Here is a 56,870-nt window from a genome sequence, read left to right as displayed (position 1 = left end):
TGGCGGGCCAGGGCGCGCGATCATGAGCTTCGCCCCCACGTACTCGATGTACCCGGAGTATGCGCGTGACTCGCTCACCGAGTACATCGCGGTGCCTCGCAACGAAGACTTCAGCATTGACATCGAGGCCGCCACCGCGCAGATTCGCGCACAGCAGCCCAGCCTCGTCATCGTCGCTAGCCCCAACAACCCCACTGGGACAGCGCTCACTCTCGATGAGGTACGTGCGTTGTACGCCGCGACAGAAGACGTCGACGGCGGATGCGTGCTGGTCATTGACGAGGCCTACGCGGAGTTCCGGCGCCGAGGCGTGCCTAGTGCCGCAAGCATCATTCCCAACCACCCCAACCTCGCGGTGAGCCGCACCATGTCGAAGGCATTCGCGCTCGCGGGCGGCCGCTTGGGCTACCTGGTGGCGCATGAAGCGGTGATCGACGCACTGCGCGTCGTCCGCCTGCCGTACCACCTCAGTGATGTCACGCAAGCGGTTGCGCGGGCCGCACTCGCGCATCACCGCGAGCTGCAGGCCCAAGTTGATGAGATTCGCGCCGAGCGTGACGACACCGTCGAGTGGCTCCGTGAGCAGGGCTATACGGTCGCTGACACTGATGCGAACTTCGCACTGTTCGGGCCGTTTGAAGACCGTGAGAAGGTATTTGAGGGCTTGTTGGCGCGCGGTGTTCTGATCCGCGTCACGGGTCCCGAAGGATGGTTGCGGGTGTCGATCGGCACCGCAACGGAGATGGCGCTGTTCCGCAGCGCATTGATGGAGGTCACTGCATGAGCGACGCTGCACCCGGAACCCGGACGGGCCGTATCGAACGCAAGACAAGCGAGTCTGAGGTCCTGGTGGAACTGGACCTGGACGGCGAGGGTCGGACGGATATCGATACCGGTGTGCCGTTCTATGACCACATGCTCACGGCGCTCGGTAAGCACTCGCTGATGAACCTCACCGTGCATGCGAAGGGTGACGTTCACATCGACTCGCACCACACGGTCGAGGACGTGGCGATCTGCATCGGCGAGGCGCTGAAGCAGGCCTTGGGTGACAAGGTGGGAATCTCGCGCTTTGGTGATGCTTTGGTGCCGCTCGATGAAGCGCTCGCGCAGTGTGTTGTTGATGTCTCGGGCCGTCCGTACTGTGTGCACGTTGGCGAACCTGTGGGCCAGGCCACGCACCTGATCGGTGGCAACTATGCGGGCTCGCTGACCGGACACGCTCTGGAGTCGATTGCTCACCACGCGGGCATCTGCGTTCACATGCGAGTGCTCGCGGGCCGCGACCCGCATCACATTGTCGAAGCACAGTTCAAGGCCCTCGCACGCGCGTTGCGTTTTGCGGTGACGGCCGATGCTCGGGTCAAGGGCATTCCGTCGACTAAGGGTGCGCTGTGAGTCAGTCCGGTGACGATCTCCCCGAGGGTGTTGAGATTCCCGACGACCTGTCTTCCCTCGAGGACGCGAAACCTGTGGGGGAGTCGGGGCGCCACGTTGAGGAATCGGTGGCTGCGGTTTTCACTCCCATCGCGAACGGCCGCCTGCTTGCCGCGGTCTGCTCACTGAACGATGTCCAAGGGCGTTGTATTGAGACGTCTGCTGGCGCTTTTGTCATGCTGGACGAGGCGACTGTCGAGAAGTCCGCACACGCCGCACGTGTGTTGTCCGCGTTTGTGAAGTCGCAGCCGGTGCTGCAAATGGATCGCCGTGCCGGACAGATCACGATTCGGCGCTGGATGGCGGGGGAGGACGCCGGGAAGGTTGCTCCGGGTCTCGCGCTCAACAACGCACCCGGGGTCCTGGAAACGCTGATGACCGGGGTGCAAACGGTCGATGAGATCGCTATGACCCACCCGGGCAAGGTTTTTGAAGCGCGCATGGGCAAGATGGAGGCCTTCAAGGAGTTGCGCCGTGCCGCCAAGGACGCTAAGAAGCGTTACAAGGCGATGGAGAAGAACAAGCGCGAATCGGACCCGAATCCTGACGGTTCCGGCGACGACTGAACCCGTGTCTTCGACCCCACTAGACTGACTCGCGTGAGTTCCCCGCTTGTTACTGTCCTGGATTACGGCTTCGGCAATGTGCGTTCCGCTGTACGCGCGCTCGAACATGTGGGCGCCCGTGTGGTGCTGACTGACGACCGAGTCATTGCAGAGAACTCCGACGGGTTGGTGGTGCCTGGCGTGGGCGCCTTTGAAGCCGTCATGCAGGGTTTGAAGCAGGTGCGTGGTGACCAGATTGTGGGTCGCCGCCTCGCGGGAGGACGCCCCGTTCTGGGTATTTGCGTGGGGCACCAGGTGATGTTCGAGCGTGGTGTTGAACACGGCGTCGAAGCTGAAGGTTTGGATCAGTGGCCCGGTGTCGTGGAGCGGCTCCGCAGCCCTGTGGTCCCGAACATGGGCTGGGCACCGGTGGAGGTTCCGCAAGGTTCCGCACTGTTCGCTGGTATCGAGGACGAGCGTTTCTACTTCGTTCACTCCTATGCCGCGCGTGAGTTTCCGCTCGGCACCACCGAGGACACGGGACGTTTCGCTGCGCCGCTCGTCACATGGTCAGAGGCGGGGAGACAGGGGGAGTCCGACCGCTTTGTCGCGGCGGTCGAGAATGGCGCCCTGATGGCGACCCAGTTCCACCCGGAGAAGTCGGGTGAGGCTGGCCTGCAGCTGTTGAGGAACTGGATCGCCACCCTGGGCTAGAGCCCTATTGCTGTGGCGACGGGGCAGCGCATCCGTCGCTACACCCGTCCGCGTTGAGCTCTCCGTGGAGCAGTGCGCCGGAGGTGGCGCAGCATCCGTCGCCGTGCCACGCCTCGCGGCCCTCCTTGATGGCGAAGCCGGCGATGAAGAGGGCGGCGAGCGGGTCAGCCCACCACCAGCCAAGGGTGGAGTTCAGTACCAGTCCGACGAGAAGTGCGGCCGATAGGTATGAGCACAGGATAAGTTGGCGTGAGTCCGCGATGGCGGTTGACGATCCCAGTTCCTTGCCAGTGCGGCGCTCCCACCAGGCGACGGCTGGCATGAGGGTCAGTGACACGGCTGCGAGCACGATGCCGACGGTGGACGTCTCGGGAGGCGCGCCAAAGACCAGGCTGCGGAGAGCATCGGCCGTCACGACTGCAGCGAGCGAGAAGAACGCCACCGCGATCATCCTCATGGTCAGGTGTTCTCGCTTCGTGGGGTCGGGCGCGGAAAACTGCCAGGCGACCGCGGCGGCCGACATCACTTCGACGACCGAATCGAGTCCAAAGCCGATCAGTGCGCTGGACGACGCGACAGCGCCTGCGCTGAGTGCGATGGCAGCTTCGGCGGTGTTGTAGACGATCGTGGCGCCGACGAGCCAGCGGATGCGTCGGCGCAGCACAGCAGAGCGGGCGGGGGAGAGCGTGGCGGTAGCCATCAGCAGGTGCATTCCTTGTTGTCGCAGCAGTCGGGGTCAAGAGAGAGTGCGAGCGTCAGCATGGCGTCCAAGGCGCGCCCCACATCCTCGTGTGCGAGGTGGTAGTGGGCGTGTCTGCCCGTCCTGTCGACGGTCACCAGCCCGCAGCCGCGCAAGGTCGACAGGTGGTTGGACATCTTCTGGCGGCTTACCTCGAGCACCTCAGCGAGGTCGGCCGGGCACTGAGCGCCGTCGCGTAGCGCGAGCAGAATTGCGCTACGGGTGGGGTCCGACATGGCGTGGCCCAAGTGCGCGAGCGCCGCTGTATGGGTGGGCGTAGCGCTCAGGGCGATGTGCTCGGTGTCCGTGTCGCCCGTAGTCGTGGGAGTGGTCATGGCCGCCACATTAGTACAGGATTCTATGAACTGTCCAGAAAATGCTGAATCAAATACCAGGTCAGTGCGATGCCCCCCTGCTCAGCGCTGATGCCAGAGGCGAGCGGGGAGCGAGGGTAGCGGTAGCCTTGGAGCCGCATCGGCCCTGTGCCCCACAGGTGACCTACGGAAGATACTCCTGAGAAAGCGAGATCATGACCGCGACCAACCGCCTTGAACTGCTCCCTGCTGTTGACGTTGCTGACGGCCAGGCCGTCCGCCTTACGCAGGGAGAAGCCGGTTCTGAGACCAGCTATGGCGACCCGCTCGCGGCTGCCCAGGACTGGGTCAACGGCGGCGCTGAGTGGATCCACCTCGTTGACCTTGACGCGGCTTTTGGACGCGGCGAGAACGCAGCCCTGCTTGAACGCGTCGTCAAGAGCGTGGACATCAAGGTCGAGATGAGCGGTGGCATCCGTGACGACGAGTCCCTCGAACGTGCACTCGCCACCGGCTGCGCTCGGGTGAACATCGGCACCGCTGCGCTCGAAAACCCCGAGTGGACTGCGGCAGCGATCGCGAAGCACGGTGACCGGGTTGCCGTCGGCCTTGACGTGCGCGGCACCACGTTGTCCGGCCGTGGTTGGACTCGCGACGGCGGAGACCTGTGGGATGTTCTCGCACGGCTCGACTCTGAAGGCTGCGCGCGCTACGTGGTCACGGATGTCAAGAAGGACGGCATGCTCACCGGACCGAACGTCGAGTTGCTTCGCCAAGTATGCGAAGCCACTGATCGCCCGGTCGTCGCCTCAGGTGGAATCTCCAGCCTGGACGACATCGCCGCACTACGGGAACTCATCGATGTGGGCGTTGAAGGTGCCATCGTGGGTAAAGCGCTGTACAACGGCAACTTCACCCTGCCGCAGGCCCTCGACATCGCCGGTCGCCCGTAGCCTCGACGGCGTCAGTTCAGGGCTCTTTCCCGGCTTCGCGGCCGTGCGTCGGCGACCTCGCGTAGCATCATGTCTATGAGCGAGGGCGAGCACTCGAAAGAGATTCCGGAGTCGATCTTTGCGGACGATGACGGCACCGCGGACGCGCATTTGGCGCAGTCGCTGATCCGGCACTCGCACGGGCATGCCCACCTCACAGAAGTGGTCGATGCCCTTGCGTACGCACGGGTTCTCATTCCCGTTGTTGCCAAGGGCGAGCAGCGATTTGTGGGCAGTCACGGACTCGAACAAGATGCTGTGGCATCGACGGGTGTCGTGGCGGTACAAATGCCTGATGGCAGAGCGGCCCTCCCGGTGTTCACCGACGTCGAGGCGATGAAGCAATGGAACGCTCATGCCCGTCCTATCCCTGCCGAGGGGCCACGGGCTGCGCTTGCCGCCGTGGCGGAAGGGTGGTCCTCACTGGTCCTCAACCCAGGGATGGAGACGATCCTCGTTCCGCGTCCCGCCGTCTGGGCTCTGGGACAGGGCGAGCCATGGCGACCTGCGGTGGATGATGGCACCGTGCATGAGGACATTGCGACCGCAGTGACTGAGGCTGTCAGCGTCGATGAGGCGCTCGTCCGCGTGAGCGTTCGTCCTGGTGATGGTGCGGAGATCGCGGTGGTGTTGGCCCTGGTCCCGGGACTCACACGGCCCGAGGTCGACGCGGTACTGGAGAGAGTCCAACGAGAACTCGCGCAGTCAGATGTGATTGCGCAACGAGTAGACAGCCTCGAAGTGAAGTTGACGCAGGCTTAGAAGACAGCGCGGTTGTCCGCTAGCAGCCGGTTGATTCAGGAACCAGAAGGCTCGGCTGTGCCAGCAAACTGTTCAGCGTGGAGACCGGCACAATAAAGCTCTGGTCCGCGTCGTTCTTGGCATAGACGACCCCCACGACTTCACCGTCGGCATTCAATACTGGTGACCCACTGGAACCGGGCTCCACCACTGCAGTAGTAGCGAGGACCGTGCCCACGGCGCCCCCAATGGGATCATCCGCTGGGCCCAGGATCACCCCGGCCGTGGTGGTGAGGCGACCCCCATTGGGGTATCCCACCACCGTGATGGCGTCACCTTCGACGGGGTCTTCCTCCGCGCGGACGGCAAATGCGCCGCCCAGGGACGCTGCCGTCGTGATGATGGCGATGTCTGCCACCGTCGTGACGGAGGCTGCTTCGACGTCGATGAGTCGCCCGTCGTGGGTCGACACCTGCAGGTTCTTTGCGTGATCCACGACATGCCTGTTCGTGACCAGCGTGAATGCGTCAAGTGCAAACCCCGTGCCGGTAGACACCCCCCGACATTCGATGTTGCGCACCCGCACCGTCATCCGCTGTGCGGCGTTGAATCCGTCCGGGGACAACGCCGCAGTATTGGTGTCGGGGTCCACCGTTGCTTCGGGAACCCAATCCGTGGGCAACGCCTCTGGCGCGGCCGGGAGCACAGCACAGCCGGATAGCGCGAGAACGGCGGCGAGACTGGCGGCAATCAGACGACGATTCATGGGGTGAACGCGTTCTGGAAGTTCTGAGTGGCGGTGTCCGCAGCGGCGCAGAGCTCCACCACACCGTCGGCATAGTCTTGCACTTGGTCCGCGTCGTACTCGTCCTCGGGGGCAGAGACGTACTCCACGAGGTTCTCAAGCCCGTCGATGCAACTGTTCAGCGACGCGGTGGCAGCCTGGCCCAGACTGAGTTGGTTCCCTTGTTGCTCGACGATCTGTTGGTTCCAAGCGTCGTTGTCGAGCGCATCGGCCTTCTCCGCGGACACATCGAGAAGCCTGGAGTTTGAAGCCGACAGTTGCTCTGACAGCAGCGCAACCTCGTTCTCCTTCTGCGTGACGATGAGCTGCTCCGCAGCGATCTGCTCGCCCAGGTCGTAGTTGGCTTGAGTGAGTTGATCTGAGTAGTCCTGCCACTCGCCGTTGACGGTCCACAGCCGCCAGCCCAAATACACGGAACCCGCGAGGAGAAGGAACAACACGATCGTGGTGACAATCCACGGGGTGCGACTCTTGGGAGGATAGATAGGTCTGATGACGGGAACCGCACCCGTGACAGGCATCGCGTCGCCCACGATGGGGATGGCGCCCGTTGCACGTACGCCTTGGATAGTGGGCGCAGTGATGGGGGCGATCTCCGCAGTGTCATCCGCGTCGGCATCATCCGCACGGGTGTCATCCGCGTCGAGCCCGTCTGCTTCGTCGGCGTCATCGGTATCCACGCCAGTAAAGACGGATGGCTGTGATGTTTCGTTGGGATCCGAGGATCCGCTCACGTGGTCTGTGGGAGTGGGGGGATCAGCCGAATCATCTGCGCCAGCGCTGTCCTCGCTTGAGCCCGCGCCCTCAACTCGCGCATCGCGCTCTTCGGCTGCTGTCTCCTCAGCGGGGTCGGTGACGTCGACGCCCGTGGCGTCTTCCGCATCGTCCTGGTGAGGAGTCTGACTCATCTAGCTCACTGCCCCCGTGTACTTCTCGCCCGGGCCCTCACCCGGTGCGTCCGGGAATACGGAAGCTTCCCGGAACGCCAACTGTACGCTCCGCAGACCGTCTCGCAGGGAGCGTGCATGGGTGTTGCCTAGATCGGGAGCGGCCGCGGTCACGAGGCCAGCGAGCGCGTTGATCAGCGCGCGTGCTTCATCCAAGTCCTTGTGCTCCTCACCCTCTTCAGCCAATCCACACCGCAAGGCGGCTGCGCTCAGTAGGTGAACGCTTACGGTGGTAATAAGTTCCGCGGCGCCTACTTCCGCAATATCGCGTGCGGCTGCGGCCGATGCGTCGGCGAGAGAGTCGGGGGAGGAGGTGGGCTGCGTCATCTGTTATCCTTGTGAGTCGACCGGTCGGGAACAAGTATCCCGGCGCGCAAGTGGAGTCCACCTCCCACCCTAGGTCCAGTTGTTGGGCCGGGGTCCCAGGTCACGGTGTGAACGTGCTTAATCGTACGGGTTCGCTGAGACTTGACGGTGGCCTTCGCTCGTGTTCGGGTGAGGGTCTTTTTTCTTGCCCGACGGCTACCGTGCAAACGTTCATCTTTGAAGGAGCCACCATCAACGAGCCCCGCATCAACGATCGCATCCGCGTTCCTGAGGTCCGCCTTGTCGGCCCCCAGGGCGAACAGGTCGGCATTGTCCGTATCGAGGATGCGCTCCGTCTGGCGCAGGAAGCCGAACTCGACCTGGTCGAGGTCGCTCCGAACTCGCGCCCGCCGGTCGTCAAGCTCATGGACTACGGAAAGTTCAAGTACGAGGCGGCCGTGAAGGCACGTGAGGCCCGGCGCAACCAGGCCAACACGGAAATCAAGGAGATGCGCTTCCGTCTCAAGATCGACGAGCATGACTATGAGACCAAGAAGGGCCACGTCATCCGCTTCCTCAAGGGCGGCGACAAGGTCAAGGTCACGATCATGTTCCGCGGTCGTGAGCAGTCGCGTCCTGAGATGGGCCGCCGCTTGCTGATGAAGCTGGCGGATGAACTTCAGGACTACGGAGTCGTCGAAAATGCACCCTCGCAGGAGGGGCGCAACATGTCGCTCGTCTTGGGCCCGCTGAAGAAGAAGGCGGAAGCCAAGGAAGAGCAGCGCCAGGCGCGTGAAGCGGCGAAGGCCGCGGCCGTCGCCGAGCGTGAAGAGCGTGCGGCCACTAAGGCCGCCAAGAAGTCGTCCGGCGAGTAGTCGGTTTAAGACGCGTCCGACGCCCACACCAGCGGCGGAGGACCTGATGTCAAGGAAGGGCAGTCATGCCGAAGAACAAGACCCACTCGGGCGCCAAGAAGCGCTTCAAGCTCACTGGCACCGGCAAGGTGAAGCACGCTCACGCCATGAACGTGCACAAGTTCGAGGAGAAGACCTCCTCGCGTAAGCGCCGCGTCGCCGGTGCGGCGATCCTGTCGGACGCCGACTCGAAGAAGATCAAGAAGCTGCTGGGCGAGTAACGCCCGTTTAACGCAAGGAGTAAGACATGGCACGCGTCAAGCGGGCAGTAAACGCCCAGAAGAAGCGCCGCAGCACCCTCGAGCGGGCCGCTGGTTACCGCGGTCAGCGCTCGCGCCTTTACCGCAAGGCTAAGGAGCAGGTCACCCACTCTATGGTGTACGCCTACGGCGACCGCCGTAAGCGCAAGGGTGACTTCCGCAAGCTGTGGATCCAGCGCATCAACGCCGCAGCTCGCGCGAACGGCATGACCTACAACCGCTTTATCCAGGGCCTGAAGGCTGCTGAGATTGAGGTTGACCGTCGCATGCTGGCTGAACTCGCTGTGAACGACGAGGCTGCATTCGCCGCCCTCGTGGAGACCGCCAAGAAGGCGCTCCCCGCGGACGTGAACGCGCCCGCCGCGTAAGCGATACAGGTATGACAGGACGCCCCGCAGGAACGTACGACCTCCAGCTCTCCTTGACTAACGTCAAGGCGGAGCGCGTGAAGAAGGTCGCCGCTCTTGCGGGGCGTTCTGCGCGTTCCCGGGCAGGCGCATTGTTGGTGGAAGGGCCGCAGTCAGTGCGTGAAGCGGTGCACTACGCCGTGGAACGTGTGCGGGACCTCTACGTCACTGAGGCTGCCCTGGACCGCTATCGTGACGTAGCCGAAGCCGCACTTGCCGCAGATCGCTACGTTCACGTGGGCACCCCTGAGGTGCTGGACGCCATGAGTTCTGATGCTCAGGGCATCGTGGCGGTGATGGACGACTCGGGCGTTTCGCTCGACGATGTGATCGCTGCCAAGCCGCGCCTTGTTGCGGTGTTGAGCAACGTGAGAGACCCCGGCAATGCGGGCACGGTCATCCGTGCCGCTGATGCTGCGGGTGCCGATGCCGTGGTGCTCGCTGGCCAATGCGTTGACATCTCAAACCCCAAGGTGGTGCGAGCTACCGCAGGAAGCCTGTTCCACCTGCCAGTGGTCCGTTCCTTGCCTTTCGAGGATGCTCTGGGTGCACTGTCTCAGGCTGGCCTGCAGGTGTGGGCGGCTGACGGTTCCGGTGAGGCGACGTTGGGAGACGGCGCTGCTGACGCTTCGGCGATGTCTGCTCCGACAGCGTGGGTCTTCGGCAATGAGGCCTGGGGCTTTAGCGAAGATGAGTTGTCGCTCGTGGACTCGGTGGTGCGGATCCCCATCTATGGACGTGCTGAGAGCTTGAATCTCGCGACTGCCGCCAGTGTCTGCCTGTACGCCTCGGCCCAGGCGCAGCACCACTCCGAGAGGGACTAAAGTCCCACTGCGGTGGCGCTGGGCGTGTGACGAACCGCGCATTGTGATAACGCTCACACCCCAACTGTGACCGCCTGGTAGGTTTCTCTGCCTAACGTGGAATGTGGCACACCGATGGGTCGAAATGTTCCCCGCTTCTGGGCGGGGCTTTCGTGTTGCCCTCGTAGTGGTCTTGGTGATCCTGGGGATCCTGGTCACGTCCGTTGCCGCAGGCGCTGTAGTCCTCAGCAAGTACACCGAGCGTGCGCAGTTGCAGACCCTGGAGTACGTAGGTGAGTTGACCGCGGAAAAGGTGCGTCACTTTGCTCACTCTGGGCAGCACACTCTTGAATCCACCGTCGATCAGATCGAGGCGGCCGACCACGGCACCCCGGACGTGTTCACCCAAGTGGGCCGCACTCTGTACAGCCAGTTGTCCCAGACGCCGGAACTACAGTCGATCACAATTGCGTGGCGCGATGGGTCGTACTACAAGGTCTCGCGGATTCCTGGCTCGACAAAGTACTCGGTGACACACCATTGGGGGGACGAGGGAACGGTCGCGTACCACGCCACGTACAGCCAGTTCTGGAGTCTGATTTCCTCGAAGCGTTTTGTCTCGAGTTACGACGTCCTGGACGAAGAGTGGTACCGCATCGCCTCGTATCACACGCCGGTGGTGTGGCAGGAGCCGGAGATCAGCACAGATCTCGAGTCAACGGTGGTGATGGCGTCGCAGGCTGCACGGGATGACCTGCGCAACATCCTCGCGGTGGTCTCAGTCGAGGTCGACACTTCCCAGTTGTCCGAGGCGCTCGATGAGGTTCCGTATGGCGAAGGTGCGGAGGCCTACGTTGTTGCGAACGGGGGCGCGATCGTCGCCACCCAATCGGACTCGTCGTATGACCTCGACCAATGGATTGCTGATAACTCTGCCGTGGCATGCACGTCTGACCTAGGCATCACGATCGCGGACACCGCGCTTGAGTCGGGGGAGACACGCGCCACCATCAGCCCCGCGGGCGTCGTACTCGACGTTGGAGTCGATGAATCCACAGGCTTGCCATGGCAGATCCACATTGAGGCGTCACACAAAGCGGTATCGGACGGCCTTGACAGTGTCCAAAAGACGCTGGTGTGGCTTGCGATCGGCACGGTGGTCGCGGGTTCTGTTGCAGGCCTCTTGCTCTGGTTCATGCGTGGGCCGCTCGTGCGCCTTCAGAAGGCTGCGTCGACGGATCCACTGACAGGTCTGCCGAACCGTCGCAAGCTCGACGAACTCGCCAAGCCGATGCTGGCATTGGCTCACACGCGCGGCGCAGTGGTCGCGGGGGGAGTCCTCGACCTCGACAACTTCAAGTTGCTGAATGATGAATGCGGGCACGACTCTGGTGACGCTGCACTTGTCGCGGTGGGGAAGGCGCTCCAGGAAGGGACGCGTGCCACGGACGTGGTAGCCCGACTCGGCGGAGACGAGTTTGCGTTCCTGCTCGCTGTGGATTCGCCCGAGCAGGCCGTGGCAAGCGCCCAGCGTCTTCGCGAACGTTTGGTGGAGCGCATGCACAGGGACGTGCCGGGTTCGAGCATGGTGGGCGTGACCATCGGCTTGTCAGTCGATACTGCAGGTACTGACTCGGTTGAGGACTTGCTGCTCGCGGCGGATGAGATCCTGGTTGCAGGGAAGGCCCAGTGCAAAGGGTGTGTTCACGGTCCTGTGGCGCCTGCTGTGTCGTGAGTGATTCCACACGCCATCTGGCCTGGTGTCAGGCGTGATGTGCGTAGGGTGAAGTATGAGCATCAAGCGCAGGTGGCGGCTGACAAAGTCACGTGGGTACCTGCTTGCGCTTGTGCTGATCGCATCGATTGCGGTCGTCCAAGGCGCTGCCACGGTGTTCTTTGCGGTTGCTGCTGACCGCCAACTGGAACGCGCGGCGCAAGACACCTACTCGTATGTAGGGGACCTCACCCTTGAACGGGTCGCGCGCTATGCAGACCTGGCTGAGAGCGCAGTTGTCACGACAGCGCTGCAAATGACACGAGGCAGTGAAACCCCTGATGATGTCGAGCTGGTGGGAGCGATGTACCAGCGAATGCTTGCGCTCCCGGACGTGCGCGCCATGTATGTGGGCTGGCCCGATGGTCGCGTCGCTCTGATCCAACGGGACGGGGGCGGGTATCTGTCTCGCTACAGCTCTGAGCCAGGGGAAGTCACGTCTCAGCGGTTCGACGCGTTGCTGTCGCCGTTGACTGACCCGGAAGTGATCGAAACGGATTACGACCCTCGTACGCGGCCCTGGTATGAGGCTGGGATTGCAAGTCGCACGGTCGAGTGGACTGACCCCTACGTGGATTTCATTGGGCGTGATCCCTTAGTTTCTGTTGCGATCGCGGCACGCGAAACACCGAGTTCTGATCCCATCGCGGTGATCGGCGCAGACCTCAGTCTGGACACCTTGGGCGATGTGCTTGACGACCTGCCCGTAGGCGCGGGAGCGGAGGCCTTCGTACTGTCAGAGGACTCCCAACTGATCGCGGTTCCTTCCGAGTACACCGCCGCGATGATGGAGTGGGTGGTCGAGTCTGGTCAGACTCCCCATGCGGCTGACCTGGGGATTGATGTGGACCCACCGCCGCCAGGGCGGGACCAGACCCGCTTCACGGTGGACGGCGACCAACTGATCTTGGACCAGACTTTTCCCGCAGACGACAACGTGGATTGGTACATCCATATGGCATCCGACGACGCCGCGTTGTCCTCAGGACTGGGGGACACCCGCAATCAGTTGGCGTGGATTGCCGCGTACTCTCTGCTGGCAACGATCCTCGCGGCGGTCCTGGTGTGGCGAGTACGCCGGCCGCTCAAGCGGCTGCGCGAAAACGCGGTGCGCGATGATCTGACAGGTCTGGTGAAACGTTCGGAGTTCCGGGCGCGCGCGTCGCGCCTGATGGACCGGGCCTCCGAGCATGGCGACGCTGTCGTGATCACAGCGCTCGACCTGGACAACTTCAAAGCACTGAACGACACCGCAGGACACGAGGAAGGCGACAAAGCGCTCGTCGCCGCCGCAACTGCGATGCGTGCGTCGACGCGTGGCCGTGACGTTGCTTCACGGTTCGGAGGCGACGAGTTCGTGATGGCGCACAGTATCCGCCACCGCGACGACGCATGGGGACTGGTTGAACGTCTCCGGGATGCCGTGGAGTCCGCCGCGCGATCGGTATCACCGGCAGCGTCCTCGGTGGGGGTGACCGCGGGATTTGCGGTGATCGAGCCGGGCGAACGGGGCGAGTTAGAAGATTTGTTGACGCTGGCCGATGCTCGCTTGGTCGAGGGGAAACGCACCACCAAGGGTCGTGTGTACGGCGACGGTAGCGCAGCATCGGACCTGCACCAGGACCGTCACTCAGACGAAACATGACGTTGGTACCTTCTCAGCAGAAAGTAGGTAGCAATGACAAACGAACTCGCGGACCTCAGTCTTCCAGGCGCTCGCGGCACCACCCAGGTTCAAGGAGCACAAGGGATCTTCTACAAGGTGCTGCTCAACGGTGAGCCTGTGTCTCGCCGCAAGGGAGCATGGCCCATTCCTGCGAAGGGCGGCGAGACCGAACTCCGTGCGCGGGGCCTGCTTCCGGGCTTCCAGACCCTGTGGTGGAACGGCACGGAGGTCTACCGCTTTGGTGCCCACGCATCGGTCCTTGAGAAAGTGGTGATGTTCGCGCCGCTTCTTCTGACGCTGAGTCTGACCTTGGTCGGATTGTTCTTGGGCCTCGTGTTGTTCTTTGTCTCGGTACTGGTCGTGAAGAACGTCGCCATGCCCAAGCCGCTGCGGATCGCGCTGCCGCTGGTCAATACGGTCGCCGGAGGAGTCATCGTTGCGGTACTGGGTGGCCTCCTGGGGTGATGTGCCCGAGCGGTATGCTGGGCGTATGAGCATCAGCGACCGCCCCGCAGCCAATGCGCAGCGTGTTCGCATGGTGGGGGAGTCGGGAGCGCCGTTGCGCCCTGCACCTTCGCCCTTTATGTAGCCCGGAGAGACCCTCCGGGCTTCGCTTGTGGCCGGGCCCGCGTACGCGCCTGCCTGCGCCGGTAGACTTCCGCACGGAACCAGAACTCATCCTGGAAAGAAGCTATGACTGAGCTCTCACCCCTCGACGCAGCAGGCGTCGACGCGGCCGTGGAGGCCGCCCTCGTGGACATTGCCGCCGCGAGCACACTAGACGAACTGAAGGAAGCGCGTCTGGCTCACACCGGAGACAAGGCGCCCCTGACGTTGGCGAACCGCCTCATCGGGTCGGTCGAACCACAAGACAAAGCCACCGCGGGTAAGACCATGGGTGCGGCGCGTGGACGTCTCAACAAGGCGCTCCAGGCACGTCAAGAGGTCCTTGAAGCCGAACGTGACGCACGCGTGCTCGTCGAAGAGACCGTCGACGTCACCCTCCCCGTCAACCGTGCCCTCGTGGGTGCCCGGCATCCACTCGAGTCGATGCAGGAACGCATGTGCGACACGTTCGTCGCCATGGGGTGGGAAGTGGCCGAAGGTCCGGAGATGGAAGCGGAGTGGTTCAACTTCGACGCCCTCAACTTTGACCCCGATCACCCAGCGCGCGAGATGCAGGACACGTTCTTCATTGACCCGCCCGAGGCCGGCCTGCTGCTGCGCACGCACACCTCGCCCGTGCAGGTACGTGCCGCGCTGGAGCGCCGCGACGCACTCGTGAATGAGGGCCGCGGCATCTACGTGGTGTGTCCCGGAAAGACCTTCCGTACGGATGAGTTGGACGCCACGCACACACCGGTGTTCCACCAGATCGAGGGCCTCGCCGTCGACAAGGGCCTCACCATGGCGCACCTGAAGGGCACCTTGGACGCGTTCGCCCGGTCACTGTTCGGCCCCGAAGCCGTGACGCGACTGCGGCCATCGTTCTTCCCCTTCACCGAACCCAGCGCGGAAATGGACCTGCGCTGCTTCGTTTGCGGTGGTACGGACTCCGGTTGCCGGACCTGCTCAGGAACCGGCTGGATTGAGTGGGGCGGCTGCGGGATGACGCACCCCAATGTCTTGCGTGCCGCAGGCATTGATCCCGATGAGTACACGGCGTTCGCCTTCGGTATGGGCATTGAGCGCACGCTCATGTTCCGCCACGGTGTCAAGGACATGCGCGACATGGTTGAGGGCGACATTCGCTTCTCCCAGCAGTTCGGAATGGAGATCTAGACGTGCCCAAGATTCCACTCAAGTGGTTGCAAGAGTCCGTCGACCTGGTCGAGGGTCACACCGCTGACGATGTCGCTGCCGCGCTCGCCAAGGTTGGCCTGGAAGAAGAAGGCATCGAGGGCGGCGGCGTTTCGGGCCCGCTCGTTATTGGCCGCGTGATGACGCTCGTCAAGGAAGTTGCTTCCAACGGCAAGACGGTGAACTACTGCCGTGTTGACGTAGGGGAGCACAACGATCCTGCTGGCCCAGGGCACAAGCCTGACAACAAGGAGGAATACCCGGCCTCCAAGGGCATCGTGTGCGGTGCCCACAACTTCCACGAAGGCGACTTTGTGGTGTGCATCCTTCCCGGTGGAGTACTGCCAGGTGACTTCCACATCGGTGGACGCAAAACATACGGGCACTGGTCTGACGGCATGATCTGCTCGTCGAAGGAACTCGGACTAGGTGAGGACCACGACGGCATCATCGTGCTGGCGTCGCCGTCAGGCGAGTCCCAGGTCACGTTCCCCGATCTGGTGAGCGAAGCTGACCTGGTGCCCGGAGCATCGGCCATTTCCCTGTTGGGTCTGGACGAGTCCACCCTGGAAATCAACGTGACCCCAGACCGCGGCTACAGCTTCTCCGTGCGCGGTGTCGCACGTGAGTACAGCCACTCCACGGGCCAGGAGTTCCGGGACCCGGCTGACGTTGCGGTCACCGGAACTGCGGGCGATGGCTTCGCTGTGGCGATCGAGGACCAGGCACCTGTGCGTGACCGTGTGGGCTGCGACCGGTTTGTGGCGCGCCGACTGCGGGGCTTCGACGCCACTGCTGAGGCCCCTGCGTGGATGAAGCGACGCCTGGACCAGGCCGGCATGCGCCCCATCTCGCTGGCGGTGGATGTCACCAACTATGTGATGCTCGAACTGGGTCAGCCGCTGCACGCCTACGATCTGGGCACGCTGACGGAGCCGATCGTAGTCCGTCGCGCCAATGCCGGTGAGAAGCTCACCACCTTGGACGATGCGACGCGTGAGTTGTCGACAGAAGACCTGCTGATCACAGATTCCGTCGGTGGCCACGGTGCTCGTCCCATTGGCCTGGCCGGTGTGATGGGTGGCGCGGAGACTGAGGTCTCTGACTCGACCACCGACATCCTGTTGGAGGCCGCTCACTTTGACCCCATCACGATTGCGCGCACCGCACGCCGTCACAAGCTGGGCTCGGAAGCATCGCGTCGTTTCGAGCGTGGAGTCGACACGCGGTTGCAGGTCGCTGCAGTCGAGCGTGCTCTGGGGTTGATGCAGGAGTTCGGCGGCGGCGAGATCGAGGACGTGTACACGGATCTCGACACGGTTGTGGCGCCTCAGCCGATCGCGATGGATATCGCGTTCCCGTCCACGATTGTGGGCGTCGAGTACAGCCCAGATGAGGTTGTGGCAGCGCTCGAAGAGGTGGGCTGCGTGGTGGACCGCGACTACGAGTCGCTGCTGGTCACGCCGCCGACGTGGCGTCCCGACATCGAAACTCCCGTCAACTTGGTGGAAGAAGTGGCGCGTCTGCGCGGCTACGACAACCTGCCATCCGTGCTTCCGGTAGCGCCCCCGGGACGTGGCCTGACCCACGGGCAGCGAGTGCGCCGTGCGGTGGCGCGCACCCTTGCCGAATCAGGCATGACTGAGGTGCTCACATATCCGTTCATCGCGGAGTCCCGCCTCGATGAGTTGGGGATTCCGGACGTTGACCCCCGCCGCGACGTGGTGCGGTTGGCGAACCCGCTGTCTGCGGAGCAGCCGCTCATGCGCACCACGATGCTCGCGTCGCTGGTCGATGCCGTCAAGGTCAACTTGGGCCGCGGCGAACAGGACATCGCCGTATACGAGTTGGGACGTGCCTACCAGGCAAGTTCCATCGGCGACGTGCATGTGGCCGACCTCTCGGATGGTCGTATCACTCCGGAAGAGATCACTCGCTTGAACGAGGCCCTCCCCGGTCAGAAGCGACGGGTGGGCGGCATCATGGCCGGCAACCGGGTGCGTGCGGGCTGGAACGGCCACGCCAGTGCCTGGGGTTGGGCCGATGCTTTGGCCGCTGTGGAACGCGTGGTGCGTGCCACTGGGGTTGAGGTCACGGTTACTCAGGGTGCGCGGATGCCGTGGCACCCGGGTCGCGGAGCCACGTACTGGTTGCATGGAGGCGAGTTCGTGGGCCACGCGGGTGAGCTTCACCCCAAGGTCTGCGAGACGCTGGGCCTGCCGGCCCGTTCCGTGGCCTTCGAGGTGGTGCTCGACCCGCTGATCGACGAGGGTGAGGGTGCCATTTCGCGTGCTGTCCCCGTGTCGCAGCAGGTGGTCGCGAAGGAAGACTTCGCGTTCGTGGTGGCGGCCGATGTCGCTGCTGGCGATCTCGTTGCGGCTGTACGCGCCGCCGGGGGAGACGTCGTGGAAGACGCCACAGTCTTTGACGTCTACGAAGGCGAACAGATTGGCGAAGGACTCAAGTCCGTTGCCGTCAACGTGCGTCTGCGTGCCGCCGACCACACCCTGTCTGGCGACGAGGTGCTCGCGGTGCGCGAGGCGATCATTGCGGCGGCTGCTGAAGGCTTCGGGGCGCAGCTGCGGTAGACCGAGTTCACGCTGTGCTCACCAGGGGCGGGCGACGGGGCGACCTGTCGCCCGCCCCTGTCTGTGTGCGCCGCGCCGTATAGTGGCTGTCATGAGTCATCTGGAGGTGGTCGGCGCGCGTTGCGCCGCTATCACGTCGTAACGCCCCGGGCCGCGCACACGTCGCGGCCTTCAGCATCGACCCCAAAACCTCCACCCGCGCGGCGACAATGAATGCTGCGCTGGATCATTTCCGAAAGTGACTCACATGCAACCCCTCACGGAGAACGAACTCCGCGCGTCCTTCATCAACGCGTCCCGCAAAGAGGTCTCGGACCTCTCCCTCCCACCCAACTTCGACAGCCTGGACTGGGGGCGGCTCGACTATTTAGGTTGGCGAGATACCAAGTTCGACAACCGGGCCTACGCAGTAGTTCCGGGGCTCGATGGTGACACCGTCACCGGCATCATGTTCCGCCATCCTGGCTCGCGGCCGGGCAAGCGAGCCCAATGTGCCTGGTGCCAGGACATCACTTTGAACAGCGATGTGGTGCTGTACGCCGCCAAACGGTCCGGCAAGGCAGGGCGCAACGGCGACACGGTCGGCACGCTCCTGTGCGAAGACTTCGAGTGCTCGCGGAACGTCAGGAAGCCCTTGACTGCTTGGTACGAGGGTTTTGATGTTGACGCTGCCCGCCAAGAACAGATCGACGGCCTCCACCTGCGGATGAGCGCCTTCGCCGCCGAGCTATAGCCGCCTGGCACACCGCGCTGGCGAGAGGGCCTGCTAAACTTGTGGTCGTGCAAGACCCCAGTGGGTTTGCATGCGTCGCAGATTGCTTCTCCTTCTCGCCAGCGCAGCGGCCCTCGTGGCCAGCCCTCTAGGGCAGTAGCGCAAGGCTCGTAGAAATCCTCTCTTCGGCGAACGAACGCGTCAACCTTCGCGCTTCGCCACCACAGCCGGTGCCGTGACATTCACGGACTACAACTGTGCGCTGCCATCCGGCGGCGTGTCCGGCGCAAACCACGGAAAGACCCCACTCACGTGACTCAGACTTTCGCCGATCTCGGCGTGCCCGCAACACTCGTACGCAACCTCGAGCGTGACGGCAAAACCACTCCGTTCCCCATCCAGGCCAGCACTCTGCCCCAGACCCTCGCAGGACGCGACGTTCTGGGCCGCGGCAAGACCGGTTCCGGCAAGACGCTCGCGTTCTCACTGCCCGTCGTCGCACGCATCGGCGCCAAAAACCCTGGTGGTAAGCCCGGCCGCACCGCTCCAGGCCGACCCAAGGCGCTCATCCTTGCGCCCACGCGAGAACTCGCGACGCAGATCGACGCCGTCATCTCGCCGCTCGCCTCAGACCTCAACCTCACCACCACCACCATTTTTGGTGGCGTCAGCCAGCACCGTCAGGAAGTGGCGCTGCGCCGCGGCGTCGACATCGTCGTGGCGTGCCCCGGCCGACTCGAGGATCTCATGGGCCAGGGCATCGTCTCCCTCGACGACGTCCAGATCACCGTCCTGGACGAGGCCGACCACATGGCGGACCTGGGCTTCTTGCCCGGCGTGACCCGCATCATGAACGCCACCCCCAAGGACGGACAGCGTCTGCTCTTCTCCGCCACCCTCGACAACGGGGTGGACACGATCGTCAAGCGCTTCATGACGGACCCGTCCACCCACTCGGTTGACAGCGCCGAAAGCCCCGTTGAAGCGATGACGCACCACGTGTTCCACCTAGCCGGTGCAGACGCCAAGAAGGACGTTCTTCGTGCTCTCGCGTCCGGTACTGGGCGGCGCGTGCTGTTCACCCGGACCAAGCATCACGCCAAGCGCATGGCCAAGCAGCTCACCAGCGACGGTATCCCGGCAGTCGACCTGCACGGCAACCTGTCGCAGAATGCGCGTGACCGCAACCTTGCGGCATTCGCCTCGGGTGACGTCAAGGTGCTGGTCGCGACCGACGTCGCCGCACGTGGTGTGCACGTCGACGGTGTGGAACTGGTGGTGCACGTGGACCCGCCCGCCGAACACAAGGCGTACCTGCACCGCTCGGGCCGCACCGCGCGTGCCGGCTCCGAAGGCGACGTGGTGACGTTGGTTCTGCCCGAACAGCGCCGCGACACCGCACAGTTGCTGCGTCGCGCAAAGATTGACGTGACGCCCCAACAGGTCACGGCTACGTCCGATGCCGTTGTCACGCTGGTCGGAGAGGTCGCGCCTCACGTGGCACCTGTCGCTACCAGTGAGCGTCCGCAGCAGCGTCGCGGCAACGGTCGTGGACGCAGCGGTGCACGCCGCACCAACGAACAGAGCCACGACGGCGAGCGCCGGAACGCAGGCCGTGACCGCAACCGTGACAGCGGGCGTGGGACTGCTCAGCCTGGTGCTCGCAAGTCTTCCAACGGCCACAAGAACGACGCCGGAACCCGGGGAGAGGCACCCCGTCGGGGTGCCGGCGTGTCAGCCGCACGCCAGGGGAGCGGACGCAGCGGGAACGGCCGGGGCCGCGGACACTCCAACGCGGGTCGCTCCGGAGGCGGCCAGCGTTCAGCCGCAGACTTCAGCGCGAAGTCCGGTGGAGCACGCCGCCGCAGCCGCTAGCGTTCCACTCGCTTGTAGGGCCATGGGTGTCACTTCTGTGCCAGCCATGGCCCTGCGGCACCGAGTGCGGGAGGGGCAGACGCGCCGCGCCCGCCATCGGTGCGAGGCACACCTGTCCGACTACCATTCATGCAGACCGCCGGCGGAGGCGCACTAGTCGAGGGGGAGTCATGGGTCACATCCACGAGCACAACGACGACTCGTCGCGCGCGCCAGACCCGCACTCCGCAAGGGACGCAGACGCTCCGCTCCCTCCCACGCACGAGGACATCGTCCGGTGGCGGTGGGCAAGCGCCTCGCGTTGGCTCATGGGAATCGCTGTCGTGTGCGTGGCGGTGGGCTTGATCTACTTCTTCAATGGCCTCACAGTGCCGCACGCCGAAGCAACGGTGGCGTTGGATAGCAAGGCGCTGAACCCGGACTCAATGGCGGAGGGGGACCTCAAAGAAATCTCGGGTAGCGCCACGTTCCGGTTCTGGGGCGTGGACTCCATGGCGGACCGGTGGGGGCTGCGCCTGGGCGTGCTGGCGACATGGTTTGCCGCTGCGTTCGGGACGTTCGCCCTCAGCAGGCTCTTCCGCGCGCGCTCCCTTGGACGTCACTTCACTCATGGACACATGGCGGGCCCGTGGCGTCTCGCGTCAGCAGCAGCGCTGTGGGCGGGCCTCGTCCTTCCGGCAGCGATCTGGGCTCAGGGCTACCTGCTATTGAGCTATGCCGGACACCCCAAAGGAATGGCGCCGATGCTGGAACTGGGGTGGCCGTGGATCGTGCTGGCAGCGGTGTGTTGGGCTATCTCAGGAGGGCACCGGACAGCCAAACGTGGACATGCGGACGAATCGTTGCCCGACCCCGGCCCTGTGGCCTAGGCGATGTCACTATTTGCAGATAGAGTTTCCTCAGGAGTTAGGCAGGTTTCCTAACAAACAACGTTGCCGAGTTGAGGAGCACACCGATGGCCACCGCAACTGAATCTCAGTTTGCCAAGCCCGTAACCGCAGCAGTCGTACTAGCAGCAGGCGCAGATGACGCCTCGCGTCAGCTTCTCAGCGAGAGCCTGAGCGACTCGACCGTCGCGGAGCTGGCGCTCGCGAACGTGCGTTCCGTCGTTCCCGCCAGCCACATCGTGGTGGTGACTGCTGCAGGAGACGAGGCGCTCCGTGAGCGCCTCGGCGCCGACCTCACCTACGTCACCCAGGCACAGCCCGTCGGTACGGTCGACGCGGTGCTCGCTGCACGCGAAGCAATCCCCGCCGATGCAGAAGCGCTACTCGTCACTTACGCTGATACGCCGCTGCTGCGCACCGACTCCTTGCGAGGCCTGCTGAACCGTCACCACTTGGCGGGCGCAGACTTCTCTCTGCTGACCGCGGTCATCGACCAGCCACTGCCGTACGGTCGCATCGAACGTGACGATAGCGACAAGGTCTCCGGCATCGTCGAGCCTGAGGACCTCGGTGCAGAGGACGCACTGCTGCACGAAATCAACGTGGGTTCCTACGTCGCTGCCCCCGCGCGCTTGTTCAGCCAGATCGACGCGCTTGCGGCGGAAGGCGAGCACCGCCTCACCGAGGTTGCCCGCAAGTTCATCAAGGACGGCGCAGAAGTCACGACCTATCGCGGGCTTGACCCCGACGAGGTCCAGGGCATCAACACGCCGGAAGAACTCCAGCAGGCAGCCGACATCGTTTTGAAGCGCCTGTTCATGCCTAAGAAGGACACCGACACCACCATCAAGTTCGGTACCGGCGGCTGGCGTGCAGTGATTGGTGAGGGCTACACGCTGGGCAATCTTCGTCGCCTCTGCCAAGCCATCGCCAACGAGGCAACCCGCCAGGGGATCGAGCACAAGGGTGTCGTCATCGGCGGCGACCGCCGCTTCCTTTCCCGCGAGTCCGCAGAAGCGGCAGCGGAGGTCTTCGCCGGCAACAACATCCCGGTGATCTTGCTGCCGGATGACGTTCCCACACCGCTAGTGACGTTTGCCGCTCCCTACACGGGGTCCGCCTACGGCGTGATCATCACCTCCAGCCACAACCCGCCGGAGTGGAACGGTGTGAAGGTATTCCGTGCAGACGGCTCGCTGCCCCTCGACGAAGAAACCGACCGTTACCAGGACGAAGCGAACGCACTTTCCGTGGACGAGGTCATCTCACTCGACCTCGCGCTGGCCCGCAAGGCCGGCATGGTCGTCGACAAGCCCCTGACCGACCCCTACGTCGATGCCATCGAGAAGATCATCGACGTGGACGCAGTTCGCGGCTCCGACCTTCGCGTCATCGTGGACCCCATGTACGGCACGAGCCAGCTCACGCTTGGCACCATCCTGTCGGACATGCGTGTCCGTGCCGAGTTCATCCACGCCTCGCACAACCCGCTGTTCGGCGGTATCGCTCCGGCTCCCGACTTGCAGCGCTTGTCGAGCCTGATCAACATCATTAAGAAGTCCGATGGTGATTTTGACCTCGGTATGGCCACCGACGGCGACTCCGACCGCATCGGCATCGTCGACGAAACCGGCGAGTACATCTCGACCAACGACCTGTTGCTGCTCCTGTACTGGTACCTCCACGAGGTCCGCGGTGAGAAGGGCGGCGTGGTCCGCAACCTCGCAACGACGCACCTGCTCGACCGTCTCGCTGCTCACTTCGGCGAGGAATCCCGCGAATGCAAGGTGGGCTTCAAGCACGTCACCGCCGGCATGGAAGACATCGACGCGGTCCTGGGTGGAGAGTCCTCCGGAGGCCTCACCGTGCGCGGTTGGATCCTCGGTAAGGACGGTATCTTCGCCTGTGCGCTCGTGGCAGAGATGCTCGCCCGCACCGGTAAGAAGATCTCGGAACTGCGCGAAATGATCTACGAGATCACCGGCCGCCTCTACACGGAGGAAGCGGGCGTGCCCGCCACGCCAGAAATGCGCGTCGCCGTACCCCGCCGTCTTGAAGCAGACCCCCTCACGCACATCGGTCCGTACCCGGTGGAATCCATCTCCCACCTGGACGGCACCAAGATCGTGCTCGAAAACGACAACTGGGCGCTCCTGCGCTTCTCCGGCACCGAGCCGGTCCTGCGCATGTTCGTCGAAGCCGACAGCCCAGAAAAGGCCACGGAACTGATGGACTGGCTCAAGGGATTCGTGACCGCGTAAGCGGGTCCACGCCCCCCCACGCCATCGCATCGGCCCGTCCCCGACCACGACACCACCTCCCACCGCAACAGAAACGGAAACCGCCACCCCATGCAGTACGGTCACTTCGACACCGAGAATGACGAATACGTCATCACCCGTCCAGATGTACCGGTCTCCTGGACCAACTACCTGGGCACCAAGAACATGTGCACGGTGCTGTCCCACAACGGCGGCGGCTACTCGTACTACAAGTCTTCGCAGTACGGCCGCATCTCCCGCTTCCGCCAGAACGGCGTTCCGCTGGACCGTCCCGGCCACTACGTCTACGTACGCGACAACGAAGACGGCGACTACTGGTCGTCGGCATGGCAGCCCGTGGGCAAGCCCTTCGAGGGCGAAGGTGCAGCCAAGTACACGACCGCGCACGGCCTGGGTTACACCCGTTTCGAGTCCAGCTACCGCGACATCGACACCTCGCACACCATCTTCATCCCGCTCGATGACGATGTTGAACTGTGGGATGTCCGCGTCACCAACAACTCGGACAAGGTCCGCGAACTGACTGTCGGCTCGTACGTGGAGTTCTCCTTCCACACCATCACGATCGACAACCAGAACCTGCAGATGTCGCTCTACGCGTCGGGATCCTCCTACGAAGACGGCATCATCGAATACGACTTCTACTACGAGCCCTGGACCTTCCACTACTTCTGCTCGTCGGAGACCCCGTCGTCGTACGACTCGCTGCGCGACAACTTCATTGGCCCCTACCGCGACGAGCGCAACCCCATCGCGATCGAGCGCGGTCACGGCTCCAACGAGTCCGCAACCACCCAGAACCACTGCGGTTCACTCCAGCACGTCATCACCCTGCAGCCCGGCGAAACCAAGCGCCTGGTGTACATGCTGGGTTACGGCTCGCGCGATGAGGCCGCCCGCCCCATCCAGGCCAAGTACTCGGACGTTGAAACCGTCGACGCTGAGTTCTCACGCCTGGGTCAGTACTGGAAGAACAAGCAGGACAAGCAGCGCATCAAGACGCCTCACGAGGGCATGAACACCATGATCAACTCGTGGACCCTGCTCCAGGCAGAAACCTGTGTGGTGTGGTCGCGCTTCGCCTCCTTCGTTGAGGTCGGTGGACGTACTGGACTCGGTTACCGTGACACCGCTCAGGACGTCATGAGCGTGATCCACACCAACCCCACCAAGACCCGTCAGCGCATCGTCGAACTGCTACGCGCTCAGGTCTCCAGCGGCTACGGCATTCACCTGTTCGAGCCCAAGGCCTTCGACCCGGACGCAGAGAAGCTGCCTGACGTTCCCTCGCCCACCATCGTGCCCACGCCGTCCATGGATGACCTCATCCACGGACTTGAGGACACCTGCTCGGACGACCACCTGTGGCTGGTGCCCTCGATCGTCGAGTTCGTGAAGGAAACCGGCGACTACGGTTTCCTGGACCAGGTCATCCCCTTCGCCGATGGTAAGGACGCGACTGTCTACGAGCACCTCAAGGCTGCGCTGGACTTCTCTGCAGAGCAGATCGGTCAGAACGGTGTGGCTCTGGGTCTGCGCGCGGACTGGAACGACTGCCTTAACCTCGGTGGCGGTGAGACCTCGCTGGTCACGTTCCTGCACGCGTGGGCAATCGGCGCGTTCCTCGAAGTCGCTGAGTACCGCGGCGACGACGACGCGATCGCGAAGTACTCCGCCGAGCGTGAGCGCATCGCCAAGGTTGCCGACGAGCAGCTATGGGATGGCGACTGGTGGATCCGCGGTTACACCCGCGACGGTGTGAAGATCGGTTCGAACGAGAACAAGGAAGGCAAGATCTTCCTCGAGCACCAGGCATGGCCGGTCATCGCTGGCATCACCTCGCAGGAGCGCGGTGAAGCCTCCATGGACTCGGTGCGCAAGCACCTCGGCTCCGAGTACGGCAACCACCTGAACTGGCCTGCCTTCACGGAGATTGACGACACCGTCGGCTTCGTGACTCGTGTGTACCCGGGCATCAAGGAAAACGCCGCGATCTTCTCCCACCCGAACGCCTGGCCCATCATCGCGGAAGCGATGCTGGGACGCGGCGACGAGGCAGTCGAGTTCTACGACGCGATCCTGCCCTACAACCACAACGACAACATCGAAGTGCGTGGCGCTGAGCCCTACGCCTACGTCCAGTTCTTGTACGGACGCGACCACGAGTGGTTCGGTAAGGCGCAGAATCCGTGGCTGACCGGAACCGCCGGCTGGATGTACACCGCCGCAACCAAGTACATCTTGGGTATCCGCACCTCCTTCGACGGTCTGGTCGTTGACCCGTCCATCCCGAAGGACTGGGACGGCTTCGAGGTCCGTCGTGAATGGCGTGGCGCCGTGTACAACATCGAGGTCAAGAACCCCTCGCACGTGTCGAAGGGTGTCGTCTCGGTGACGGTTGATGGCGTTGAGGTTGACGCCGCTGCACCCATCCCGGTTCAGCCCGAGGGTGCTGACGTTGCCGTCGTGGTGACGCTCGGCTAACGCTTTCTCCTACGCATCGGCCCTCTCCACCCGCCTGGGTGGGGAGGGCCGATGTGCGTTGAGGGGAGAGCGACGTGGTTCCGCTAGTCGTGGGCTCACCGTCTGCATCGCGTCACCCGGCGTAGGCGGGCGCGAGCGCGATACCGTAGTGCCAGTTGAGCGAATCTGGCCTGGTGCCGCCCGTATCGACAGCAGTGTGGCTTCACAGCGACGTGGAGTAGCAAGGTCCGGGTGAGGTCAGCGCGCTTGCGGGTCGGCTACCTATGTAGCCCGGAGGAAGGCGAGGCCGCACGTGAGTGACCATAACCAACCGCGCGAGTCATGGTCGGGGCAGACTGCGTTCATTCTTGCGGCGGTGGGATCAGCCGTTGGCTTGGGCAACATCTGGCGTTTCCCCGGGGAGGCGTACGACAACGGTGGCGGCGCCTTCATGATTCCGTACCTCGTCGCGCTGATCACTGCTGGAATCCCCATCTTGTTCCTCGATCACGCCTTGGGGCATCGTTTCCGCGGCTCATCACCGCTGGCGCTGAAGCGTGCTGCTCGTGGGGGAGAGATGGTGGGCTGGTGGCATGTGGCGGTGTGTTTCATCATCGGCTTGTACTACACCGTCATCATCGCGTGGGCGTTGTCGTACTTCGTCTTCAGCTTCAACCTCGACTATGCCGACGACCCCTCGGGCTTCTTCACTGGCGAGTATCTGCGCACCGCCGAGGCCGGCTTCAGCTTGGACTTTGTGCCCGCGGTCCTCATCCCGCTCGCCGTGATCTGGATTGTCACCATCGCCGTGCTGGCGATGGGGGTGACGCGAGGAATCGAACGGCTCAACGTCATTGCGATCCCGCTGCTGATCGTGACGTTCAGCATCTTGGTCGTGAGAGCGTTGTTCCTGGACGGGGCCGCTGACGGCCTCAACGCTCTGTTCACCCCCGATTTCACGGCGCTGACGGATCCTGGGGTGTGGGTGGCCGCCTACGGCCAGATCTTCTTCTCGCTCTCCATCGCCTACGGCATCATGATCACCTATGCCTCGTACCGCAAACGTCGCGCCAACGTGACGTCCCCTGCGCTGGTAGTGGCGTTTGGTAACTCGTCGTTCGAACTTCTTGCCGGCATCGGCGTGTTCTCGACGATTGGTTTCCTGGCGTTCCAGCAAGGAGTCGACATCTCGGAGATGGAAGGCCTCGCGGGAATCACGCTGTCCTTCATCACGTTCCCAGCGGTCATCGCGGAGATGCCCGGGGGAGCGTTCTTCGGGGCGTTGTTCTTCGGTTCGCTACTCCTCGCCGGCTTGACGTCTCTGGTGTCCGTACTCCAGACCGTGCTGGCGGCGTTTGAGGACAAGTTCGGGTGGCGTCCGCAGCGGGCCGCCGTGTGGATCTGTGTGCCCATGGCGGTGATATCGCTCGTGGGTTTCGGGACTACGACGGGGCTGTACCTGTTGGACACCATGGATCAGTGGTCCAACCAGTTGGGAATCGTGGGTGGAGCGTTCCTGATGGTCGTGGCGGTGTTGTGGTTCGGTCGTCGGGGCGACGAACTGGCCCGCCACCTGTCCGCGGTCTCAACACTCAAGGTGGGCAAGGTGTGGCTTGCGGCAACGTCGTTGGTGGCAGTGCTGTTGGTCTACATGTTCGTCGACAAGATTGTGGTGTTGATCCGCGATGGCTACGGTGGCCTGCCGGACTGGTATGTCGTGGTGTTCGGATGGGGCACGCTGGCGTTCATAGCCGTGGTGGCGTTGGTGATGCCTGCGGTTCGGTGGGTTCGTGACCCGCACGACTATGAGGCATGGCCGAGCAGAGAACAACTGGGGTTGGAGCCGGACGCCCGTCACGCGTCGCCACGGCAGGAAGGTGGCCGCTCATGAGTGCCCAGGCCGTGATCTTGATGATTGTGTCGATGGTGGTGATTTGGGGTGGACTCGCGGCGTCGATCGTTTTCCTTGCGCGTATGCCAGAAAGGGAGGATCTCCCCGACGGCGGTCACGACGACCTGGGGAGTCCTCCCGTGTCTGACACGTAAGCTGCACTTAGCGTGCTGCGTCGACCGCCTGTCCGGCATCGACGACTTCGCCCACGAGGCGTTCGATGACGTCTTCAAGCATGGCCGCGCCAATCACGGTTCCGTCCGGATCGCGTACGAGCGCAATGTGGGTGCCACGTGCTTGCATGGCGGCGAGTGCACGTTCAAGCGAAGCGTCAGCGGGAATCCACGTCAGCGGCCGTACCGCGTCCGCTGGAACGGGCTTGGTGGCACTACCGCGCGGGACTTCCACAAAGTCCTTGAGGTGGAGGTAGCCCACATAGTCGCCGTCCTGGTCGACCAGCGGGAAGCGTGAGAACCCGGTCCTGACGCACGCTTTCTGGGCACGCTGTGGCGTCACGTCGACGGGGAGCACTTCAAGCTCCTCACATGGGGTGAGGACGTCGCGCACCGTTTCGAAGGACAGTTGAAGCGATCCCGTCATGATCTGGTGTTCATCGTCGTCCAGGAGGCCTTCGTCACGTGACTCGTGGACGAACGCTGCCACCTGGTCTGCGTCAAATGCGGATGCGACTTCGTCGCGGGGCTCCACGCGCAGCATGCGCAGCACCACGTTGGCAACCCAGTTCAGCAGCCAAATGACGGGCTTGAGGATCCACACCACGCCGTAGAGCGCCGGGCCCAGGATCAGAGCGGAACGTTCTGGACCGGCGATCGCAATGTTCTTGGGCACCATCTCACCCAGCACCATGTGCAGGAAGACCACGATCAGCAACGCGATGGTGAAGGCGATGCCGTGGAGCCAGGCGCCTTCGATTCCGATAGCGGCGAGCGGCTTTTCTAGCTGGTGTGCGACGGCAGGTTCACCGAGCGCACCCAGCCCCAGCGAACACATCGTGATGCCGAGCTGGGCGCCCGCCATCATGAGGGACACCTTCTCCATGGCGCGCACGGTGATGCGGGCGCTCCATGAGCCTGCGGTGGCGCGTGGCTCAATCTGGGAGCGACGTGCGGAAACGAGCGCAAACTCCGCGCCCACGAAGAACGCGTTGCCGATGAGGAGCCCAATGGCGAGGAGGATCGCAACCTGATCAGACATCGGCGGCCTCCTTTCGTGCGGCGTCTTCGTCGACGGGTTCGAGCGCTTCGATAATGACGCGGTCCACGCGGTGTCCGTCCAGGCGGGTGACGGTCATGCGGACGGTCACGGGGGTGGGAAGGTCGTCTTCGTCGAGTTCGGCTTCGTTGAGGGCAGCCACTTCGATCACGTCACCTACCTGGGGGAAGCGTTCCAGGTGTTCGGTGAGGAATCCTCCGAGCGTGTCCGATTCACGGGCTTCTGGGAGGTCGATCTTCATGGCGTCGCCGGCTTCATCGGGACGCAGGAGGCCGGACAACGACCAGCGGCGAGCGCCGATGCGACGGTAGCGGGAGACAGGGCGGTCCTGTTCGTCTTCAATCTCGCCCACGATCTCCTCGACGAGGTCTTCGAGGGTGACGATGCCGTCGGTGCCGCCGTACTCGTCCACGACGACCGCCACCTGGGAGCCTGCACGCAGTGCGTCGAGCACTGCGGATAGCGGCATGGTCGAGGGCACGGAGGTGACCGGGAAAGCGATCTCGCGCACCGTCATCGCCTTGCGTTGACGTGCGGGTACCGCGAGCGCTTTCTTGAAGTGCGCCACTCCCACGATCTCGTCGACATCCTCCCCGGTGACGGGGAAGCGGGCGTGACCCGTACGGGAAGCGAGCGCGAGAACTTCTTCCACAGAGGCATCGGCTTCAATGAAGTGCACACGGGTGCGCGGCGTCATGGCGTCCGATGCGGTGCGTTCCTTCAGTTCGGAGGCGTGCGCCAGGCGTTCCGCGACACGGGGCTCCAGCGTTCCTTGGGCGGCTGAGCGTGAGGCGATTGCTTCGAACTCCTGGGCCGACCGCGCGGACGCGAGTTCTTCCCGCGGTTCGATGCCGAGGCGACGCACGAGCCAGTTGGCCGAGCCGTTCAGCACGCGAATCAGTGGTCCGGCGAACCAGGTGAACGCGCGTTGTGGTCCTGCCACGGCACGCCCTATGCGCAGCGGTTCGGAGATCGCCCAGTTCTTGGGAACCAGTTCTCCAAACACCATTTGGGTCGCTGTGGCAGTGATGAACGCCAGCGTCAGGGCGATCCCCAGCGCGGACTCTTCTGGAAGGCCAGCGGCTTCGAGACCCGGACGGAGCAATGTGGCGAGCGAAGGTTCTGCGATGAAACCAACCAGCAGTGAGGTCACGGTGATGCCGAGCTGTGCACCCGACAGTTCGGTCGACAACTTGCGTAGCGCTGCGCGCAGTGACTTTGCGCGCTTGTCACCCTTGTCGGCCTCGCGGTCCACGGTGGGGCGATCCACCGTCATAAACGCGAACTCCGCTGCCACGAATAGTGCGTTGGCGGCGATGAGGATGAGGGCGAGAAGGAGAAGCAGCCATGCCGCGGTCATGCGAGCAGGCCGATGCTTGTGTGAGCTCCCGTGAGGTGCGCGAAAGCGTCGTGGGAGGCGTGGGCGAGGGCTGGCGCCGGGCGCAGTGTGTGTGCTGCGGGCCGGCGCTTAGGACTATGGCCGTCGGACATGCGGGAAATTGTACGTGAACTAGGCGGGTGAGGCATCTCTCCGGACGCATCTGTGGGGGATGGTGCGTAGGCTCAGCGAAGGAGTGTGATGCGTCGCGCTGGGGCGAAGGAGAGTGAGGATTCGTGGAACGGACGTCGGAGTCAGTCGAGGACTTCCTCCGGGGTGGTGACGCCGATGATCCCGCCATGACATTGACCGCGGTCGATGAGGTGATCGTGCGCGCGCTCCCTGACGCGACGCGAGTCCTATGGCGGGGCACGTTTTGGGGCGGCACGGAGCAGGCGATTGTGGGCTATGGGGCGATCAGCCAGCCCCGGCCCAAGGGGCCTGACGTTGAGTGGTTCCTCATCGGGCTCGCGCGCCAAAAGCGACATGTGAGCCTCTACGTCAACGCCGCCGAGGGCAAGCGGTATCTGTCGGCGGCCTATGGGCCACGCCTGGGTAAGGTCAAGGTAGGGGCGGCGGCCGTGAACTTCGGCTCAGTCCGGGATCTTGATCTTGAGGTGCTGGCGGAGTTAGTGAGCCATGCGGGGCGGGTCCAGGCGTACTCGTAGTCGATCGCACCGCTTCATCCTTGTTGCACTTTTTGCAATGACTGTGCGCATTGTGGAACATTCGCGTGCGTAGCGGGCGTGATTTACGTAGTTTCCCTTATCTACAGTGCTGGGCCTGATCGCTAGCGTGCGAACTGTCCGTGATGGATCCCCTGACACTCAGGGACAGAACAGAGCAATGAGGCCTGATCAATGAACACATGGCAACCTCGCCTCAAGCGCACCGCGCTGGCGACAACTGCGGCACTGGGCATGAGCGTCCTGGCCGCCACCACAGCATCGGCCGGTGGTAAATCCACCGATGATGCACCCGATCCCGATGGCATCAACGGATATCGCTCAGTGGGCTACTTCCAAGCGCACGCACCCAACAAGGACGGCCGCGACTACCAGGTCGCGGACATCATTGATTCCGGTGCCATCGACCACCTGACACACATCAACTACTCGTTCGGCAATGTCACGAGTGAACTGGTGTGCGACATCACCGACGCGGCGGCACCCGACGACGCAGTCGACCCCGGCCAAATCGAGGGTGACCCCCTCAACGATTACCAACGCCTAGTGTCCAAGAAGGACTCGGTGGACGGCAAGGCTGACAAGGCCGGGCAGGCCCTCGCCGGCAACTTCAACCAGCTGCGCAAACTCAAGGAGGAGTACCCGAACGTCCAGATCTTGATCTCGCTGGGTGGTTGGACCTGGTCAGATAACTTCTCCGAGGCGTCGTTGACGGCCGAAAGTCGGGAACGTCTGGTGGATTCCTGCCTCGACATCTACATCGACGGAGACCTGCCCGAGGCGAATGGTTTTGGTGGTGAAGGAGTGGCTGCCGGGATCTTCGACGGCATCGACATCGACTGGGAGTGGCCCGCCGCCAACGGTGAACACCCCAGCCCCAACCCGGACGTGGATAAGGAGAACTTCTTGTCGCTCCTCGAAGAGTTCCGTGCCCAGCTCGACGAGCGTGAACAAGCCAACGATGCCGAGTACCTGCTGACCGGCTTTGCCCCTGCGGGGTGGTCGCCCCGGACCAACGGTGGATGGGTTGACCCGCGCGCCGCAGCGGTTTTCGACTTCCTCAACATTCAGGGATACGACTACCACGGCGGTTGGGTGCCGAACCGCACTGGTCACCAGGGCAACCTTCACGCCTACGAATGGCCCGTCGATCCTGCTGCGCCCGACGGCGACCAGACCACCGCCAACTGGGGCCTCGCTGCTGACGGCCTCATGAACGCCTACCGTGCAGCCGGATACACCGGTGAACAGCTCAACATGGGCATGGCCATCTATGGCCAGGGTTGGGAAGGCGTGACCGACGGTGACATCGCCGGAGCGGCGGCTTCTGGGTCAATCGGAACCAAGACCTACGACGAGATCAAGAACCTCGGAGAGGGGTACTACGACCCCGTCGCCGGTGCATCGTGGCGTTACGACGGTGACCAGTGGTGGAGCTACGACGACACGCGATCCGTTCGCGCCAAGTCGGAATGGATCGCCGATCAGGACTTCGGTGGCGCCATGTGGTGGGACCTGTCCGGAGACAAGGAAGCCGATCTTGTCAGTGAAGTCGGCACTATCTTCGCGGCAGCGACACCTGGGCCAACGGTAGGGGAGACCTGCGCAGCACCATGGTTCTCCACGTCCACCTACACCCGGGGTGACGTGGTTTCCCGCAACGGTGCCGAGTACCAAGCCAACTGGTGGGTCCGCGGTGTGGAGCCTGGCGCCGCACCCAGCAATGGCTGGACCAAGGTTGGCGACTGCGGCTCCACGGGAGCCGAGATCGTGATCGACGAGTGCGCACCAGCATGGGATGCTGCGGCCATCTACCGCCGCGGTGACGAAGTGTCGGTGGCCGGTGTCAACCACACCGCCCGCTGGTACAACCGTGGACAAGCGCCAGGTGCGGAGGCTTGGGGTGCTTGGGAAGCTGGGAACCTCTGTTCCTAGCGTGACGGAGATGCCCGCTCGCCACGTGTGGAGGTGAGTGAGCACTATCGCGAGGGCCGATGCTGTGGTGACCCACGGCATCGGCCCTCGCTGCGTCATGGCGGCAGTAGTGCCGTGGGCGCGGCTTTAGTCGTCGTCGAGGGGGCGAATGATCCGAGCAGGGTTGCCTGCTGCCAGGACACCGCTCGGGATGTCCTTCGTCACCACTGAGCCCGCACCAATGACACTGTCTCTGCCGATCGTGACACCGGGACACACCACGACGGAACCGCCCAGCCACACGTTGTCCTCCAGCGTGATCGGCAACGAACGCTCCCAACCTTCACGGCGCAGGCGAGGGTTCAGTGCGTGGTTCGGGGTGTAGAGCCGCACGTCCGGGCCAATCAGGCAATCGGAGCCGATCGTGACGAGCCCTCCACCGAGAATCAACAAGCCGGCGTTGATGAAGACGTTATCGCCCACTCTGACCCGTTCGCCGTAGTCCATGTAGACGGGTGGCCGGAAGTCGAGATTGTGGCCGCACGAGCCGAGCAGGGCGTGCATGAGTTCGTTGGCGCGCCGAGGATTCCTGGGATACACGTCGTTGATCTCGCGGCACGCTGCCTGGGTGGCGTCGGTGCGGTCGGTCAGTTCCGAGCCGGCCTGGCGGTAGCGGAACCAGTCGCCGTTGACGAGTTTGTCGAACTCTGAGCGGTGCGGGTCATCGTCAATCACTTCGGACATCGGGGGTCCTTCCCATGAGGGCGGTGACTTCCACGCTACTCGTGACGAACGCAAGGTGGGGAAAGGAAACTCTGTGGAGAACGTCTCCAGCCCGGTTCCCGTCACTAGCGTCGAAGACGTCAACAACACACACTTCACACCAAGGGGGACCCGATCATGACCACACCCAACCTCACTCCACGGCAGCGCCACCGTTGGCACCGCGGAGCGTTCGCGATTGCCGGAGCGCTCCTTCTTGGTCTGACAGCCTGTGCCGATGCGTCCCAGGAGCCGGCTGCGACAGCCGCGGCAGGATCAGAGCACGACACCACAGCGCAGACTCCGCTGGCGACCCCCACCGCTGCAGGGTCTCCGCAGGACCCAGTGGCGCTGGAGCAAGTGCCGGAAGCGGTTGCCCCGGGAGTTGCCCCGCCAGCCGAGAGTACTGACGCGCTCACCTGGAGCGTCGGGGGCACGTCGATCTCTCAATCGCAGTACGACGACAACGGCGATGTCACGACCGTGCTCTACGAGGGGGTGCTTGATACGGCGTGCTTCCAATGGGAGATGGGGATGGAGGTGGCGATGCCATCGCTTCAGTCAGAAGCGCCGTGTACCGCCACTCTGACGTGGGCCGGCACAGGTGATTCGGCCCCGTTCCATATGTACATCGCGCTCCTGGATGGCGTGTGGTCACCGGCGGATTTTGCTGAGGCGATGACAGGGTTCGGACAGTCCACGATCGACGAGATCGAGATTGACGGCCATCCCGCCTTGCGGGCTTTCAGCGTCAGCGACGACGGCCAGGAGTACACGACCGTCATGAGGGTGGTAGGGCCCTCAGGAATCGAGGGAGAGTCCGTGGACGGCAGGACTCTTGTGGTGACGCAGGCAGTGCACGGCTCTGAGTATTTGGAACGCGTTGTCGCTGAGGTGCGGATCGCTTTCGCATCGACTCCATAAGGTCTCGCGTGCGCTGAGATACAGCCATGCCCGCGGCCTCTTGTGGGAGGCCGCGGGCATGGCTGTCGCGTTCTAGTAGTACATCGGGGTGAGGGCTTCGTAGTCCTCGACAGTCCCGTCGTTCATGCAGGTTTCAATGATCGCGCGCCCCAGATCCGACAGTTCCGGGGTCAGGAACTGCTGAAGTTCGGCCTTGAAGAAGCCGGTCAGGATGGCGCAGCCTGCGTCGTAAGCTTCCACTCCCACCTGCGACTGGGTTTCCGGACGCAGCAGAGTGCGACGGATGGGCTGGCCATCCAACGTGACCTCCTTGGGCGTGTACCCAAAGAGAGCGCAGCGGGCCGGCTCGAGCTGGTCGGGACGCATGCGCCCCGCGCCCTTGCGTGCGAGCCACTCGCGTGTCAGCCACTCACCAGAGAAGCCCACCTTGTAGGCGCCGATGTGCTGGTTGGGGGTGAGGACGTAGCGAGTGTGATCGAACTGAACCAATTGCTCGAGCAGAAGGTTGGCCGCGGCCACCTTCGTTCCCGTGGAGAACGGCCAGTAGGAGCCGACGCCTTCCGAGACCATGCCGCCGTGTTCAAGTTTCTGCACGGCATCGGCGGCCTCGCCGATCGACGGGTTCTTGTCTCCTCGCGGTGCGATGAGTCGCCACAGCCAGGCGATGGCAGGTGGAACAAAGTGCGTGAGGCCCATGATTCCGTAGGTGTGGCTTTCCCGCGTGCAGGCCGGCATACGTACGCCAAAGGTGCGCACATCCACAGGTTCAGGGGTGTTCAGTACATCGTCGAGCAAACGGCGGGGGATCACCACGCGCGGGTTTGCGCAGGGTTTTCCGGTGGAATCGAGGGTGTGCTCCCACGGCAACACTGTTGCGTCAGGAACTCCGTCGATGGAGAAGAACACCAGTGGCGCATCCGGGTGGATGACCGCCTTCTCCAGGTGGGGGTCCTCACCGTAGGTGCGGAGGTTGTCGACACGCACGAACCATCCGTCTTCAGCGTCGGCGACGACCATCTTGCCTGAACCGTCTTGGACTGCCGGGTGGCACAGTGTCATGTCGTCCGTGACGGGGGCCAGGTCGGATGTTTCGTTCAGCGTGATTCGATACGGCTCGCCTGTGACGACATTGGTTCCGAGCAAGATGCGGCCATCGTCCTCACGGCGCAGGTCTTGGCACATTTCTGACTTACCGCCGCCGGAGGCGCCTTCATGCATGACCACCGTCTCGTTGTCATACGGGGTGGTGACGCGCACGGAAGACGCGTGTGCGGTAATCCAACCTTCAGTCTCGCCGATGTCGAGGAGGACGGAGAACACGCCCTTCTTCGCGGACGGTCCTGGGTAGAGGTTGTAAGCGAAGATCTCGTGCAGGCTCTCCGTACGGTCGTGGACGACAACCTGCTTACCGTCAAAGTGGGTCTGACGGAACGGGGGAGCGACGTACAGGATCGACCTGGGGGTGAACTCGCCAAGCTCATCGAACGTGGTCCAGCCCTGGAGATCGACCAAGGCAAGCGCGAAGAATGCGGAGTTGGCGGGAACGATCGCCAGTGAGGGGGAGCCGTAGGTGAGGCCGCCCGCCTTGAAGGGGACGACCACGAGGTGTTGGCCAGCGAGCCAGTCAAGGGTCTCTTGACGGGTGGCGTCGAAGGAACCGCCAAAGCGGTCTGCCCACCGAGTCTTGTCGGTGGGGCGGTCGTCTGCGATGACCATGCACTGCGGGTCGCGCCGGCGCATGTAGTCCTCGGGATAGTTCACGGCGATGCCGTTGCGGCAGCGGGTTACTGTCGCTTCGGTCACGGTGGTGCCGTTGGCGTCGTAGTCGACGGAGAAGATGGGTCCGCCCTCGGGTCCCAACGCAAGTGTGTACAGTTCCTCGCGCGTGGCGGGGATGGTGATCTGCGGTGCATTGTCGATCACCGCACGGACTTCAGGGGCAAGGGCAAGAGCCTCAAGGGTTCTGGTCATGGTGGTGCTCCTTCGGTGCAGGTCGGGGCGCAACTGCGCGCCCCACTCCGCTGAGTCTTGCGCAATACAAGAAAAGGTAAAGGGGACGTAAGTCCCAGGGGTGGCATGCCTGCGCCCGGGTGAAACGCGCGCACGGGCGTTGACTCACAGTCGAACGTTTGTTCGAATGGGCGTATGAGGTGGGAGAAACAGACACTTGAGGTCGCGCAGCCCAACACTCTTCCGGGGCTGGCTCGAATGGGCAATCTCATCCGTTCTGTGCGCACCCCCGAGTTCGAGGGGATGGTGTTCCACGAGGTAGTCGCCAAAAGCGCGCTCAACAAGGTGGGTCCAGGTTCCGCCGTGCCATTCACGTGGACGATCAACCCCTACCGAGGATGCTCACACGCCTGCGTGTACTGCTTTGCCCGTCCCAGTCACACGTACCTGGAATTGAACTCAGGGCAAGACTTCGATTCCCAGATCATCGTGAAGACCAATATTGCCGATGTCCTGCGAACCGAACTGGCGCGTCCCTCGTGGGCCCGCGAACACGTCGCCTTCGGCACCAACACCGACCCCTACCAGCGAGCAGAAGGCCGCTACCAGCTCATGCCGGACATGATCGCGGCGCTCGCGGGCTCCGGCACCCCGTTCTCGATTCTCACCAAGGGATCGCTGTTGCGTAGGGACCTGCCAGTGTTGAAAGCGGCTGCGGCTTCCGTCCCTGTCGACGTGGCGCTGTCGATCGCTATCTTTGACGACGATCTGCAACGCAGTATTGAGCCTGGAACTCCCACGACGGCTGCTCGTCTGGCGACGGTGACGGCGGCAGCGCAGGCAGGATTCAACGTCGCGGTGTTCCTGATGCCAGTGATGCCGTACCTGACCGACTCCGCAGATCAACTCGACTCTGCGCTACAGCGCGTCAAGGATGCCGGCGCGACGTCGGTTGCGTACTCCGCGATGCACCTTCGCCCCGGCGTGAAGGAATGGTTCGCCCGGTGGCTCAACACGCATCGTCCCGACCTCACCCAGCGATACCGGCGACTCTATGGCGACTCGTCCTATGCGCCCAAGGCGTATCGGCGTCAGCTTGCTGCACGTATCAAGCCGCTCCTTCAAGCGCACGGACTGACAAGCACGCTCGAAGATCCCAATACCGGTTCGATGGGGTCAACACCACAAGCTTCTGCGCGAGCATCCGCACGCGACACGAACGGCGAATGGCGGCGCGTCACACTCGCGCCTGGACACCAACGCAACGAGGGCACTGTCGTCGTCACAAGTCAGCCCACACTCTTCTAGCGGTCGGGCTAGGCGGAGAAACTGAACTCAGTTCCCGCGATGCTGGCGCGACCGTCCGCAAGGATCTCAACGGTCGTGATGCCGTCAGTCATGGCGCTGGCAACTGCCGTGGTGGCGTGGTCGTCGAGACGCCACACACCAGAGCCTTCACCGTCGGTCACGATGGGGCCACGAGGAGTCATCGCAACGATGTAGACGCGCATGCTCATCATGTCCGCCTCCTTGCCGCTCACCTGGCCCATAGCCGAGGTGCGCGAGGTGGAAGCGGCGCCCGCACGCGCGGGCCTGACGATGCGAATAGTCGCAGTCATCTTCATCTCCTCGTAAGTGAACATGACGAGCGTAACTCTGTTCACCGGCGTCTGGCGACCACCCAAAGTCCCAAGCCACCCGGGCACGTCGATACGATGAGCAGATCGACCTCAGGAGGGGCGCGTGAAGTACCTTAATGGCGAAGCGTCCGATGCCCCTGCTTGGAGACCATCAGGTCAGTCAGGAACTGTGAGAACACCAAAGCGCACTGCGTCGGTCTGCGGTGTCGTCGCCGCCGCGATCATTGCTCTCGCGGGATGCGCATGGACTGACGACTCGCCTTCCGCTCCAGTGGTGACAGTGACGGCCACTCCGCCAGCGTCAAGCACTCCGGACACAGAAGACCCCACGCCCATCGCAGACGTCGACGCTGAGGTCATCGAGCACGCCGGGAACTCGTATCTGGTGGCCACCCTGCCCCTCGACGATTGGGATGTGCGCGTCGAGTGGGACCCGGACGACCCGGGCACGATGCTCCGTGACGTGGTGCGTGATGACCCCACCGTCGCGGTGGCCACTAACGCCGGAATCTTCACCGAATCCGTGACGCCTGGCGGGCTGCTGGTCTCCCATGGCGAGGAGCTGGTGCCCATCAACCTGAATGAAGGCGGAGGAAACTTCCACCTCATGCCCAACGCCGTCTTCGTGATCTACGAGGACGCCACCGCAGCGGTCGTCGACAGCCGCGACTACAGCGGTACTGGTGTTATCCATGCGACCCAGTCAGGTCCCGCGCTGGTGCTCAACGGGGATATCCACCCTCAGTTCAACGAAGGCTCCACGAACCTTGCGTTCCGCTCTGGAGTAGGAGTGAATCCGGCGGGAGACACCGTGTACTTGGCAATCTCGTGGAGCTTCACCAACTTCTGGGACTTCGCGACGTTGTTTCGGGACGAACTAGCCGTGGACGATGCTCTGTATCTCGACGGAGACATCTCTAGGCTGTGGGTCACAGGAATGAGTGATCCCGGTCCTATCGACGGGCCGTATGCGGGCGTCATCACAGCCCGAGTACGCGACTGAAGGAGGCCCCATGCCAGACACGCCGGAACAGCCCGCGGCCCTGCCCGCCCACCCACAAGTGGCGCTCGCGAACGAGCGCACATTCCTGGCCTGGGTCCGTACCTCATTGGCGTTGACGGCGACCGGCGCTGCACTCGTCGCCCTTGACCCGCCGGTTCATCCGGGGTGGCTTCTCGCCTCGGGTGGACTCTTCGTTGTGCTGGGGCTGTTGGCGGCAGTCCAGGGGTATGTGGGCTGGCGTGCCACCAACCGTGACGCGCGGCGGGGCGATTGGGAGCCCACCTTGCATGTGGGCGCTGTTATTACGGTCGGTGTCGTGATCGCGACGCTGGTGTTGTTCATTGGTGCTGTGGTGTCGCGATGAGTGCACCGCCAGTACGCGGGACGAACTCGTTTGACGTCCACATGTTGACGGTACTGGCGTGGCGACGAACGGCACTGAGGTTGGGACTGATGTCTATCGCCGGTGCACAGTTGCTCGCTATGGCATATGGGCCCTTGGCGTATGTGATGGGACTCGCTGGTGTGGCGGTAGCCCTCGTGCTCCATCTGTCCGTGTCGCTGCGATTTTCCCGGGTGGCTCGCGCTGTCCGTGAAGGGAAAAGTCGCCCCAGCCTTGCGCGTGCCAGCGTACGAGTAGGGGTCCTCACGGCATTCGCTGTTGCCGTCGCTGCCAGCGCATTGACGTGGATGGTGCTCGCAACTGTGTGGAGTGCATAGGACCGCCGTCATGCCACAGTAGAGACATGGATGCGTATCGATCTCGCCAGTGGTCGTTTCAGAACCACGTGGTGGCGTGGATGCTGGCCGCGTGTGCGGTGATCAGTGCCGTTGCATTTGGCCTGACGAGCGCATGGTCGGACGCGCCGTGGGTTGCCCTCGGGACTCTGGCGCTCATCGTGGCGCTGTGCGCCATCCCCTTGACGATCGTCGTCGACGCGACCAGCGTGACCATCTCCCTTGCAGGCGTGCTGAGGCGCACCATTGCGCGCGACTCGATCACCGCAATACAACGGCGCGAATACTCTCCGCTACGAGAGTTCGGCGGCTGGGGATGGCGCTACTCCTTGGACCGACGCAATGCTCGCGCCTACACCACGCTGGGAAGCAGCGCGGTGGTCGTGACGCTTGCCGACGGCCAGGAGGTCTACCTGGGCGTGAGCGATGAAGCGGCATTGATCGAGGCACTCAGCCCCAGTTTGCGGCCTTGAACGGTCACGCAAACTTTTACGACTCGAAACCCTCGAGCTCGCCACACCTGTCGAGGGTGTAACTCAGCACCACCGACAGTCCTTGCGCTCCAGCGCTCGCGGTCGAGACGACGTCGTGGGAAGTCAGCAGGGTCACTGTCGCCATGTCGTACTCAGCGATCGACCCTGCCGTCGCAGCAATATCAGCCTCGGGATCCACGAGCTCGTCCAGGTAGCGCAAGACGTCGTCAAATGCCGCATCAGCATCATCAGCGGTGGTGCTGGAGTCGACATCCGAGACCACCGTGTCCAGCAGGAGACCTTGCGCAGTGGTCCACTCTGCGTGCACGCTCGCGCTCGCTGTCTGCATGTCTTTGCCTGCGGCGTTCATGAGCGCGACGTCTCCGCGATCGTCCTCGATCCCCGTTTGTGCGGATTTGCGATCCGACGCGTCCAAGAGGTCGTTCATCGCTATAGCGCCGGCTTGCGCAGGGGCGCAGAACGGGTCGAGTGCGGCCGATGCTGTCGTGGAGGCGCTCGGTGAGACCGTGGGGTCTGGTGTGGCGGATGCGGCGCTCGGGTTGGCTGACTGGGTGGCCTCGGCGCCGGCGGAGCGATCTGGCTCAGGTTCAGCTTGGGAGCAGGCCGCGAGGCCACCGACCATCGCGAAGGAACCTAGGGCAAGGACAACAGTTGAGCGGGGGAACATGCGTCGACCCTGGCACAGGAGGTCCGATGAGCCAAGTTCATCCTCGGTGCTACCGCCCTGTTTGCCAGGTGATTCGACCCCCCCGTTAGCGCGTCACCACCACTTTCCCGACCGCGCGGCGTGTCTCGACAAGCGCATGCGCCTGCCGCAAGTTTTCGGGCGTGAACCCCTCCATCACGGTGCCAGCGGTCGTGACAATGTCGCCTGCATCTGCGAGCGCGGCGACCTCGCTGAGGATGGTGCCCTGGACGCTCATGTCCCAGGTTGCGAAACGGGAACGGGTGAACATGTTCTCCCAGTGGAAACTGATGGCCTTGGGGAACAGCGGCACCAGGTCGAACTTGGAGCCGTTGACGGACACCACGTGGCCGAAGGGTCGTAGTAGTTCGGCGTATGCCTCGATGTTGCCGTCGGTATATGACGAAAATACGTAACTGTAGCCATCTACGGCGTGGGGCTTCGCGGTGGCGACAAGGTCGCGGTGGTCAGCCACGGCATCGGCTCCCATGGTGCGACACCACTGGGCAGACTCTTCACGGGAAGCGGTCGCCACCACCGACATTGCGGTGAGGCGCTTCGCGAGTTGGGTCAGGATGGAACCCACTCCGCCAGCACCGCCCACGATCAGCAGTGATCCGTCGTCTTCTCGATTCAGTCGCAGGTGGTCAAACATGCTCTCCCATGCCGTCAGGGCCGTGAGTGGCAGGGCAGCTGCGTCGGCGAAAGACCACGACTCGGGCTTGCGTGCCACGAGGCGCGAGTCGACAGCCTGATAGTCGGCGTTTGCCCCATGGCGGCCGACGTCTCCGGCCCACCACACCTCGTCGCCTTCAGAGAAGTCGGTGACCTCGTCACCGACGGCCACAACGGTGCCTGCGCCGTCGAAACCCAACACCCTCACCTTCTGGGGATTGGTGCGCTTGCGGCGGAGCGTATCGATGGGGTTGACAGAGACTGCCTCAACACGGATGACGAGGTCGAGCGGACCTGCGACCGGATCCGGCATGTCGATTTCTTCGAAAGCTTGCGGATTGTCAATCTCGTACACATCAAGTGCGGCGATTGCCTTCATGAGGGGTTCTCCTCCGGTGGGATAGCGGCGGGGGACAGTGGGGTAGGGGCAGGACGATGGGAACGGCGGCGCGGTCCCGTCTCTTCTTGAGCAAGACGGGCCGATGCGGTGTGAGCGACGTCGAGCGCGTGCTTCCAGGACAGTCCCGAGGTGCACAGTGCGTGCGTCATGGCGAGTTGGCGCCAGTCGGACGCGAGCTCGGGCCGGTTGGCTGCCATATCGATCACGTCCCACACCGACTGCTCCACGAGCCACGCGAGCGTGGCATCCGGCAGATCGGAACGCATCACCTCAGTGTCAACGCCCGAGCGTAAGGCGATGCGAAGCGTCGAGCGGAGAGGAGCGAGCGCCTCCTCGACACTTGCGCGGTAGGGGCCGCGTGATGCGAGATGAGTGAGACGAAGGTTGCGGGTTTGGTCATCCCATACGCGGCCGATGAGCATCGCGACCTGATCGGCCGGGTCGCCGTCGTCGAGGAATGCGGCGTCGCCGATGCGCGCCGCGCCCCGCAGGATGGTGGCACGGATCAGTGAGGTGCGACCACCGGTGAGACGTTCTGCGTCATGAGTAGACAGCCCGGCCCGAGCCGCGATTGCAGGCAACGATGCTTGGGGGTTGCGGCTGAGCTCGGATGCAGCGACGTCAAGCAGTTTGTCGAGCTGACGGGCATCCCTCTCGGGAGTGGTCGCACGGGACCTCCGGAATAGTCTCATGCGCCCGCCTCCGCAAGGGCTCGTCGGTAGATCATCGCAAGGGAGTCGAACATGGCGTTGGCGTCAGAATCGACGCGCTGCCGCGAGGGGTCGGCCTCGAACCACTCCACACATTCGCGGATGCCGTCGGCGAACGGGATCCGAGCCTGCCATCCGGGCACAAGTTCCTTGATGACGGAGTTGTCGTACAGCGCTGGATGCATCTTGTCGCCGTAAATGGAGCCTCGCTGCGTGGGCGCGGCCGCGACGAGCGCATCGGAAGGCACACACAAACGTTGCGCATGCCACTGCTCGGGGGAAAGCCCTGCAGTGGCGGCGATGTGCGCATACAACGCGTTCCACGTCAGCGCTTCATCAGAAGTGATGTGGACTGCGCGCCCCGCAGCGGCAGGGTTTCCTAGGAGTCCGACAATGGCTGTGGCCACGTCTCGAGCGTGCGTCAGCGTCCACAGTGACGTGCCGTCTCCCGGGACCACTACATCGGCCCCCGAGCGCATGCGATCAACGATCGTCCACGGGTGGCGTGAGTTCCCCGTATAGGCAGGAATCTTCGACGGCCCGTACGTGTGCGCCGGGCGCACAATCGTGAAGGGAAGCCCCGCCTGCGTTGCATGGTCGCGCAGGACGACTTCTGCCTCAGCTTTGAGTGCGGCGTACTCCCAGAACAGGTTCTCCTGCGGGTCGTCTTCCGTGAGGTGGTGATGACGTTCCCACGTCGCATACGCAGCCGAGGTTGAAACGAGAACGTACTGGTCCGTTAGCGCCGCGAAAGTGTCGACATCCTGGCTGACGTGGAGAGGATCGAACGCCACACACTGCACGACCGCGTCATACCGGTCTGCGCCAGCAAGCGCCGTCCGCAGTGCTGCTGGCGAGGTGGCATCGGCCGTGATGGATGTGACCTGCGTGGGCGTGGAGGCGATCGTGGATCGGCCGCGCGTCACCATTGTCACGTCATGCCCCGCGGTCACGGCTGTCTCAACGACCTCCGATGAGATCACGCCGGTGCCGCCCACGATGAGGATCCGCATAACTGAAGGGTAACTGCCTCAGCGACGGGAGGTCGTCGGGCGTGCTGCTTAGAAAACGTCGTTTACTGCGCGGCTCAGCAACGCCACACGGACAGCCCCGTTCTTTGTCTCCTGTTCGCCCAACTGACGGAAGCCAAGGCGTTCATGAAAGGCCATAGACCTGGGGTTGGCGGGACGCAGGTTGACCTCGGCAGTCACTTCTGTGGCGCTGCGCTCGCGAGCCCGCTCGAACACCGACTCGTACATTGCGCGACCGACTCCGGTTCCGCGCGCACCGGAACTGACCACAATGCGGTCGATGTACTGGTGGCGCGTTTTGCGTGCTTCGAACCACTGATAGTTCTCTGACAGGTATTCCTGGCCGCCCGCGAGCGAGAGCAGGAAAGCGATCACGTCTCCGGAGTTGCCTGTCGCGACGAGCGCGACGTCACACATGGCGCGCAGAGCCGCAAGTTGCTCGGCGGTGAGTTCGTTCACGGCGGGCGTGGCGTCGTTGTTGAGGCGCAACACATCGTCGAGGTCGGTGTCACGCATGACGCGGAGGCGTAGGTGCTGCATGGTGCCTATTGTGCCGCGCGATTGTCACGATTGTGTGTCGGCGTGGGGTCTCGGTGGTTGCGTCCGCACTCGTGCGGTCAGCTCTGGAAAGTCGTGAGGAGTACCTTGCCGGTGGTGCGACGGCCTTCGAGGGCGCGGTGGGCGTGCGCGGCATCGGCCAGCGGAAATGTGGCGCCGATGCGGACCTGGAGCTCTCCCGCGGTGACAGCGGCAAAGAGATCTCCGGCACGCCAGGACCGTTCCTCTGCTGTGCGGAGATAATGTCCGAGTGACGGCCTCGTCGCATACAGCGATCCGCCACTGTTGAGGCGCTGCAAGTTGAATGCCGGGACTTGCCCTGATGCGCCGCCGAACAAGACGAGCATGCCGCGCACGTCCAGTGAACTGAGCGACCCTTCGAAGGTGGAGGCGCCCACGCCATCGAAGACGACGTCAACGCCGCGGCCGGCGGTGAGTGCGCGTACTGCCGCGGGCAGCTCGGTGTCCATGTCGCGGAAGCGTTCGTAGCGGATCACGTCGGTTGCACCAGCGTTGCGGGAGAGATCTTCTTTGTCATCGCTGGACACCGTCGTGATGACGCGTGCGCCGCGTGCGACGGCAAGTTGAGTGAGGAGCAAGCCCACGCCCCCGGCGCCTGCGTGAACGAGGGCGGTGTGACGGTTGTCGAGGGGAAACGTGGAGGCGCTGAGATAGTGCGCGGTGAGGCCTTGCAACATGAGCGCTGCTGCAGTGTCGAGCGACACGGAGTCGGGGACGGGATAGCAGTCGTCTTCCCTGAGGATGACTCGTTCAGAGTAGGACTCAGGCGTCGAGGCCCACGCCACGCGGTCACCCACCTGAGCCCACGTGACGTCGCTGCCGACTTCGGCCACAGTTCCGGCGCCTTCGAGCCCTGGGATAAAGGGGAACTCGACGGGATAGATTCCTGAGCGTTGATACGTGTCGATGTAGTTGACTCCACACGCCGCGACGGCGACTGCGACGTGGTGAGGGCCAGGGTGGGGAAGCGGGCGGTCCGTCGCACGCAGGACCTCGGGGCCCCCTGGTGTGCCTGCGATAATGGTCGTCATAGGGACATCGTGGCACGCGCGGGCCGGGCCTTCAGCGGGAGTGCATTCATCATCATGTATAGTTATGCACATGCCTCTTTCAGTCGCAGTTTCTGGTGCCTCCGGATACGTAGGCGGCGAGGTCTTGCGCGTGTTCTCAGAGCATCCGGACGTTGAGTTCGGAACGCTCGCCGCGCATTCCTCTGCCGGTGATCGATTGGGGGTGCACCAGCCGCACCTACGGACGCTCGCGGATCGTGAGATCGTCGAAACTTCGGCTGAGACTCTCGCCGGTCATGACGTAGTCGTGCTCGCGTTGCCGCATGGAGCCTCCGCCGCTATCGCTGCCCAGCTGCCCCCGGAAACGCTGGTCATTGACTGCGGCGCCGACCATCGCCTGGCCTCTTCAACTGCCTGGGCCGAGTACTACGGCGGTGAGCACGCTGGCACGTGGCCCTACGGCATGCCGGAACTCATCACCTCGACCGGGCATCAGCGCGATAACCTGCCCGGCGCGAAGCGCATCGCTGTTCCAGGCTGCAACGTCACCGCCGTCACCTTAGGGCTCCAGCCCGGCGTGAAAGCCGGAGTGATTGACCCCACCGACATCGTTGCAGTTCTCGCCAACGGCTACTCGGGTGCAGGGAAGAAGCTCGCTACTAACCTCCTGGCCTCAGAGGGTCTTGGCGCCGCCAGCGCCTATGGAGTTGGGGGAGTGCACCGCCACATTCCGGAGATCGTCCAGAACCTTGGCGTTGCAGGCGCTGACGATGTCAAGATCAGCTTCACGCCCACGCTGGTGCCGATGGCACGAGGAATCCTCGCCACCATCACGGCGCCGTTGGCCGCCGGCGTCAGTGCGGACCAAGTCCGCAATGCCTGGGAGGCGGCTTACGCTGATGAACCTTTCGTCCACTTGTTGCCCGAAGGCCAGTGGCCCACGACTGCGGCCACGCTGGGCGCCAACACGTGCCTCGTGCAGGTGGCCGTCGATGAGAAGGCAGGGCGTGTTGTCGTCATCGCCGCGATCGACAACTTGGTGAAGGGCACTGCTGGTGCCGCACTGCAGTCGATGAACGTCGTACTGGGGTACCCGGAAACTACCGGCCTCCAGGTGTTGGGAGTCGCACCATGAGTGTCACCGCAGCTCAAGGCTTTGTCGCTGCTGGCGTTGCCGCCGGAATCAAGTCGACGGGCGCGAAGGACATCACCGTCGTCGTGAACGAGGGCCCGCACAAGGTCGCCGCAGGAGTGTTCACCACCAACCGGGTCGAAGCTGCACCCGTCACCTGGTCACGTCAGGTGGCCGCCGACGGCCGAGTGGATGCGGTCATCCTCAACTCGGGAGGCGCCAATGCGTGCACCGGGCCTGAAGGCTTCGCAGATACGCATCGCACCGCCGAGTATGTCGCCGACGCGCTGACGAACGCTGGTCGCGAAGTATCGTCCGGGGACGTCGCGGTGTGCTCGACGGGTCTCATTGGCGTGCGCCTACCCATGGACAAGCTCCTCGACGGCGCCGATGCTGCCATCAGTGAGCTCTCGGCAGACGGCGGGCAAGCCGCGGCCGAGGGCATTATGACCACGGACTCTGTGTCGAAGACCGCGCAGGTCGACGGTGACGGATGGACCGTAGGCGGCATGGCAAAGGGGGCAGGAATGCTCGCCCCCGGCATGGCCACCATGTTGTGCGTCGTCACCACTGATGCCGTGCTCGATGCCGGAACCGCCAAGGACGCGCTCGCATCGGCAGTCGCGAAGACGCTGAACCGCGTTGACTCTGATGGGTGCATGTCTACGAATGACACGGTGCTGCTGCTGTCCTCGGGCGCGTCAGGCGCAGCCGTCGAGGCAGCAGCCTTCGAGGAGGCGCTCACCGGCGTCTTGGCTCAGCTGTCGCGCAAGCTCGTAGCCGACGCAGAAGGCGCTGCTCACGACATTGCGGTGACTGTCACGAACGCTTCCTCCGAGGACGCTGCGGAGGCGGTCGCCCGCGCCATCACGCGGTCCAATCTCTTCAAGACCGCGATCTTTGGCAACGACCCCAACTGGGGACGCATCATCTCTGCCGCGGGGACCGTTCCTGTGACAGTAGCGCCCTACGATGCGACCTTGCTTGACGTCTATGTGAACGGCATCCAGGTATGCCGTGCCGCAGGTGTGGGGGAGGACCGCGAACTCGTCGACCTCACGGGCCGCGAAGTCACCGTCGTGGTGGACCTCCACGCCGGCACCGCAGAAGCTACTGTCTGGACTAACGACCTCACTCACGACTACGTACACGAGAACAGCGCCTACAGCTCATGAGCACAGACATCGACTATCCCGACCTCACCCCGCAGGAAAAGGTGGGCGTCCTGATCGACGCCATGCCTTGGATCGAGTCCTTCCGGGGCTCAACCATCGTCATCAAATATGGCGGCAACGCCATGATTGATGACGATCTCAAGGCAGCGTTCGCTCAGGATGTTGTTCACCTGCGTCTGCTGGGCCTTTACCCCGTGGTGGTTCACGGTGGCGGCCCGCAGATTTCGGAGATGCTTAACAAGCTGGGCATTGAGTCTGAGTTCCGCGGCGGTCTTCGTGTCACGACACCTGAGGCCATGGACGTGGTCCGGATGGTGTTGACCGGTTCTGTTTCGCGTGAACTCGTGGGACTCATCAATGACCACGGACCACTTGCTGTGGGAATGTCCGGAGAAGACGCAGGCATGCTCCAAGCGAAGCGTCGCAAGGCAACGGTGGATGGCGAGAAGGTGGACGTCGGTCTTGTGGGCGACGTGGTGAAAGTCAACCCCGCCGCCATTGAGGACATCATCTCTGCCGGCCGTATTCCTGTGGTCTCGACAGTCGCACCTGATATGGACGACCCCACCACGGTCCTGAACGTGAACGCCGACACTGCTGCGGCGGCGATCGCGGTGGCCTTGCGTGCTCGAAAGCTCGTGATGCTGACTGACGTGGAGGGTCTGTACGCCAACTGGCCCGACAAAGACTCGTTGGTGCGGCGCATCCACGCTTCAGATGTTGAAAAGATGCTTCCCACGCTCGCCGCGGGCATGGTCCCCAAGATGGAGGGGTGCTTGCGGGCCGTCCGGGGTGGAGTCGCCCAGGCGCACATCATTGATGGTCGTGAGCCGCACTCGCTGTTGACAGAGATCTTCACGACCCGCGGAATCGGCACCATGGTGCGTCCCGACGACACGGAACTGTGGGGTTGACCATGGGTGACGTGACAACTGGAGCGGCCGGGATCGACCGGTATGAGCACGCGCTGATGGGAACCTACGGCACCCCGATGCGTGTGTTGACCCGCGGTGAAGGTAGCTATGTGTGGGACGCGGACGGTGCCCGCTATCTGGATCTCTTGGGCGGCATCGCAGTGAATGCTCTGGGCCATGGCCACCCGGCATGGGTTGCTGCGGTCGCTCATCAAGCTCAGACGCTCGCGCATACCTCGAACTTCTTTGCCACGGCACCTCAAATCGAACTTGCTGAGCGTCTCCTTGAACTGGCTGACGCCCCTGCGGGTTCGCGGGTCTTCTTCAGCAACTCTGGGGCTGAAGCCAACGAGGCGGCCTTCAAGATGGCGCGCAAGACTGGTCGTGGCACCGTGATTGCGCTCGAAGGCGGTTTCCATGGCCGCACTATGGGTGCGCTTGCCATGACTCATAAGCCGGCCATCCGTGAGCAGTTCGAGCCGATGCCAGGTGGAGTGGTGTTCGTGCCTGCGAATGACACTGTGGCGCTGCGTTCCGCAGCGGAGGCCGCTGGTAGCGACCTTGCTGCGATTATCACCGAGCCGATTCAGGGTGAAGCCGGGGTCCGTCCGCTGACTCATGAGTTCTTCGCTTTGGCACGGGAACTCACGACTGAGGCCGGCGCGTTGCTGATCGTCGACGAGATCCAAACCGGCGTGGCGCGCACTGGTGCGTGGTTTGCCCACCAACTCCATGGCATTGCTCCCGACGTGATGACGCTTGCGAAAGGTCTTGGTGGGGGGTTCCCCATTGGTGCCGTCGTGGCCTTCGGCCCTGATGCGGGCTCATTGCTCGGCAAGGGTGAACACGGCACGACTTTTGGTGGCAACCCGATGGGCGCCGCGACGGCGCTTGCGACCCTTCAGGCCATTGATGAGGAGAATCTCCTCGCGAACGTCAAGGCTGTGGGGGCTCACCTCCGGGAGCGCCTTGAGAAGGTCGAGGGTGTGTTCGAGGTCCGTGGAGAGGGCCTGATGTTGGCGATCGGGCTGGCGCAGCCTTCAGCGCCTCAGGTCGCTGCAGCAGCTGCCGACGCCGGATTCATCGTGAATCCGCCGTCCCCGGACACCATCCGACTGGTGCCTGCACTCAATCTGTCCGTCGCCGAGGCGGATTCATTTATTGACTGGTTTGCTGCCTACCAGGCCAGCGACCCTGGAACTGAAGACGGGGGACGGTGATGACTCGCCACTTCCTGCGTGATGACGATGTGACTCCGGCCGAGCAGCGAGAGGTGCTCGAGTTGGCGCTTTCGATGCGCCATGACCGGTTCTCGCATCGACCGTTTGATGGTCCGCAGGCAGTGGCAGTGATCTTCGACAAACACTCCACGCGTACACGGGTGTCGTTTTCCGCGGGAATCGCTGAACTGGGCGGGTTCCCCTTGGTGATTGATGCCGGGAGTTCGCAGATGGGCCGTGGTGAGTCCATCGCGGATACGGCCCGTGTGCTTGAGCGTATGGTGAGCGCGGTCGTGTGGCGTACCTTCGGGCAGGATCGGCTTGAAGAGATGGCCGACTACTCGTCGGTGCCGGTCGTGAACGCGCTGACAGACTCATTCCACCCCTGCCAGATCCTCGCGGACCTTGCGGCTGTTGCGGATGTGCGTGGGGGAGTTGGACGTCTGGCGGGACTGGATCTTGCCTATGTGGGAGACGGCGCCAACAATATGGCTCACTCGTACCTCCTCGGCGGTGCCACGGCCGGCATGCACGTCCGCGTGGGCACTCCGGCTGGATACCTTCCTGATGCCGAGGTCGTGGCGAAGGCTGAGCAGATCGCATCCGAGACCGGTGGTTCGGTGCTGGTCACGCACGACCATGATGAGGCAGTTCGTGGCGCTGACGTCATCGCGACTGACACGTGGGTCTCTATGGGTGATGAAGCGCAGAAGGAGTCACGAGAGCAGGCCTTTACCGCCTTCCAAGTCAACGATCGGACCCTAGAACTTGCGGCACCTGGCGCTCAGGTACTGCACTGCTTGCCCGCCTACCGGGGCAAGGAAATCACCGCATCGGTCATTGATGGCGATCAGTCTGTGGTGTGGCTCGAGGCCGAGTACCGTCTTCACGCCCAGAAAGCTCTTCTCACGTGGCTGGTGGCGCAGTGACCATGACCCAAACGATTCCGGCAACGAAGGCCGCGCGGCAGGCACTGATCCGCCGGCTCATTGAGTCGGAGGCGATTCACTCGCAAGGCGAGCTGGCATTGCGTCTTGAAGCGCAGGGGATCGCTGTCACGCAGGCGACGTTGTCTCGCGACCTGGTCGACATTGGCGCCGTCAAAGTGCGTGGGTTGGGTGGCGCGCATATCTACGCCACGACCGACTCGCTGTCGGTCTCAGAGGATACCGACCAGCGCTTGACTCGGCTCTGCGGCGAACTCTTGCTTGCAGCGGATGGCTCTGCGAACTTGACTGTGCTGAGGACTCCGTCTGGAGCCGCGCAATACCTGGCCAGCGCGATCGACCAACACGAGGACGCCGAGATTCTCGGCACCGTAGGGGGAGACGACACGATCATGGTCATCACTCGGGATCCCGAGGGCGGGCTGCGGCTGGCGCGACGTTTCCTTGAGCGAGCCGTCGGAGGCGGTCACTAGCGCTCGATGCGCCGCCTTCGAGATTGCAACTTTCGAGACTCCTGCCGGGTGGCCGGCACTTCAACTTCACGACAACAACTCATCAGACTCACAAGGAGAACAACATGACGGACCGGGTGGTGCTCGCATATTCGGGCGGACTGGACACCTCGGTAGCGATTGGCTGGATTGCCGATGCTACGGGTGCAGAAGTCATCGCAGTGGCGGTGGACGTAGGCCAGGGTGGCGAGGACCTTGAGGTTATTCGCCAGCGTGCGCTCGACTGCGGCGCGGTGGAAGCCTATGTGGCAGACGCACGCGATGAGTTCGCCGAGGAATACTGCATGCCGGCGCTCAAGGCGAATGGCCTGTACCAGGACAAGTACCCGCTGGTGTCGGGCTTGTCGCGTCCCGTGATCGTCAAGCACCTCGTGGCTGCGGCCCGTGAGTTTGGCGGCTCGACCGTTGCTCACGGCTGCACCGGCAAGGGCAACGACCAGGTGCGGTTCGAGGTTGGCATTACCTCGATCGCGCCCGACCTGAAGTGCATCGCCCCCGTGCGCGACCTCGCGTTGACCCGCGACAAGGCCATCGAATATGCAGGCCGTCACAACCTGCCCATCGAGACCACCAAGTCCAACCCGTTCTCGATCGATCAAAACGTCTGGGGCCGCGCCATCGAGACCGGCTTCCTTGAAGACATCTGGAACTCGCCTACCAAGGACGTGTACAACTACACCGACGACCCGGCGTTCCCCCCGGTCCCGGACGAGGTCACTATCAGCTTCGAGCGTGGCGTTCCCGTCGCCATCGACGGCGAGAAGGTCACCCCGCTGCAGGCCATCGAGATCCTGAACCGCCGCGCTGGTGCGCACGGCGTGGGACGTATCGACATCGTGGAAGACCGTTTGGTCGGCATCAAGTCACGCGAGGTCTACGAGGCCCCGGGCGCCATCGCTCTCATCGAGGCGCACCGTGAGCTCGAGAACGTGTGCCTCGAGCGCGAGCAGGCCCGCTTCAAGCGTGGCGTCGAGCAGAAGTGGGGCGAGCTGGTTTACGACGGCATGTGGTCGTCGCCGCTGAAGGACTCCCTTGACGCGTTTATCGAGGACACCCAGGAGTACGTCTCGGGTGACGTCCGCATGGTGTTGCACGGCGGACGCGCGACCGTGACCGGTCGTAAGTCTGACGTCGGTCTGTACGACTTCAACATGGCCACGTACGACGAGGGCGACGCGTTCGACCAGTCGGCAGCGCGTGGTTTCATCGAGATCTACGGCCTGGCAGCCAAGCAGGCGGCTGCTCGTGCCGCTCGTGTGAAGGGATAACGTCGGTGGGAGAGCAGCACGGCACTAACGAGGGAGCCCTGTGGGGCGGGCGTTTCGCGTCCGGCCCGGCAGAGGCACTCGCGGCACTGAGCAAGTCGACACAGTTCGACTGGCGCTATGCGGATGACGACCTGCGTGGATCCATCGCGCACGCCAATGCCCTCCGCCGTGCCGGGCTGCTCTCGGACGACGAACTCGCGACGATGATCGACGGGCTCGAGGGCCTGCGGCGCGATGAGGCCGCGGGCATTCTCGAGCCTGCCGAGTCCGACGAGGATGTCCACGGCGCGCTTGAGCGCTTGCTGATTGAGCGCATCGGGCCGGAAGTGGGAGGCAAGCTCCGAGCGGGGCGTTCGCGCAACGATCAGATCGCCACCTTGGCGCGCATGTACCTGCGTCGTCATGCTCGCGTGATCGCCGACGGTGTTCTCGATGTTGTGGACGCGTTGCTTGAGCAGGCGGACCGTCACCTCGACGCACCTATGCCGGGCCGTACTCATTTCCAGCATGCTCAGCCCGTCACCCTTGGTCACCACTTGATGGCACACGTCTGGCCGTTGCTACGCGATGTCGAGCGATTGGTGGACTGGGACGCGCGCGCAGCAAAGTCTCCGTACGGGGCAGGAGCGCTTGCCGGGTCCACCTTGGGGCTTGACCCCCAGGGGGTTGCTGACGAGCTGGGATTCTCTGCTCCTTGCGAGAACTCGATCGATGCGACCGCTGGCCGTGACGTTGTTGCCGAGTTCCTGTGGGTGTCGGCAATGATCGGGGTGGATCTCTCGCGCATTTCGGAGGAAGTCATCGCATGGGCCACCGTTGAGTTCGGCTTCGCGAGCCTCGATGACGCGTACTCGACCGGCTCGTCGATCATGCCGCAGAAGAAGAACCCAGATATTGCCGAGCTCGCGCGTGGAAAGGCTGGGCGCCTGATCGGCGACTTGACGGGACTTCTCGCGACACTCAAGGGCTTGCCGTTGGCTTACAACCGCGACATTCAGGAAGTACATGAACCCGGTTTCGATGCCGTGGAGACTCTTGAAGTCTTGCTTCCTGCGTTCTCCGGCATGGTGAGGACGTTGGTCTTCCACGAAGATCGCTTGGCGGCCCTCGCGCCGGCCGGGTTCTCGCTTGCTACTGACATCGCTGAGTGGATGGTGAAGCAGGGAGTTCCTTTCCGCGACGCGCATGAGGTTGCTGGTGCGTGTGTCCGGCTGTGCGAAAAGCGCGGCAAGGACTTGCACGAGATGACGGCCGAAGAGATGCAGGCCATCCACCCGGAACTCACCGAGGGCGTCCTCGACGTGCTGACTGTCGAAGGATCGCTGGCAGCACGCAACGGAGTTGGGGGCACCGCGCCTGCACGAGTCGTGGAGCAGGGCAAGGCGGCGCGTGAACGCGTGCGTTACTTCCGTCCCTGGGCCGAGGCCGCTTCCTGAAGCACGTGAGGCACGATCCAGGGAATACGGGCCTGCAATCCATCATCGCTCAGGCCCAGGGTCGCACTGCTCAGGCGGGGACTACACGCGTCATCCTCATTGATGGTCCTGCTGGTTCGGGCAAGACCACGCTCGCGCGCAGGTTGGGTGCAGCGCTCGGTGGTCCGTCGTCAGCGGGTCCGGGCACGTATGATCCTGCGAACCCGGTACCCGCCGCTGCCGATGTCCAGGTGATCCATACCGACGACATGTACGAGGGATGGACCGGTCTTGGAGCTCTCGATCACGTGTTGGTGGATCAGGTGCTTCGCCCGTTGTCGCGTGGTGAGGAGGCTGGCTTCGCGATGTGGGATTGGGGTCTATCCCGGCGGACTCATCGCATTGCGGTTCACGCCAGACCGTGGCTGGTCGTGGATGGCGTCGGTTCAGCGTCGACTGCGGCGCGCGAGTTTGCGTCGGTCGTCGTGTGGATAGAGGCGCCGACGGACGTCCGCCTCGCACGAGGCCTTGAGCGTGATGGAGAAGCGGTGAAGCAGGAGTGGCTGGCGTGGCAGGCGGAGGAGCGTCCGTTCCTCGCGGCGCAAGGTCTGCCGGCGGCAGCGGATGTTGTCCTGGACGGCATGCGGGTGATTCCGGACTAGCGACGCGTCGTCGCAGGCGTCTTCGGTACGTGGGGGAAATGTCCGAATCTGAGATTCTTCTCAGGCAAGCGCTACTAGCGTCGTTACTAGTCGCTGGACGCGCGACTACCGAGTCGGTTGGACACCGTGCGGACGTCCACCCCTCAGCGCCGACTCGTGACGCCGTCCTGCGCGTCCAGCGACGACCCTCTCCTCCCCGCGTGACTTCTGCCGGGTCTTCCCCCAACGCGGGCTCACGCCGGGGAGCGAGGGCGCACCATGGCGGTCTGACTTCCTGGCACAATGGCGAACATCATGACTGAGCACATCCTTGACGAGCTCGCGTGGCGCGGGCTGATCGCACAGACCACCGGTGAAGACGAGCTGCGCGCAGCGCTGTCCGAAGGTCCGATCACCGTGTATTGCGGGTTTGATCCGACCGCGCCGAGTCTGCACCATGGCCACCTCGTCCAGCTGATCCTGCTGCGCCACCTCCAGCAAGCAGGGCACCAGGTCCTCCCGTTGGTGGGTGGAGCCACTGGCATGATCGGTGACCCACGAATGTCCGGCGAGCGCGTGTTGAACACCAAGGACACCGTGACGGAGTGGGTCGACCGTCTCCACGCTCAGATCTCCCGTTTCCTGAGTTTCGAGGGAGACAACGCGGCCCAGATGGTCAACAATCTCGATTGGACGGGCCCGCTGTCTGCCATCGATCTCCTACGGGAGATTGGCCAACACTTCCGGCTGGGCACCATGATCGCCAAGGACACTGTGGCTCGCCGTCTCGCCAGCGATGAAGGTATTTCGTACACCGAGTTCAGCTACCAGGTGCTGCAGGCCAACGACTACCTCGAGCTCTTCCGTCGCCATGGCTGCTCCTTGCAGACCGGTGGCAATGATCAGTGGGGCAACTTGCTGGGCGGTGTCGAGTTGGTGCGCAAGGCGGAGGGCGCTGCCGTCCACGCCATGACGACCCCGTTGATCACCAAGGCAGATGGCACGAAGTTCGGCAAGACAGAGGGCGGAGCCGTGTGGCTGGCCCCGGACATGATGAGCCCCTATGCCTTCTACCAGTTCTGGATCAACACTGAAGATGCCGATGTCGTGCGGTTCTTGAAGAACTTCACCTTCCGCACCCGCGAAGAGATCGAGGAACTCGAGCGCAAGGTCGCGGAAGAGCCTTTTAGGCGTGAGGCCCAGCGCACGCTTGCCTGGGACGTGACGGCACTCGTCCATGGGGCCGATGCCGCAGATGCGGTCGTGCTCGCTTCTCAAGCACTCTTTGGTCGGGGAGAACTCGAAAAGCTGGATGAGGCGACCTTGGCCGGCTGCGCTGCTGAGTTGGGCTCGGCTGAACTCGGGAGCGACGCACTCGTGGTGGATGCACTGGTCGAGGCAGGCATCGTCAAGTCGAAGTCCGATGCGAGGAGAGCGGTCGCGGATGGCGGTGCCTACGTCAACAACGTGAAGGTGTCGTCAGTCGACGAGGTGTTGGGTACGCATGCCGCTCTCGCGGGTGGTTGGTACGTCCTGCGACGTGGAAAAAAATCTGTCGGACTTTCTCGCGTCATCTAGACATCGAGCAGAGCCCTTGGCTGCCCATAGTGGGGTTTGCCAGGGGCTTTGTTTGTTTCTCAGGCGCGACACGCCCGAGATTCGCCCGATTTGACGGTGGCCCCAGAAGTGCGTAATGTCTTCCTCGCTGCCAACGAGGGAAGCGCTCCGGAAGGCCAGAAACAAGGCCCACGGAGAGCTTGGTTGACAGCCTCCTCACTCCAAGAACTCAGGTTCGCTGACGCGATTCTGAGGGTGTAGAGTAGGAGATCCCGCTCGGGACAAACTCAAATCTAGCCACAACGGCGGATTTGACAACGTCTCGAAAAGGGAGTAAGTTAGAAGGGTTGCCCCGAAGCTGGACCGGTTGGTTTGGTGGAGGTGCGCGTCCGATCTTTGAGAACTCAACAGTGTG

57 protein-coding genes (1 of these 57 running past the window's edge) are annotated in these 56,870 nt (G+C 63.5%); 40 read left to right on the top strand and 17 right to left on the bottom strand.

Going from position 1 to position 56,870, the window contains the following annotated elements; translation table 11 throughout:
* The 4 genes in view from ON058_RS07770 to hisH are tightly spaced (at most 33 nt apart) and all read left to right on the top strand, a layout consistent with a single transcriptional unit that may run on beyond the window.
* Positions 1–784 carry the 3' portion of a histidinol-phosphate transaminase gene (locus tag ON058_RS07770; protein WP_274668481.1) on the top strand. It extends 311 nt beyond the left edge of the window, so only the last 784 of its 1,095 coding nucleotides appear in the window; its start codon lies off the left edge, out of view; its stop codon occupies positions 782–784.
* Positions 781–1,398, top strand: coding sequence for an imidazoleglycerol-phosphate dehydratase HisB (hisB, locus tag ON058_RS07765; RefSeq protein ID WP_274668480.1), 618 nt, complete (start codon positions 781–783; stop codon positions 1,396–1,398). The genes ON058_RS07770 and hisB overlap by 4 nt, the downstream gene beginning before the upstream one ends.
* Positions 1,395–2,003 carry a hypothetical protein gene (locus ON058_RS07760; protein ID WP_274668479.1) on the top strand — a complete coding sequence of 203 codons (609 nt, stop codon included), beginning with the start codon at positions 1,395–1,397 and terminating at the stop codon, positions 2,001–2,003. The genes hisB and ON058_RS07760 overlap by 4 nt, the downstream gene beginning before the upstream one ends.
* 33 nt (positions 2,004–2,036) lie before the next feature.
* A complete protein-coding gene (gene hisH, locus ON058_RS07755) occupies positions 2,037–2,696 on the top strand; it encodes an imidazole glycerol phosphate synthase subunit HisH (protein WP_274668478.1) in 660 nt (219 codons plus the stop codon).
* Positions 2,697–2,700: 4 nt separating this feature from the next.
* Here hisH and ON058_RS07750 read toward each other — a convergent pair whose 3' ends face one another.
* Together ON058_RS07750 and ON058_RS07745 are read right to left on the bottom strand one after the other, a co-directional pair.
* Positions 2,701–3,396 carry a cation transporter gene (locus ON058_RS07750; protein ID WP_274668477.1) on the bottom strand — a complete coding sequence of 232 codons (696 nt, stop codon included), beginning with the start codon at positions 3,394–3,396 and terminating at the stop codon, positions 2,701–2,703.
* Positions 3,396–3,770, bottom strand: coding sequence for a helix-turn-helix transcriptional regulator (locus ON058_RS07745; protein ID WP_274668476.1), 375 nt, complete (start codon positions 3,768–3,770; stop codon positions 3,396–3,398). Before ON058_RS07745 ends, ON058_RS07750 begins: the two co-directional genes overlap by 1 nt.
* Before the next feature lie 194 nt (positions 3,771–3,964).
* On the opposite strand from ON058_RS07745, the gene priA reads away from it, so the two are divergent.
* Together priA and ON058_RS07735 are read left to right on the top strand one after the other, a co-directional pair.
* A complete protein-coding gene (priA, locus tag ON058_RS07740) occupies positions 3,965–4,702 on the top strand; it encodes a bifunctional 1-(5-phosphoribosyl)-5-((5-phosphoribosylamino)methylideneamino)imidazole-4-carboxamide isomerase/phosphoribosylanthranilate isomerase PriA (RefSeq protein ID WP_274668475.1) in 738 nt (245 codons plus the stop codon).
* 75 nt (positions 4,703–4,777) lie between these two features.
* Positions 4,778–5,503, top strand: coding sequence for an SseB family protein (locus ON058_RS07735; protein ID WP_274668474.1), 726 nt, complete (start codon positions 4,778–4,780; stop codon positions 5,501–5,503).
* Between the two features lie 19 nt (positions 5,504–5,522).
* On the opposite strand, the gene ON058_RS07730 is transcribed toward ON058_RS07735, so the two are convergent.
* The 3 genes from ON058_RS07730 to ON058_RS07720 are packed head-to-tail and all read right to left on the bottom strand — an operon-like array spanning position 5,523 to position 7,561.
* Positions 5,523–6,248: a serine protease gene (locus ON058_RS07730; RefSeq protein ID WP_274668473.1), complete on the bottom strand. Its 726-nt coding sequence runs from the start codon at positions 6,246–6,248 to the stop codon at positions 5,523–5,525.
* The gene (locus ON058_RS07725; RefSeq protein ID WP_274668472.1) at positions 6,245–7,195 is read right to left on the bottom strand and encodes a hypothetical protein; all 951 of its coding nucleotides are present in this window, start codon (positions 7,193–7,195) and stop codon (positions 6,245–6,247) included. The genes ON058_RS07730 and ON058_RS07725 overlap by 4 nt, the downstream gene beginning before the upstream one ends.
* Complete coding sequence (locus tag ON058_RS07720) at positions 7,196–7,561, bottom strand: DUF1844 domain-containing protein (protein ID WP_274668471.1); 366 nt, start codon at positions 7,559–7,561, stop codon at positions 7,196–7,198.
* Positions 7,562–7,761: 200 nt separating this feature from the next.
* Between ON058_RS07720 and infC the strand changes: the two genes are divergently transcribed.
* The 16 genes from infC (at position 7,762) to ON058_RS07640 (ending at position 28,017) form a co-directional block, all read left to right on the top strand.
* The gene (gene infC, locus ON058_RS07715; RefSeq protein ID WP_274668470.1) at positions 7,762–8,415 is read left to right on the top strand and encodes a translation initiation factor IF-3; all 654 of its coding nucleotides are present in this window, start codon (positions 7,762–7,764) and stop codon (positions 8,413–8,415) included.
* A gap of 65 nt (positions 8,416–8,480) precedes the next feature.
* Positions 8,481–8,675, top strand: coding sequence for a 50S ribosomal protein L35 (gene rpmI, locus ON058_RS07710; RefSeq protein WP_062072686.1), 195 nt, complete (start codon positions 8,481–8,483; stop codon positions 8,673–8,675).
* 26 nt (positions 8,676–8,701) lie between these two features.
* On the top strand, positions 8,702–9,082 hold the full coding sequence (gene rplT, locus ON058_RS07705; protein WP_274668469.1) for a 50S ribosomal protein L20: 381 nt from the start codon (positions 8,702–8,704) through the stop codon (positions 9,080–9,082).
* 11 nt (positions 9,083–9,093) lie between these two features.
* The gene (locus tag ON058_RS07700) at positions 9,094–9,945 is read left to right on the top strand and encodes an RNA methyltransferase (RefSeq protein ID WP_274668468.1); all 852 of its coding nucleotides are present in this window, start codon (positions 9,094–9,096) and stop codon (positions 9,943–9,945) included.
* Between the two features lie 103 nt (positions 9,946–10,048).
* Positions 10,049–11,659, top strand: a complete 1,611-nt coding sequence (locus ON058_RS07695; protein ID WP_274668467.1) for a sensor domain-containing diguanylate cyclase — start codon at positions 10,049–10,051, stop codon at positions 11,657–11,659.
* A gap of 55 nt (positions 11,660–11,714) precedes the next feature.
* Positions 11,715–13,343 carry a diguanylate cyclase gene (locus tag ON058_RS07690; RefSeq protein WP_274668466.1) on the top strand — a complete coding sequence of 543 codons (1,629 nt, stop codon included), beginning with the start codon at positions 11,715–11,717 and terminating at the stop codon, positions 13,341–13,343.
* Positions 13,344–13,376: 33 nt separating this feature from the next.
* On the top strand, positions 13,377–13,829 hold the full coding sequence (locus ON058_RS07685) for a hypothetical protein (RefSeq protein WP_274668465.1): 453 nt from the start codon (positions 13,377–13,379) through the stop codon (positions 13,827–13,829).
* A gap of 228 nt (positions 13,830–14,057) precedes the next feature.
* Entirely contained in the window at positions 14,058–15,146 is a 1,089-nt protein-coding gene (locus tag ON058_RS07680; protein ID WP_274668464.1) for a phenylalanine--tRNA ligase subunit alpha, read from the top strand.
* Positions 15,147–15,148: 2 nt separating this feature from the next.
* The gene (pheT, locus tag ON058_RS07675; RefSeq protein WP_274668463.1) at positions 15,149–17,752 is read left to right on the top strand and encodes a phenylalanine--tRNA ligase subunit beta; all 2,604 of its coding nucleotides are present in this window, start codon (positions 15,149–15,151) and stop codon (positions 17,750–17,752) included.
* Between the two features lie 247 nt (positions 17,753–17,999).
* Complete coding sequence (locus ON058_RS07670) at positions 18,000–18,485, top strand: FBP domain-containing protein (protein ID WP_274668462.1); 486 nt, start codon at positions 18,000–18,002, stop codon at positions 18,483–18,485.
* Between the two features lie 291 nt (positions 18,486–18,776).
* Positions 18,777–20,339, top strand: a complete 1,563-nt coding sequence (locus tag ON058_RS07665) for a DEAD/DEAH box helicase (RefSeq protein ID WP_274668461.1) — start codon at positions 18,777–18,779, stop codon at positions 20,337–20,339.
* Between the two features lie 170 nt (positions 20,340–20,509).
* Positions 20,510–21,208 carry a hypothetical protein gene (locus ON058_RS07660; protein WP_274668460.1) on the top strand — a complete coding sequence of 233 codons (699 nt, stop codon included), beginning with the start codon at positions 20,510–20,512 and terminating at the stop codon, positions 21,206–21,208.
* A gap of 86 nt (positions 21,209–21,294) precedes the next feature.
* Complete coding sequence (locus ON058_RS07655) at positions 21,295–23,487, top strand: NTP transferase domain-containing protein (protein ID WP_274668459.1); 2,193 nt, start codon at positions 21,295–21,297, stop codon at positions 23,485–23,487.
* 90 nt (positions 23,488–23,577) lie between these two features.
* Positions 23,578–25,992, top strand: a complete 2,415-nt coding sequence (locus tag ON058_RS07650; RefSeq protein WP_274668458.1) for a N,N'-diacetylchitobiose phosphorylase — start codon at positions 23,578–23,580, stop codon at positions 25,990–25,992.
* Positions 25,993–26,284: 292 nt separating this feature from the next.
* The gene (locus tag ON058_RS07645; protein WP_274668457.1) at positions 26,285–27,862 is read left to right on the top strand and encodes a sodium-dependent transporter; all 1,578 of its coding nucleotides are present in this window, start codon (positions 26,285–26,287) and stop codon (positions 27,860–27,862) included.
* Positions 27,859–28,017 carry a methionine/alanine import family NSS transporter small subunit gene (locus ON058_RS07640; protein ID WP_274668456.1) on the top strand — a complete coding sequence of 53 codons (159 nt, stop codon included), beginning with the start codon at positions 27,859–27,861 and terminating at the stop codon, positions 28,015–28,017. Before ON058_RS07645 ends, ON058_RS07640 begins: the two co-directional genes overlap by 4 nt.
* A gap of 7 nt (positions 28,018–28,024) precedes the next feature.
* On the opposite strand, the gene ON058_RS07635 is transcribed toward ON058_RS07640, so the two are convergent.
* Genes ON058_RS07635 through ON058_RS07625 form a run of 3 tightly spaced genes read right to left on the bottom strand, consistent with a single transcriptional unit; the run spans position 28,025 to position 30,586 of the window.
* Positions 28,025–29,077, bottom strand: coding sequence for a hemolysin family protein (locus ON058_RS07635; protein ID WP_274668455.1), 1,053 nt, complete (start codon positions 29,075–29,077; stop codon positions 28,025–28,027).
* Complete coding sequence (locus ON058_RS07630) at positions 29,070–30,455, bottom strand: hemolysin family protein (protein WP_274668454.1); 1,386 nt, start codon at positions 30,453–30,455, stop codon at positions 29,070–29,072. Before ON058_RS07630 ends, ON058_RS07635 begins: the two co-directional genes overlap by 8 nt.
* A complete protein-coding gene (locus ON058_RS07625; RefSeq protein WP_274668453.1) occupies positions 30,452–30,586 on the bottom strand; it encodes a hypothetical protein in 135 nt (44 codons plus the stop codon). Before ON058_RS07625 ends, ON058_RS07630 begins: the two co-directional genes overlap by 4 nt.
* A gap of 123 nt (positions 30,587–30,709) precedes the next feature.
* Between ON058_RS07625 and ON058_RS07620 the strand changes: the two genes are divergently transcribed.
* The gene (locus ON058_RS07620; RefSeq protein ID WP_274668452.1) at positions 30,710–31,141 is read left to right on the top strand and encodes a DUF1801 domain-containing protein; all 432 of its coding nucleotides are present in this window, start codon (positions 30,710–30,712) and stop codon (positions 31,139–31,141) included.
* Positions 31,142–31,333: 192 nt separating this feature from the next.
* A complete protein-coding gene (locus ON058_RS07615) occupies positions 31,334–33,094 on the top strand; it encodes a glycosyl hydrolase family 18 protein (protein ID WP_274668451.1) in 1,761 nt (586 codons plus the stop codon).
* Between the two features lie 126 nt (positions 33,095–33,220).
* Here ON058_RS07615 and ON058_RS07610 read toward each other — a convergent pair whose 3' ends face one another.
* Positions 33,221–33,817, bottom strand: a complete 597-nt coding sequence (locus ON058_RS07610) for a sugar O-acetyltransferase (protein ID WP_274668450.1) — start codon at positions 33,815–33,817, stop codon at positions 33,221–33,223.
* Positions 33,818–33,973: 156 nt separating this feature from the next.
* Here ON058_RS07610 and ON058_RS07605 point away from each other — a divergent pair, with 156 nt between their 5' ends.
* Entirely contained in the window at positions 33,974–34,759 is a 786-nt protein-coding gene (locus ON058_RS07605) for a hypothetical protein (protein ID WP_274668449.1), read from the top strand.
* Positions 34,760–34,831: 72 nt separating this feature from the next.
* On the opposite strand, the gene ON058_RS07600 is transcribed toward ON058_RS07605, so the two are convergent.
* Positions 34,832–36,730, bottom strand: a complete 1,899-nt coding sequence (locus ON058_RS07600) for a DUF4914 family protein (protein WP_274668448.1) — start codon at positions 36,728–36,730, stop codon at positions 34,832–34,834.
* 174 nt (positions 36,731–36,904) lie between these two features.
* Here ON058_RS07600 and ON058_RS07595 point away from each other — a divergent pair, with 174 nt between their 5' ends.
* Positions 36,905–38,017: an Rv2578c family radical SAM protein gene (locus tag ON058_RS07595; RefSeq protein WP_274668447.1), complete on the top strand. Its 1,113-nt coding sequence runs from the start codon at positions 36,905–36,907 to the stop codon at positions 38,015–38,017.
* An 8-nt stretch (positions 38,018–38,025) separates the two neighbouring features.
* On the opposite strand, the gene ON058_RS07590 is transcribed toward ON058_RS07595, so the two are convergent.
* Positions 38,026–38,328 (bottom strand): hypothetical protein, encoded by a 303-nt coding sequence (locus ON058_RS07590; protein ID WP_274668446.1) that lies wholly within the window; start codon positions 38,326–38,328, stop codon positions 38,026–38,028.
* 190 nt (positions 38,329–38,518) lie between these two features.
* On the opposite strand from ON058_RS07590, the gene ON058_RS07585 reads away from it, so the two are divergent.
* From ON058_RS07585 to ON058_RS07570, 4 genes are all read left to right on the top strand, one after another.
* Complete coding sequence (locus tag ON058_RS07585; RefSeq protein ID WP_274668445.1) at positions 38,519–39,352, top strand: phosphodiester glycosidase family protein; 834 nt, start codon at positions 38,519–38,521, stop codon at positions 39,350–39,352.
* 10 nt (positions 39,353–39,362) lie between these two features.
* Complete coding sequence (locus ON058_RS07580) at positions 39,363–39,716, top strand: YidH family protein (protein ID WP_274668444.1); 354 nt, start codon at positions 39,363–39,365, stop codon at positions 39,714–39,716.
* An 89-nt stretch (positions 39,717–39,805) separates the two neighbouring features.
* On the top strand, positions 39,806–40,072 hold the full coding sequence (locus tag ON058_RS07575) for a hypothetical protein (protein WP_274668443.1): 267 nt from the start codon (positions 39,806–39,808) through the stop codon (positions 40,070–40,072).
* A gap of 26 nt (positions 40,073–40,098) precedes the next feature.
* Complete coding sequence (locus tag ON058_RS07570) at positions 40,099–40,563, top strand: hypothetical protein (protein WP_274668442.1); 465 nt, start codon at positions 40,099–40,101, stop codon at positions 40,561–40,563.
* A 16-nt stretch (positions 40,564–40,579) separates the two neighbouring features.
* Here the strand turns inward: ON058_RS07570 and ON058_RS07565 are convergent, their stop codons facing one another.
* The 6 genes from ON058_RS07565 to ON058_RS07540 all read right to left on the bottom strand — a co-directional run bounded on the left by ON058_RS07565 (position 40,580) and on the right by ON058_RS07540 (position 45,695).
* Positions 40,580–41,251 carry a hypothetical protein gene (locus ON058_RS07565; RefSeq protein WP_274668441.1) on the bottom strand — a complete coding sequence of 224 codons (672 nt, stop codon included), beginning with the start codon at positions 41,249–41,251 and terminating at the stop codon, positions 40,580–40,582.
* Positions 41,252–41,336: 85 nt separating this feature from the next.
* The gene (locus ON058_RS07560) at positions 41,337–42,323 is read right to left on the bottom strand and encodes a zinc-binding alcohol dehydrogenase family protein (protein ID WP_274668440.1); all 987 of its coding nucleotides are present in this window, start codon (positions 42,321–42,323) and stop codon (positions 41,337–41,339) included.
* The gene (locus ON058_RS07555) at positions 42,320–43,036 is read right to left on the bottom strand and encodes a hypothetical protein (RefSeq protein ID WP_274668439.1); all 717 of its coding nucleotides are present in this window, start codon (positions 43,034–43,036) and stop codon (positions 42,320–42,322) included. Before ON058_RS07555 ends, ON058_RS07560 begins: the two co-directional genes overlap by 4 nt.
* Entirely contained in the window at positions 43,033–44,067 is a 1,035-nt protein-coding gene (locus tag ON058_RS07550; protein WP_274668438.1) for an NAD-dependent epimerase/dehydratase family protein, read from the bottom strand. Before ON058_RS07550 ends, ON058_RS07555 begins: the two co-directional genes overlap by 4 nt.
* Before the next feature lie 48 nt (positions 44,068–44,115).
* Positions 44,116–44,625, bottom strand: a complete 510-nt coding sequence (locus ON058_RS07545; RefSeq protein WP_274668437.1) for a GNAT family N-acetyltransferase — start codon at positions 44,623–44,625, stop codon at positions 44,116–44,118.
* A 77-nt stretch (positions 44,626–44,702) separates the two neighbouring features.
* Positions 44,703–45,695 carry a quinone oxidoreductase gene (locus tag ON058_RS07540; RefSeq protein WP_274668436.1) on the bottom strand — a complete coding sequence of 331 codons (993 nt, stop codon included), beginning with the start codon at positions 45,693–45,695 and terminating at the stop codon, positions 44,703–44,705.
* Between the two features lie 70 nt (positions 45,696–45,765).
* Here ON058_RS07540 and argC point away from each other — a divergent pair, with 70 nt between their 5' ends.
* The 10 genes from argC (at position 45,766) to tyrS (ending at position 56,476) form a co-directional block, all read left to right on the top strand.
* Entirely contained in the window at positions 45,766–46,809 is a 1,044-nt protein-coding gene (argC, locus tag ON058_RS07535) for an N-acetyl-gamma-glutamyl-phosphate reductase (protein ID WP_274668435.1), read from the top strand.
* Positions 46,806–47,981, top strand: coding sequence for a bifunctional glutamate N-acetyltransferase/amino-acid acetyltransferase ArgJ (gene argJ / locus ON058_RS07530; protein WP_274668434.1), 1,176 nt, complete (start codon positions 46,806–46,808; stop codon positions 47,979–47,981). Before argC ends, argJ begins: the two co-directional genes overlap by 4 nt.
* On the top strand, positions 47,978–48,895 hold the full coding sequence (argB, locus tag ON058_RS07525) for an acetylglutamate kinase (protein WP_274668433.1): 918 nt from the start codon (positions 47,978–47,980) through the stop codon (positions 48,893–48,895). Before argJ ends, argB begins: the two co-directional genes overlap by 4 nt.
* Before the next feature lie 2 nt (positions 48,896–48,897).
* Positions 48,898–50,115: an acetylornithine transaminase gene (locus tag ON058_RS07520; protein ID WP_274668432.1), complete on the top strand. Its 1,218-nt coding sequence runs from the start codon at positions 48,898–48,900 to the stop codon at positions 50,113–50,115.
* Positions 50,115–51,044, top strand: coding sequence for an ornithine carbamoyltransferase (gene argF / locus ON058_RS07515; RefSeq protein ID WP_274668431.1), 930 nt, complete (start codon positions 50,115–50,117; stop codon positions 51,042–51,044). The genes ON058_RS07520 and argF overlap by 1 nt, the downstream gene beginning before the upstream one ends.
* Before the next feature lie 2 nt (positions 51,045–51,046).
* Positions 51,047–51,535, top strand: coding sequence for an arginine repressor (argR, locus tag ON058_RS07510; RefSeq protein WP_274668430.1), 489 nt, complete (start codon positions 51,047–51,049; stop codon positions 51,533–51,535).
* Between the two features lie 104 nt (positions 51,536–51,639).
* Complete coding sequence (locus ON058_RS07505) at positions 51,640–52,842, top strand: argininosuccinate synthase (RefSeq protein ID WP_274668429.1); 1,203 nt, start codon at positions 51,640–51,642, stop codon at positions 52,840–52,842.
* Between the two features lie 5 nt (positions 52,843–52,847).
* Positions 52,848–54,278 (top strand): argininosuccinate lyase, encoded by a 1,431-nt coding sequence (gene argH / locus ON058_RS07500; RefSeq protein ID WP_274668428.1) that lies wholly within the window; start codon positions 52,848–52,850, stop codon positions 54,276–54,278.
* A gap of 5 nt (positions 54,279–54,283) precedes the next feature.
* Positions 54,284–54,919, top strand: a complete 636-nt coding sequence (locus tag ON058_RS07495) for a uridine kinase (RefSeq protein ID WP_274668427.1) — start codon at positions 54,284–54,286, stop codon at positions 54,917–54,919.
* 294 nt (positions 54,920–55,213) lie between these two features.
* Positions 55,214–56,476, top strand: a complete 1,263-nt coding sequence (gene tyrS / locus ON058_RS07490) for a tyrosine--tRNA ligase (protein ID WP_274668426.1) — start codon at positions 55,214–55,216, stop codon at positions 56,474–56,476.
* Positions 56,477–56,870 lie beyond the last annotated feature (394 nt).

The organism is Demequina sp. B12 (assembly GCF_028823635.1).
Lineage (GTDB): Bacteria > Actinomycetota > Actinomycetes > Actinomycetales > Demequinaceae > Demequina.
Note: the sequence above shows the minus strand (reverse complement) of the source record. Positions and strands in the feature narration are given on the sequence as shown.

Coding starts and splice junctions, on each gene's coding strand:
- ON058_RS07655 (WP_274668459.1), top strand. CDS start 21,295: ATGGCCACCGCAACTGAATCTCAGTTTGCCAAGCCCGTAACCGCAGCA.
- ON058_RS07625 (WP_274668453.1), bottom strand. CDS start 30,586: ATGTCCGACGGCCATAGTCCTAAGCGCCGGCCCGCAGCACACACACTG.
- ON058_RS07630 (WP_274668454.1), bottom strand. CDS start 30,455: ATGACCGCGGCATGGCTGCTTCTCCTTCTCGCCCTCATCCTCATCGCC.
- argB (WP_274668433.1), top strand. CDS start 47,978: ATGAGCACAGACATCGACTATCCCGACCTCACCCCGCAGGAAAAGGTG.
- ON058_RS07505 (WP_274668429.1), top strand. CDS start 51,640: ATGACGGACCGGGTGGTGCTCGCATATTCGGGCGGACTGGACACCTCG.
- ON058_RS07680 (WP_274668464.1), top strand. CDS start 14,058: ATGACTGAGCTCTCACCCCTCGACGCAGCAGGCGTCGACGCGGCCGTG.
- ON058_RS07750 (WP_274668477.1), bottom strand. CDS start 3,396: ATGGCTACCGCCACGCTCTCCCCCGCCCGCTCTGCTGTGCTGCGCCGA.
- ON058_RS07745 (WP_274668476.1), bottom strand. CDS start 3,770: ATGACCACTCCCACGACTACGGGCGACACGGACACCGAGCACATCGCC.
- argF (WP_274668431.1), top strand. CDS start 50,115: ATGACTCGCCACTTCCTGCGTGATGACGATGTGACTCCGGCCGAGCAG.
- argC (WP_274668435.1), top strand. CDS start 45,766: ATGCCTCTTTCAGTCGCAGTTTCTGGTGCCTCCGGATACGTAGGCGGC.
- ON058_RS07555 (WP_274668439.1), bottom strand. CDS start 43,036: ATGAGACTATTCCGGAGGTCCCGTGCGACCACTCCCGAGAGGGATGCC.
- ON058_RS07565 (WP_274668441.1), bottom strand. CDS start 41,251: ATGTTCCCCCGCTCAACTGTTGTCCTTGCCCTAGGTTCCTTCGCGATG.
- argR (WP_274668430.1), top strand. CDS start 51,047: ATGACCCAAACGATTCCGGCAACGAAGGCCGCGCGGCAGGCACTGATC.
- ON058_RS07615 (WP_274668451.1), top strand. CDS start 31,334: ATGAACACATGGCAACCTCGCCTCAAGCGCACCGCGCTGGCGACAACT.
- ON058_RS07640 (WP_274668456.1), top strand. CDS start 27,859: ATGAGTGCCCAGGCCGTGATCTTGATGATTGTGTCGATGGTGGTGATT.
- ON058_RS07575 (WP_274668443.1), top strand. CDS start 39,806: ATGTCTATCGCCGGTGCACAGTTGCTCGCTATGGCATATGGGCCCTTG.
- ON058_RS07690 (WP_274668466.1), top strand. CDS start 11,715: ATGAGCATCAAGCGCAGGTGGCGGCTGACAAAGTCACGTGGGTACCTG.
- ON058_RS07610 (WP_274668450.1), bottom strand. CDS start 33,817: ATGTCCGAAGTGATTGACGATGACCCGCACCGCTCAGAGTTCGACAAA.
- ON058_RS07720 (WP_274668471.1), bottom strand. CDS start 7,561: ATGACGCAGCCCACCTCCTCCCCCGACTCTCTCGCCGACGCATCGGCC.
- ON058_RS07560 (WP_274668440.1), bottom strand. CDS start 42,323: ATGAAGGCAATCGCCGCACTTGATGTGTACGAGATTGACAATCCGCAA.
- ON058_RS07670 (WP_274668462.1), top strand. CDS start 18,000: ATGCAACCCCTCACGGAGAACGAACTCCGCGCGTCCTTCATCAACGCG.
- ON058_RS07590 (WP_274668446.1), bottom strand. CDS start 38,328: ATGACTGCGACTATTCGCATCGTCAGGCCCGCGCGTGCGGGCGCCGCT.
- tyrS (WP_274668426.1), top strand. CDS start 55,214: ATGACTGAGCACATCCTTGACGAGCTCGCGTGGCGCGGGCTGATCGCA.
- ON058_RS07545 (WP_274668437.1), bottom strand. CDS start 44,625: ATGCAGCACCTACGCCTCCGCGTCATGCGTGACACCGACCTCGACGAT.
- ON058_RS07600 (WP_274668448.1), bottom strand. CDS start 36,730: ATGACCAGAACCCTTGAGGCTCTTGCCCTTGCCCCTGAAGTCCGTGCG.
- ON058_RS07540 (WP_274668436.1), bottom strand. CDS start 45,695: ATGACGACCATTATCGCAGGCACACCAGGGGGCCCCGAGGTCCTGCGT.
- ON058_RS07730 (WP_274668473.1), bottom strand. CDS start 6,248: ATGAATCGTCGTCTGATTGCCGCCAGTCTCGCCGCCGTTCTCGCGCTA.
- ON058_RS07685 (WP_274668465.1), top strand. CDS start 13,377: ATGACAAACGAACTCGCGGACCTCAGTCTTCCAGGCGCTCGCGGCACC.
- ON058_RS07550 (WP_274668438.1), bottom strand. CDS start 44,067: ATGCGGATCCTCATCGTGGGCGGCACCGGCGTGATCTCATCGGAGGTC.
- hisB (WP_274668480.1), top strand. CDS start 781: ATGAGCGACGCTGCACCCGGAACCCGGACGGGCCGTATCGAACGCAAG.
- ON058_RS07520 (WP_274668432.1), top strand. CDS start 48,898: ATGGGTGACGTGACAACTGGAGCGGCCGGGATCGACCGGTATGAGCAC.
- priA (WP_274668475.1), top strand. CDS start 3,965: ATGACCGCGACCAACCGCCTTGAACTGCTCCCTGCTGTTGACGTTGCT.
- ON058_RS07595 (WP_274668447.1), top strand. CDS start 36,905: ATGAGGTGGGAGAAACAGACACTTGAGGTCGCGCAGCCCAACACTCTT.
- ON058_RS07700 (WP_274668468.1), top strand. CDS start 9,094: ATGACAGGACGCCCCGCAGGAACGTACGACCTCCAGCTCTCCTTGACT.
- ON058_RS07605 (WP_274668449.1), top strand. CDS start 33,974: ATGACCACACCCAACCTCACTCCACGGCAGCGCCACCGTTGGCACCGC.
- rplT (WP_274668469.1), top strand. CDS start 8,702: ATGGCACGCGTCAAGCGGGCAGTAAACGCCCAGAAGAAGCGCCGCAGC.
- ON058_RS07725 (WP_274668472.1), bottom strand. CDS start 7,195: ATGAGTCAGACTCCTCACCAGGACGATGCGGAAGACGCCACGGGCGTC.
- ON058_RS07635 (WP_274668455.1), bottom strand. CDS start 29,077: ATGTCTGATCAGGTTGCGATCCTCCTCGCCATTGGGCTCCTCATCGGC.
- ON058_RS07650 (WP_274668458.1), top strand. CDS start 23,578: ATGCAGTACGGTCACTTCGACACCGAGAATGACGAATACGTCATCACC.
- ON058_RS07580 (WP_274668444.1), top strand. CDS start 39,363: ATGCCAGACACGCCGGAACAGCCCGCGGCCCTGCCCGCCCACCCACAA.
- rpmI (WP_062072686.1), top strand. CDS start 8,481: ATGCCGAAGAACAAGACCCACTCGGGCGCCAAGAAGCGCTTCAAGCTC.
- argJ (WP_274668434.1), top strand. CDS start 46,806: ATGAGTGTCACCGCAGCTCAAGGCTTTGTCGCTGCTGGCGTTGCCGCC.
- ON058_RS07570 (WP_274668442.1), top strand. CDS start 40,099: ATGGATGCGTATCGATCTCGCCAGTGGTCGTTTCAGAACCACGTGGTG.
- ON058_RS07660 (WP_274668460.1), top strand. CDS start 20,510: ATGGGTCACATCCACGAGCACAACGACGACTCGTCGCGCGCGCCAGAC.
- ON058_RS07735 (WP_274668474.1), top strand. CDS start 4,778: ATGAGCGAGGGCGAGCACTCGAAAGAGATTCCGGAGTCGATCTTTGCG.